The organism is Paenibacillus radicis (ex Xue et al. 2023), from assembly GCF_024722015.1.
Lineage (GTDB): Bacteria > Bacillota > Bacilli > Paenibacillales > NBRC-103111 > Paenibacillus_S.
Window position 1 is genome coordinate 1 of the sequence record NZ_JANQBD010000040.1, and the last position, 56,555, is coordinate 56,555.

A 56,555-nucleotide genomic window follows, 5' to 3' on the forward strand; every position below is an offset into this window, starting at 1 on the left:
ATTGCTCCGTGTTTCATGAACAGAACATGCGTTCCATCCAGCTATCCGCTCTTAGCTATCGTTTCCGATAGTTATCCCGGTCTTACAGGCAGGTTGCCTACGTGTTACTCACCCGTCCGCCGCTAACTGTTCCCGAAGGAACAATCCGCTCGACTTGCATGTATTAGGCACGCCGCCAGCGTTCGTCCTGAGCCAGGATCAAACTCTCCATTAAAGTTGGCCACAAGGGCCGTTTAACGCAAGCTTGTCTTAAGCTCAAAAGTAATGCTAGCGAGAATTTGCATTCTCTATTTTAACACTCACTCGTTGTTCAGTTTTCAAAGGGCAATCGTTGACAAAGCGATACATTTTGCTGCGTATCTTCTTTTGTCATTTATTGTCGCTGTTTTTAGCGGCGACTTTTTTAATATACCACATTCACTCGGTTCAATGCAAGTATTATTTTTTACTGTTTGTTTTTCTCATACTTGCTTGATCCATTAGAACGCTTTGCCGTTTTAGCGGCGAGGAATAATGTATCACAGACTACAAATGAAAGTCAAGCATATTATAACAATTTTTAATGATACATTCTGTTCCTTGCATATTTGGATATTTCTTTAGGAGAAGCCAGCCTTGCATACATACGAAAAATGACTTTATATCGCGACTCAATGGCAATTTTAATATCTCCATCAATTCTCTTATCATTAAGATCAAACAGCATTTCATCCAACTCTTTTTTCAATACGTAATCAAGCTCTCTACATTCTCTTTCGTTAAATAAGAACCCGAGCATCGGCTTCTAAGCCCCTTTCATGTTAACTTACGGCATTATTTAGACACCAAAAAAGCATGCGAGGTAAAAAGCACATTATAGCGAAATCTAGATGTTACGCGCTTTTATCTTGCATACCTTTGCCAGCCAAGCATCTTGCATGCTTTACTGTTATGCACATATTTGGTTTTTTTTATGCTATTTAGTTTTATCGTTTTATGAGCCAATAGGTGAAAGTACTCTCAATCAATGCTGCGGCCGTTAAAGAAACAATTAATATCACGACAACCATCGGAATAGCTTTAGCAAATCCACGCAGTTCCTCTTTATATTTGACCGATCGCTCTGGACTAATTAGGGCTATTACCATCTTCAACATCAACGCACCTAACCGCAGCCCAAATGCACAGGCAAATACAATAGCTGGAATTTCAATGATCCCATGCGGCAAAATCCCTTTAATGAAATATAACAAGGATTCCTTTTGCGCAAAGTTTGAGCCTAAATAGCCAAGCAGCAATCCGTTAACCAGCAAAAACAATAAGGGAAGAACACCGAATATAGCTCCCAATGCAATAATTGCAACAGACTTAATGGTATTGTTCCAAAAAATAAGCCAAAACAATGACCACTGCTGATTCGGTTTATCTTTTAAAGATTGTGTTAATTGCTCCATCCCTTTGAGTTGGCTTTCAATGAATCCCTGAAATTGATCCGAATATCCCGCCCCTAATATAACTCCAAGAGTAAATACCAGAGCAGCCGCAATAAAATAATGTTTCATTAAACGAAACTGAAGCATCATATTTTTCACAATATCACTTCTCCCAAATTGATTTGAAACTACATAAGACTAGCATATCTTTCTTGTCCCAGCATACATTTTACTAATCTCAACTTATACAAGCTCTGCCTACATATGCAGGGGTAAAAAAGGAGGACAGGTTTGTGAATTATTTTTATGTTTTGAACGGAAGAAAATTAAAACAAGCACTCATTATTGCAGTCGCAGTGGTTTTTGCTATAGGTATTATTTACTCGGAACGAGACAATGTAACGGTGTTCTCACAAGGTGAGCCGGCAGCTATTTACAGTGTTCAGACGGAAAAAAAGGTCATAGCCCTCACTTTTGATATTAGCTGGGGTGACACTAGAACAGAACCCATTCTCAAAATTCTGGAGGATAAGGGGGTTAAAAATGCTACTTTTTTCTTATCGTCCCCATGGAGTAAGAGTCATCCTGACATTGTAACCCGTATTGCTAAGGGCGGCTGGGAAATCGGCAATCACGGACATAAGCACGTTAATTACAGCAGTCTGAATGACGAAGAAATCCGCAATCAGATTCAAACCTCTCATAAAATCCTCAATGAAGTTACCGGGCAAAACCCAACATTAATCCGCTTACCTAACGGGGATTTTGATAAAAGGGTACTGCGTATAGCAAATGATCTTAATTATACAGTGATCCAGTGGGATACGGATTCAATGGATTGGATGAACAAGGGAGTGGACAATATTATCAATCGAGTTGTGTCCAAAGCTCACCCTGGTGATATTGTATTAATGCATGCCAGTGATTCCTGCAAGCAGACGCATGAAGCTCTCCCCGTCATTATTGATCAATTGCGCGCCAAAGGGTATGAATTCGTTACAGTGGGTCAGCTGCTTAAACAAACACAGGTTAATAATAAGCCCCCTGTCGAAGATCAAGCAATGAAACATTTCCAATAATTCAAATCCACGTCACGTGACTTGCAATATCAGACTTCTTCAACTCCGCTGAAAACTTATAAAGTTTGATATTATAAAAAAAGAGCCGTTATAGCGGCTCTTTTTTTGCGCCCAGCACCTTTGACAAAATCAAAATTTGCCATGCATTGCTTGCCATCAAAGGAACCATCATAAACAAAGTGGAGGCAAAGCTGTTTAATCTTAACGCAGGCACTGCTTCAATGGCCGTTACAGCCGTCATAAAGAATAAGGTAGGAATAAATCCGTTGCGATTCGTTAATTTCACCTTCCATAATGCAGTCCCAACAGCAATAACAAGCATGGATATAGGTAAGATCATGTACGAAAGCCAGTTGCCTTCCGTCCCCATGTGGCGAAAATAAATCAAGTCAAACATCGTTATAACGATTAGAATAATTTGCAAAGTATCCCAAATCCATTTATTGCGAACAAAGCCAATAGCTAAAAACCTAATAATTAGATAAGCGAAAAAGCCCATTTGACTCAAAACACTTATCATCGCTCCACCTAACAGCATAGTAACGGCATTAAATCCGATTTCCTTACCGCCCAGAAGAGTAAATTGTTGGTCCGTAGTTTGTAAAATCAGTCCGATCACCAGAGCCGCACCGGCACCAATGAATAACGTTGTCCAAAATAAATAAAACCATTTTCTTAAAGTCACTACTTATACCCCCAAAACAGACTATGTTCAGAAGTTAATTGTACCAACGTTCACAATAAAAAGCCAATGAGCTATAGAGTGAAAATAAGGCACTTTGGCGAATAATAAGATCATCATTTTAAAGAAAGGAGCTTATGACCATGATCCTTAATAAGTGGTGGCAAAAGGTTCCGTTGATACTGTTCGTTTTAGTGCTGACTTCTTGCGGTTCTGAATCAAAGTCCTCCCAATCTTCACAGAACGGCGGTTATAAAGATACAAAGACAATGGTATTGGATATTCTTAAAACTGAAGATGGTCAAAAGGCAATCATCGCTGCACAAACGAAAGCCGCATCAAGCAGTGATGGCCAAATAAAGCTGCTATCAACGGGAGACTCCCAGCATATTCAATTAGCTGTTAAGGATGTTCTGACCGATACATCAAACAACAAATTTCTGCAGAACGTGATAACCGATCCGAAGTTTGCCGGCCAGTTTGCCAAAGCTATTCAGAAGGATATGAAGCAGCTTCAAAAGGATCTTATGAAAGATCCCGAATATCAGACAACTATGATCAGCACCTTGAAAAATCCTGATTTCGAGAAAATGCTTCTGGATACCATGAAAAGTCCGCAGTATCGTCAGCAAACGAAGACAGTCATGCAGGAATCCATGCAAAGCCCTCTGTTTCGATTAGAGCTAATGAATATTATGAAAAAGGTCCTTGAAGAGGAATCACAACCGAAGGCTCAAGGTCAAGGTGGTAGTGGTGGAGGCGGCGGGGGCGGAGACAGCAAAAGCGGTGGAAAAAGCGAAAGCGGCGGCGAGAAAAAACAAGGCCAGTAATTTAAATTTCGCTGCAGCCCTACATCAAGAAAAAGGACTGGCACCTAAGCCAGTCCTTCATTTTATGTCAATTTTCCGACAACATGCCGGGCTAGCTCTAAATAAATTTGTCCCGTTTCTGACTCTGCTTTATACACAGACGGCGAATACTCCGCTTCAGAAATATGGTTATCCGGTGCACCTAGTGGAATTTGAGCTACTAATTCGGTATGCAGCTCTTCGGCCAGCTTGGCGCCTCCGCCTCTGCCAAATACATATTCCTTCTCCCCGCACTTTCCGCACTGGTAATAGGCCATATTCTCAACGATACCCAGCATCTCATGCTCGGTATGTATCGCCATAGCGCCTGCTCTAGCCGCTACGAAAGCAGCTGTTGCATGTGGTGTCGTAACTATAATTTCCTTGCTCTGAGGTATCATCTGATGAACATCCAACGCAACATCTCCTGTACCTGGAGGCAGATCAAGCAGTACATACTCAACATCCCCCCAACTCACTTCCTGGAAGAAATTGCGCAGCATTTTCCCAAGCATAGGTCCCCGCCATATTACAGGTGTGTTTTCCTCAACGAAGAAGCCCATCGAGATTACCTTAACGCCGAAACGTTCTATAGGTATGATTTTGTTATCTACAAGCTCAGGCTTTTGATCAATTCCCATCATATCCGGAACACTAAAACCGTAAATATCAGCGTCCACTAGCCCAACTTTTTTGCCCATTCTAGCTAATGCAACCGCCAAATTTACCGTAACCGTTGATTTACCTACTCCACCCTTACCACTCGCAATAGCAATAAAGTGGACTCCTGCTGAAGGATCTAATATATTTCTAATTTCAGCTTTAACGTTATGTACTTCCGCTTGCGCCTGTTGTTGTTTAAGCTTAGCTTCATTTCTATCGAAATCGGATAACACACGGAAACGTAAATGAACTTCTTTCGCTCCTGCCTTTTGGAATGCACTCGTTATTTGTTCTTGCAGTAAATTTCTGTGTGCTTCATTATCCATGGACAATAATACGGTTGCGGAAACATGCTCTTCCTTGATCATAATATCCCGGACAAACTGCAGCTCTGCCAGGTCCAGTTGAAACTCAGGGTCACGCACATGACGTATTGCGTTCAATAAATCTTCTTTCGTTAGCACATCTTCACCTCAACTAATAGATTATCTCTTCTTCTACTACCTTTTATTATATCACAATTTCTTTAGGAACCCACTTTTTCCCCGGCGTAGTACCTCAATATCCCTTGATAGATGGATGCAGCAATTTTTTTCTGGTAGGCTGGTGTATTTAATAAATTGGCTTCTGCCGGATTGGATAGAAATCCAACTTCTACCAAAGCACTTGGGATCTGCAATGATTTAAGCAAAAATACATTTTCCACCGTTTTTGCGACTCGATCTGTATTTTTCAAATTTTTCTTCACTTCATCTTGAATTAATGCCGCTAATACTCCACTTTGCTTATGTGTAGGGTAGTAAAAGGTTTGTGCTCCGCTCCATTTAACGGATGGAATAGCATTCAGGTGAATGCTCACAAACATGTCGGATTTCTGCTGTATAATAAATTGTGCTCTATTTACCAAATCCTCCGTTTTTCTTTTGCTGTACCCTTTTGTAGACGGTTGTGCCAAATCTTTATCTTCTTCCCGAGTCATAACAACCAAAGCGCCGGCTTCCTGCAAATAATCGCGAAGATGCAAAGTAATCGCCAAGTTGATATCTTTCTCAATAATTCCATCCTTGCTTTCAGCACCTCCATCAGGCCCTCCATGGCCTGGGTCCAGTGCGATTTTCTTCCCTGATAAGGGCATAGTCCAGTTTGTCCATGTGCTTGTAGCAGGAAGCTCATAGGTAAACATAAATAGCATTAGTCCTACAAGTAAAGCCGTCATGACCAATTTAAGGCCACCAGACATCGTAAGCCAAACAACGACCCTCTTTCTTCTTTTAAACATAAAAAAATCCACCTCGCATCCCCATAGACTCATTAACATCATATGGGATGAGGTGGACAAATATACCTTCGTCCTACACCTGGTATTCCGGTTCTTTCATGCCTTCAATTAGCACCTTCGCCACTTCGGGACGAGTAAATTCCGGAGGCGGACATTGACCGTCACGGAGCAATGCACGTACTTTAGTTCCAGACAAATGCATGTGATCAGCTTTATCATGCGGGCATGTTTTGCTAGAAGCCATGTTGCCGCATTTCGTGCAGAAGAAACTGTGCTCAAAGAACAGAGGTGTAATACCTAGCTCTTCTTGAGTAAAGGTTTTGAAAATTTCTTGGGCTTCATAAGTACCATAATAATCGCCTACACCTGCATGATCACGGCCAACAATGAAATGCGTGCAGCCATAGTTTTTACGTACCATTGCATGGAATATCGCTTCACGAGGGCCTGCGTAACGCATAGCCGCGGGGAACACACCCAGGAAGGCACGGTCCTTCGGATAGTAATTCTCCAGCAATACCAAGTAACTGAGCATGCGTACATCTGCAGAAATATCATCCGATTTGGTTTCACCCACCAATGGATTCAAGAATAAAGCATCCACGATTTCCATTGCGCTCTTCTGAATATACTCATGAGCCCGGTGAACCGGATTACGCGTTTGAAAGCCCACGACTGACTTCCAACCATTTTCCACAAAAAGACGACGTGTTTCAGAAGGATCAAAGTAAAATTGTTCAAACTTCTCAAGCTTAGGACGATTCAATACTTCAATGGGTCCCCCAATATTAATATTAGGTCGGGAAAGAAGCTTCTGAACACCAGGGTGCTCAATATCATCTGTTTTAAAAACTTTTACTGCCTCGTCCTTATGATCAACCTTATAAATACTTTGAACATCCAATATCCCGTACACAACGCCGTCGTGCTCACCGACAAGCGCCACTTGCTCCCCAATTTTCAATGATTCAGCTACATCCTCTTCCACAGCTAGTGTAATCGGAATACTCCATACAGTACCATCAGCCAGGCGCATATTATTTACTATTGATGTATAATCTTGTTCGATCAGGAAGCCCGTTAGAGGCGAAAATGCACCGACGCCAATTAAATCAAGATCTGAGATGGTCCAAGAGTTGATTTTTAATTGAAATAATCCCTTTGCCAGCTCTAACAAATTATCTCTTTGCTTTCCTTGAACTACGCGATTAATTAATAAGCCACCGTGAGGTTGAATGGTTTCTACAGTCATGGAGAAATAGCCCCCTCTTTCGAGAATAATTAAACTACCTCTATTATTTATGAAGTCCGCATTCTGTCTTTTCATTCCCTGCCCAGCGTCCTGCACGTGGATCTTCTCCAGGCATAACTTGACGCGTGCAATGAGAACAGCCGATGCTTGGGTAATGGTTGTCATGCAGCGGGTTGTATATAACATTATTATTACGAATATAATTCCAAACATCTTCTGAAGTCCAGCTTGCCAATGGATTAAATTTAACTAAACCGAACTTTACATCATATTCAACTTTTTTCGCATTAGCACGAGTAGGTGCTTGATCGCGGCGAATTCCTGTAATCCAAGCGTCATAATTTTTCAAAATATCAGTCAATGGGTCGACTTTACGGATATTACAGCATTGATTCGCATTGCTTTTCCATAATTCTTCACCAAACTGAGATGCTTGCTCATCCAAAGTTAGCTTGGGTAATACCTGAACAAATTCTAATCCATAATGCTGTTCTAGGCGGTCACGTGTATCCAAGGTTTCTTGAAAATGAACATTAGTATCCAGATAAAAGATATCGCTTTTAGGACTTATTTTCTGAATCATATCAACTAAAACAACATCTTCAGCGCCGAAGCTACAGGCTAATGTAAGGTTAGGGAATTTTTCTACCGCCCATGCTATAAGCGATTCTGGAGATTGATTTTCAAAAGTTTCCGCGGCTTCTTGAATCATTTTTTCCTTTTCAAATAGGTTCATAACTTTCTCCTCCTGTACTTTTAATTCCGAGTATATTAATCTGTTTTATTATATATAATTTATTATAGCTTTCGAAGACTTTTTGTCAAATTAAATTTTTCTCGGGCTAATTATTATTATATTCGGGCTTTTGCCTAAAGGTGTTATGAAAAACAAAAAACCTTTCCACCATAATAGCGGAAAGGTTTTTATAGTAAGTAAAGTATTAACGTTTCGAGAACTGAGGAGCACGACGTGCTGCTTTCAAACCGTACTTCTTACGTTCCTTCATACGAGGATCACGAGTCAAGAATCCTGCTTTCTTCAAGGATCCACGGAATTCAGGATCAGCTTTCAGAAGTGCACGGGAAATGCCGTGACGGATTGCTCCTGCTTGTCCAGAGATTCCTCCACCGTTAGCAATAACCAATACATCGTATTGACCTAATGTTTCAGTTAGGTTTAAAGGTTGTTTTACGATCAGTTTCAATGTTTCCAAACCGAAGTATTCATCTAGCTCGCGTTTGTTGATTACAATACGGCCTTCGCCTGGTACCAAACGTACACGTGCTACCGAATGCTTACGACGGCCTGTTCCATAATATTGAACTTGTGCCACAAGACAGTCCTCCCTTTATATTATCCGCGAAGTTCATACACAACAGGCTGTTGAGCTTGGTGTGGATGTTCCGATCCCGCGTATACTTTTAATTTTGTTTTCATGCTGTCGCCAAGACGATTTTTAGGAAGCATACCGTGAATCGCAAGTTCGATTACACGCTCAGGCTTATTGTTAATCATATCTTGTGCTGAAGTTACTTTCAAACCACCTGTGTACATAGAGTGACGGTAGTACATTTTGTTTTGCAATTTTTTACCCGTCAAATGGATTTTCTCTGCATTAATGACAATAACAAAGTCTCCTGTGTCAACATGAGGTGTGAATTCAGGTTTGTGTTTGCCGCGAATCAGGCTTGCTGCTTCGCTTGCAAGACGACCTAGAGTTTTGTCAGTCGCGTCGATAATGTGCCATTTGCGTTCTACTTCATTAGGCTTAGCCATATATGTGGTACGCATCAATAGTTCCTCCTAAACATTTTGCATTTCAGTGCTCATAATGATAAGACAACTCAGTTGTGATGGACAACTAGTCATTTCATCATCTTATATCTATTTGTATCGTTCATAATTATTTAAATAGGTTTTGACCCTGCCTTGATCCGGGGCCGTGGGATAGCCGATCAAGAAACGCCAATTGATATTGTACTACATCTGAAGGAACAAATCAAGACGTTATTCCAGCCTATTTATATAATACTTCCCACAGCGTTAATCCATGCGACATTGCTGTCGGACCGGCACTGGCGCGATTACGTGCATTCAGTATGTCCTTAACTTCCTCGCTGGAACGTTTGCCTTCTCCGACTTGAATTAAGGTTCCCGCAATGATCCTTACCATGTTGTATAAAAAACCGTTACCGGTCAAATATATATGAATAGCATAGGATTGTAAAAGGGGGTCGAGCTGCTCACATTCCATTCTTGCTTCATAAACCGTACGAATATTAGATACCTTCGTAGAGCGAACGGAACAGAAGGATGTGAAGTCATGCTCACCTTTAAGGTATTCGAGCCCTGCTCTCATCTCTTCTGTATTAAGAGGTGTAGGATGATAAAACTCCAAGTGCCTTTTAAATAAATCGGGATGTTTTCCGCAACGAATCGTATACCGGTACGTTTTTTGAACAGCCGCTCTTCTTGAATGGAAGTTATCATCTACAAGCTTTGCTCCACTTACTAAAATATCTGCAGGCAATAGTGTATTCAAAGCCATACACCATCGCTCTACCGGTATTTTTGAAGCCGTTAAATAGTTGATGACTTGACAGCGTGCATGTACTCCTGCATCCGTCCGGCCTGACGATGTTACTTTTATCGTCTCCCCAGTCAATGACAGAAGAGCTCGCTCCAAAACGTCCTGAATAGTATTCTGATTAGGTTGGGTTTGAAAACCGCAGTATGCTGTTCCGTCATAACTGACAGTCATGCAAATGTTTCTCACGGTCTACCTCCGTAATTCCATCACACTTGTTGCAGCTGATAAATCTGCAAAGAAGCATCAGTTGACAACCTCAGGCTACAAAAAAAAGGGTTTCATCAGAATCAAGATGATCCCGTCCACCCTTCCTACCCTTTTATGCACGATCTACAAGCTCTAAATATACCATAGGCGCTGCATCGCCGCGACGAGGTCCAAGCTTTAAGATTCGAGTGTAACCACCTTGACGTTCTGCGTAACGAGGAGCTAGATCAGAGAACAATTTTTGGATTGCATCTTGATTCTCGTTTGCTGCTTCACGACGAACAAAGGAAGCAACTTGACGGCGAGCGTGAAGATCTCCACGTTTTGCCAGTGTGATTAATTTTTCTGCTATGGAGCGCAATTCCTTCGCCTTAGCTTCAGTCGTTTGGATGCGTTCGTGTATAAACAAGTCAGTTACCAAGTCGCGAAATAAAGCTTTACGCGCACTGGAATCACGACCTAATTTTTGGTATGCCATTTGTGCAACCTCCTTCTGCTTAATTAGAGACGATTAATCTTCCATTCTAAGGCCAAGACCAAGCTCTTCCAGCTTTTCTTGTACCTCTTCTAGAGATTTACGTCCAAGATTACGAACCTTCATCATGTCTTCTTCCGTTTTCGTAATCAGTTCCTGTACAGTGTTGATGCCAGCGCGCTTCAGGCAGTTGTAAGAACGGACAGAAAGATCAAGCTCTTCGATAGTCATCTCAAGCACTTTTTCTTTCTTGTCTTCTTCTTTCTCCACCATAATTTCAGCGTCTTTGGCTTCATCAGTTAAACCGACAAACAACATCAGATGCTCCGTTAAAATCTTGGCGCCCAAGCTTACAGCTTCTTCAGGTCGAATACTTCCATCGGTCCAGACTTCGAGGGTTAGTTTGTCATAGTTAGTTACTTGACCGACGCGAGTGTTTTCAACGCTGTAGTTGACGCGAGTAATCGGAGTGTAGATCGAATCAATCGGAATAACTCCGATTAATTGCTCTTCTTTTTTGTTTTTGTCAGCTTGTACGTATCCGCGACCACGATTAGCATGAATACGCATGTGAAGACGCGCGTCAGAGGATAATGTAGCGATATGCAAATCCGGATTAAGGATTTCTACATCGCTATCACCGCGAATGTCGCCAGCTACAACAGCACCCTCACCTTCAGCATCGATCTCCAACACTTTCTCTTCGTCGGAGTGAATCTTTAACGATAGCCCTTTAAGGTTAAGGATAATCTCCGTAACATCTTCCATAACGCCTGGAACAGTTGAGAACTCGTGCAAAACTCCATCGATCTGAACGGAGGTTACAGCAGCCCCCGGTAAAGAGGACAGCAAGATTCTGCGAAGCGAGTTCCCAAGTGTAGTTCCATAGCCTCTTTCCAATGGTTCAACAACAAATTTGCCATATGACCCATCTTCACTCAATGATACGGTTTCTATTTTCGGCTTTTCGATCTCGATCACTTATAACCCTCCTTCAAAACGTCGGTTTCCCTCTGGATAACTTAAGACGCATAAAACGTGCAGTATATCTATCCAAATAGTATTCACCAATATTGGATAATTATACCACTATTCGCAATCCTGAATTAGACACGACGACGTTTTGGAGGACGGCAACCGTTATGTGGAACAGGAGTCACGTCTTTAATCAGGTTTACTTCCAAACCTGCTGCTTGCAGAGAGCGGATAGCCGCTTCACGACCTGCACCAGGGCCTTTAACCATAACTTCTACTACCTTCATGCCATGCTCCATAGCTGCTTTCGCTGCAGACTCAGCTGCCATTTGAGCAGCAAAAGGAGTGCTTTTACGAGAGCCTTTAAAGCCCAGGTTTCCTGCACTAGCCCATGAGATTGCATTACCATGAGGATCTGTGATAGTTACAATCGTGTTGTTAAACGTAGAGCGGATATGAGCCACTCCAGTATCAATATTTTTCCGATCACGGCGTTTGGTACGAACAACTTTTTTAGGTTTAGCCATTTTAAGTGTTAACCTCCTTTACTATTTTTTCTTATTAGCTACTGTACGACGAGGACCTTTTCGTGTACGAGCATTAGTTTTAGTACGTTGACCACGAACAGGTAAGCCGCGGCGGTGACGAACACCACGATAGCATCCGATTTCGATCAAACGTTTAATGTTCAACGCGATTTCACGACGAAGATCACCTTCAACCTTAACCGTTTTATCAATTGCGTCACGAAGTTTGCTTACTTCGTCTTCCGTCAAATCGCGAACGCGAGTAGATGAACTAACACCAGTGTTAGCCAGAATTTTTTGGGAAGTAGTTGTACCGATACCAAAAATGTAAGTCAACGCGATTACAACGCGCTTATCACGAGGTAAGTCTACACCAGCAATACGTGCCATTTATACGAGCACCTCCTTAACCTTGTTTTTGTTTATGCTTAGGGTTTTCGCAAATTACCATTACGTTACCTTTGCGGCGAATGACTTTGCATTTCTCGCAAATGGGTTTGACCGATGGTCTAACTTTCATTTTGATTACCTCCTGTGAGTTTTCGGAAGAAAACTTACTTCGTAAGGATTACAGAGCTTGCTTAGCAAGTTGGTTTCGAACAAAATACCGATTTATTTAAAACGATAGGTTATACGGCCTCTGGTCAAATCATAAGGCGAAAGTTCCACCGTCACTTTGTCACCAGGCAAGATCCGAATAAAATGCATTCTGATTTTTCCGGATACATGAGCAAGTATCTTATGACCGTTCTCCAATTCAACCTTAAACATTGCATTAGGAAGAGGTTCAATCACTGTACCTTCAACTTCAATTACATCTTCTTTGGCCACAGTCATTCTCCTTTCTCTTGTGCTTCTGATTCCATTTGATCCACATACTTAAAGAGTGCGAACCTCAGTTTACCGTTAGTTACGCGACCGCTTTCGAACAAGCTATCCACTACTTCACTGCTAACCATTTGCAGCAGCTCGAGATGACTCAAATTTTTCTTCTTAGGATGGTCAAATTTCCGTTTGTCGCCGTCTGCAATCCATACGAAACGTTGGTCTTCGACGCTGATTATAACAGCGTACTTCCCGGAATCTTTACCACGAACAATCCTAACAATTTGTCCGAGCTGAGGTATGTTAACCGAATTCACTTTATCACCTACGATCCAGACTTAGTGAGTATTTCATACCCTTCTGGAGTAATAGCGATGGTATGCTCAAAATGTGCGCACAGTGTGCCATCCACTGTAACAACCGTCCAATTGTCCGCCAGTGTTTTTACGAATCTTTCACCGACGTTGACCATGGGTTCAATTGCTAATACCATACCAGGTTTCAGACGAGGTCCTCGTCCTGGTAAACCGTAATTCGGAATTTGTGGCTCCTCATGAAGCTCAGAGCCAATTCCATGCCCTACATATTCTCGAACAATTGAAAAACCTTCATCCTCAACGCATTTTTGAATCGCATGAGAGATAGTGAATAATCGTGCATCCGGTTTAGCTTCTGCCAGACCATCGTACAAGCTTTTTTCAGTTACCTCTAATAACTTCTTAGCCGTTTCCGAAATTTCACCTACACCATACGTCCAAGCAGAATCTCCATGATATCCTTTGTACTTAGCACCGATATCAAGACTGATGATGTCACCATCTTTAAGCTTACGTCCACTGGGGATGCCGTGAACCAATTCATCATTAACTGAAGCACAGATGCTGCCAGAAAAACCGTTATAGCCTTTAAAAGATGGGGTTGCACCCTGACTGCGAATAAAATCTTCTGCGATTTGATCCAACTCTTTGGTTGTAATATCGGGCCGAATCGATTTCTGTAATAAGCGATGCGTTTCGGCTACTATGCGTCCGGCTTCCCTCATTAAATCCAATTCAGCTGCTGATTTACAAATGATCATTACGCTTGCCCTCGCAATAGTGAACTGATTTGTGCAGTAACCGTATTTATTTCTTGCTCACCGTTAACCTCACGCAAGTTTCCTTTGTCACGATAATACGACAGCAAAGGTGCCGTCTTGTTCATGTACTCATCAAGACGAGTACCTACTTTTTCTTCGGTATCATCCGATCTTTGATACAGTTCACCTGAACACTTATCACATACATTTTCAGTTGCAGGGGGGTTAAACAAGATATGATACGTAGCTCCACATGCTCTACAGATCCTTCTTCCAGTCAATCGAGCTAATAATAGATTGCGATCAACACTCAAGTTAATCACATGATTTATGCTTTTACCCATAGCATGTAATATTTCGTCAAGCGCTTCTGCTTGAGAAATTGTTCTTGGAAACCCGTCAAGCAGGAAACCAGGAGCACAGTCAGACTGTTGAAGTCTTTCTTTCACAATACCTATGGTAATTTCGTCTGGTACCAGTAAACCTTGATCCACATACTTCTTTGCTTCAAGTCCTAGTGGCGTTCCCTGTTTCATTGCCAAACGAAACGCATCACCCGTAGAAATATGCGGGATTTGAAATTCATTGACGATACTTTCCGCCTGTGTACCTTTACCTGCACCAGGAGGCCCCATAAAGATTACGTTCATAATGACTTCCTCCCCATCACATCAAGTGATGCTAACAGCACAATAGGTGCCGATAGTTGATAAATCACTACCAGAACCTATTCGCTATTTATTAATGAAGCCTTTGTAGTGACGTTTGATCAATTGGCTCTCGATTTGCTTCATCGTTTCCAAACCAACACCAATAACGATCAGCAGGGAAGTTCCACCTATGCTTACCGAAGCAGGCAAGCTGGCTAATTTCCCCAATATCATAGGCAAGATGGAGATCAGAGAAAGAAAAATAGCACCAGACAAAGTAATGCGTGTCATTACTCTTGTTAAGTACACAGCTGTTGTTTTACCAGGACGAATCCCAGGAATATAACCGCCGTTTTTCTTCATTTGATCGGCCATTTGCTCAGGGTTAATTTGAACAAACGTGTAGAAGAAGGTAAAACCAATGATTAACAGCACATACAAAGTCATCCCGAGTGGATGTGTATAGTTGAGGTTAGTAATAATCCAGTCCGCTACGACATTACCTCTCCAAAAATTTGCTATGGTAGGAGGAAAAACGAGTAACGATAGAGCAAAGATTACTGGAATTACGCCTGCAGCATTTACCTTTAACGGAATGTGTGTAGATTGACCACCATACATCTTACGGCCAACCACACGTTTTGCATACTGAACTGGAATTTTACGTACGCCTTGTTGAATAAAGATTACACCAGCAATAATTGCAATAATTACTACTGCAATAATCACCATTTTAATAATATTCAAGAAAAGCGCATCTCCAGCTTCAGCAAACTGTGTTTTGTAGATCTGCGAAATTCCAGTTGGAATTGCAGCCACAATCCCTGCGAAGATGATAATGGAAATACCATTTCCAATACCATTTTCAGTGATTTGTTCCCCTAACCACATCAGAAAAGCAGTACCAGCAGTAAGAACAATTGCAATTAAGGCATATGTTGTGAAGTTGGGACTCACAACCAATCCAGCGTAGATCTGATTAAAGCCGATCGCCAAACCAAACGCTTGGATAATACCTAACACAATTGTACCATACCGAGTAATTTGTGCTAATTTCTTCCTGCCAACTTCTCCTTCTTTGGCCCATTGAGCAAACCTTGGTATTACATCCATCGATAATAGCTGAACTATAATCGAAGCTGTAATATAAGGCATAATCCCCATCGCGAAGATGGAGAATTGAAACAATGCACCACCGGAGAAGGTGTTCAACAAGCCAAATACATCACTGGAATTGGCATGGTCCTGAGCTTTAAGAATAGCTGTGTTAATGTTAGGTACTGGAATGAAAGCACCAATTCTGTAGACGATTAATACCAACAAGGTAAAGAGGATTCTTTTCCTGAGATCGTCCACTTTCATAATATTGGATATGGTACGAAACATTAAATCACCTCGGTTTTACCGCCGGCAGCCTGAATTTTATCTACCGCAGATTGGGAGAACTTATTAGCTTTTACGTTCAATTGAACAGTAATCTCACCATTACCCAAGATTTTAATGCCGTCTCTTGCATTCTTAACGATACCGGACTCTTGAAGTACTTCTGGCGTTACTTCCGTGCCAGCAGCAAACTTATTAAGTTCAGTTAAATTCACGATTGCAAATTCCTTACGGAAATGATTAGTGAATCCACGCTTAGGCAAGCGACGGTATAGAGGATTTTGTCCTCCCTCAAAACCAGGACGTACGCCACCGCCAGAACGAGCATTTTGCCCTTTATGACCGCGAGTTGATGTTTTACCCATACCACTACCGATTCCGCGTCCTACGCGTTTACGGGCTTTACGGGATCCAACTGCTGGAGTAAGTTCATGCAATTTCATCGTTTGCACCTCCTCTAATTCTTATTGATAAAAACTTATTTATGCTTCTACTTCTTTAACTTCTACTAAATGACTTACTTGATTAACCATACCGCGAATCGCTGCATTGTCTTGTTGTGTTACGATTTGGTTAATTTTACGCAATCCAAGAGAAGTTACAGTACGACGTTGTACTTCTGGACGACCGATAAGGCTGCGTTTGAGGGTAATTTGCAATTGTTTAGCCATGGTATCCCTCCTAACCTAACAGTTCTTCAACAGTTTTGCCACGCAGCTTTGCAACTTCTTCAGCACGCTTTAGACGTTGCAAGCCTTCTAGTGTAGCATTAACCATGTTGATGGAGTTAGAAGATCCTAGGGATTTTGTCAAAATGTCGCCTACGCCAGCAAGTTCTAATACTGCACGAACTGGGCCGCCGGCAATAACGCCAGTACCTTTGGAAGCTGGTTTCAAAAGAACGTTGCCTGCTCCAAATTTACCGATAACCAAGTGAGGGATGGTAGTGCCAACGATAGGTACATGAATCAGGTTTTTCTTAGCGTCTTCGATACCTTTACGAATTGCATCAGGTACCTCTCCAGCTTTACCGATTCCTGCGCCTACCCAGCCATTACCGTCGCCTACAACAACAAGTGCGCTGAAGCTGAAACGACGTCCGCCTTTTACTACTTTAGCAACGCGGTTAATGTTAACAACTTTTTCAGTTAACTCTAAAGTATTGGGATCAATACGCAAGTGACTTTACCTCCTTGTTAATTCTATTAAAATTCAAGACCTGCTTCACGAGCTGCATCAGCTAAAGCTTGCACACGTCCGTGATATAAGTACCCGCCGCGGTCAAAAACAACTTTAACAACACCAGTCGTTTTAGCACGCTCAGCAATCAAAGATCCGACCTTGCGAGCTGCGTCAATATTACCACCGTTACCGATACCGTCTTTCAACTCTTTATCTTGAGTTGAAGCGGAAGCGATTGTTACGCCCGACACATCATCAATCAATTGAGCGTACATGTGTTTGGATGAACGGAAGATATTCAAGCGTGGACGTTCAGCCGTTCCTTGAATTTTCTTACGTACACGTAGATGTCTTTTTAGACGAGCTTTATTTTTATCGGCTTTTGTAATCATTCCGAGGTTCACTCCTTTCAACATGACTGAAACACTATCGCTCTAAGCGATTAGCTTACTTCTTCTTACCAGCTTTACCTTCTTTACGAAGAATACGCTCGCCTTCGTACTTAATACCTTTACCTTTATATGGTTCAGGCTCACGAACAGAACGAACCTTCGCTGCAGTAGCGCCGACCAACTCTTTATCGATACCTTTAACGATAATTTTGGTGTTTGTAGGTACTTCGAACTCAATACCGTTCTCTGGCTCAATTTCAACCGGATGGGAGTAACCAACGTTCAAAACCAGCTTGTTGCCAGTTTTATTCGCACGGTAACCTACACCAACCAAATCAAGGTTTTTAACAAAGCCGTCTGTAACACCGCTAACCATGTTAGCAACAACACTTCTTGTTGTTCCATGAAGGGAACGATGTAGTTTATTATCAGAAGGACGTTCTACTAAAAGCTCAGTTTCAGTAATAACGATCTTCATGTCTTTGTGTAATTCGCGGGATAAAGTACCTTTAGGACCTTTAACCGTTACACGAGTGTTTTCCAAAGTGACATTAACGCCACCAGGGATTGTAATTGGCTTACGACCAATACGGGACATGGTATGCACCTCCGTTCATTTAAGTTCTGATTACCAAACGTAGCAGATAACTTCTCCGCCGGCTTTGGTTTGACGAGCTTCCTTATCTGTCATGACACCGTGGGAAGTGGAAATAATCGCAATCCCCAAACCGCCAAGTACACGAGGAACCTCTTGACTTTTTGTATAAACACGCAAGCCAGGCTTGCTGATTCTTTTAAGACCGGAGATAACACGCTCATTGTTAGGACCGTATTTCAAGAACAAACGGATAATCCCTTGCTTGTTATCTTCGATATATTCAGCGTCGCGGATGAAACCTTCTTTTTTCAAGATCTCAGCAATTTCTCTTTTGATCGTTGAAGCAGGAATTTCTACCGTCTCATGACGCACTACATTTGCATTACGAATGCGAGTAAGCATATCTGCAATTGGATCTGACATCACCATTTTTGTAAACCTCCTTCCCGAAACTTGGGTTTTACCAGCTTGCTTTTTTAACGCCAGGAATCTGGCCTTTGTATGCTAGTTCACGGAAACAAATTCTGCAAATCTTGAATTTCCGAAGAACTGAATGCGGACGACCGCAGCGTTCGCAGCGAGTGTAAGCCTGCACCTTAAATTTAGGAGGGCGCTGCTGCTTCACTATCATTGAAGTTTTTGCCACTTACTTTTACACCTCCGGGGCTTAACCGATCCGAATTACTTCGTAAACGGCATACCTAATTGAGTTAATAATTCACGGGACTCTTCGTCTGATTTAGCAGTTGTAACAATAACGATATCCATACCGCGCACTTTATCTACTTTATCGTACTCGACTTCCGGGAAAATCAATTGTTCTTTAAGACCCAAAGTGTAGTTTCCACGACCGTCAAATGCTTTGGAAGAAACGCCGCGGAAGTCACGAACACGTGGAAGAGCCACGTTGAACAATTTATCCAAGAAATGATACATACGCTCGCCGCGCAAAGTTACCTTTACGCCGATTGGCATATTCTCACGCAATTTAAAACCTGCGATTGATTTTTTTGCTTTTGTTACTACCGGTTTTTGACCCGAGATTAGCTGAAGATCTTGAACCGCCACATCCAGCACTTTGGAGTTGGAAACTGCTTCACCAACACCCATGTTGATAACGACTTTCTCAATCTTAGGCACCTGCATTACTGTACTATAGTTAAACTTTTGAATTAACGCAGGAGTAACCTCGTTCAGAAAACGATCCTTTAATCTTGCTGCCATGTTTCATGTACCTCCTTTCCTACCTTATACGATTAATCGATGACTTCACCGGATTTTCTAGCAATACGCACTTTTTTTCCGTTGTCCAAAACTTTGTAACCTACACGAGTAGGTTGGCCGCTCCTAGGATCAATCAGCATCACGTTGGATACGTGAATTGGTGCTTCTTGAGAAATGATACCACCTTGAGGATTAGCTTGTGATGGCTTAGTGTGCTTCTTGATCAAGTTCACACCTTCAACCAGCACGCGGTTTTCACGAGGGTATGCTGCGATTATACGGCCTTTTTTGCCTTTATCTTTACCAGTAATCACAAACACAGTATCATCTTTTTTCACGTTCAATTTGTTATTATGAGACTCCAATTTCTTGGGTTGCTTTGGCATTGAGTTTCCACCTCCTGAGAACGTTCGTAGAACGTTAGCTTCGAAAGCTTACGTTTAGTTTTCGTTAGAAAGCTAATTTCGTAAGAATTATATATCATTCAGCTGCTTAGCAGCTTCTTATTAGATAACTTCTGGTGCAAGAGAAACGATTTTCATGAATTCTCTGTCGCGAAGTTCACGAGCAACTGGTCCGAAGATACGAGTTCCACGAGGACTCTTATCGTCTTTTACGATTACAGCCGCATTTTCATCAAAGCTAATGTAAGAACCATCTTTACGACGAGCTCCACGTTTAGTGCGAACGATAACCGCCTTAACTACATCACCTTTTTTGACAACGCCGCCTGGTGTTGCTTCTTTCACGGAACAAATGATTAAATCACCGATGTGACCCACACGACGACCAGTACCACCCAACACACGAATACACATAAGTTGTTTGGCGCCTGAGTTGTCAGCCACATTTAAACGAGATAGAGGTTGAATCATTGTTTAAACCCTCCTTCCGGAATTGATGCATCAATGCATATCTTAAACGATTACGGCTTTTTCTACTACTTCGATCAATCTCCAACGTTTGTCTTTGGAAATCGGACGAGTTTCCATAACTTTAACAACATCACCGATTTTAGCTTCGTTGTTTTCATCATGTGCTTTGAATTTCTTAGTATATTTGATTCTCTTGTGATAAAGATCGTGTTTCTTGTATGTTTCAACAGCGATAACAATGGTTTTGTCCATTTTGTCGCTCACGACTTTGCCAACTTGAGTTTTACGATCATTACGTTCACTCATTGGAAAATCCTCCTCTCTCATTCATTAACTAATGATTCCCAGTTCTCTTTCACGCAAAACAGTCTTTGCACGAGCAATCTCTTTGCGGACTTCTCGAATCTGGACTGGATTATCCAGTTGACCGGTAGCTAGTTGAAAACGGAGGCTAAAGAGTTGTTCCTTAAACCCAGAAATCTTTTGTTCAATCTCAGCAGTGGTTAAGTTACGAAATTCACTAGCTTTCATTTGCTTCACCACCTACATCTTCTCTTTTAACAAACTTAGTTTTGATTGGCAGCTTGTGAGAAGCAAGACGCATTGCTTCGCGAGCAATCTCTTCGCTAACACCAGCCAATTCAAACATTACTTTACCTGGTTTTACAACAGCAACCCATTTTTCCACGTTACCTTTACCGCTACCCATACGTACTTCAAGCGGTTTTTGTGTAACTGGTTTAGCTGGGAAAATTTTAATCCATACTTTACCGCCACGTTTGATATAACGAGTCATAGCAATACGAGCAGCTTCGATTTGACGGTTGGTAACCCATGCAGGCTCCATAGCTTGCAAACCGAATTCACCGAAATGTACTTCCGCTCCGCCTTTAGCTTGGCCGCGCATTTTGCCACGGTGCTCTTTACGGTGTTTTACACGTTTAGGAACTAACATAATTAGTTGCCTCCTTCCGTAACAGCCTTTTTCTTAGCCGTTGGAAGAACTTCGCCGCGATAGATCCACACTTTTACGCCGATACGGCCGTAGGTAGTAGCTGCTTCAGCTGTACCATAGTCAATATCTGCACGAAGTGTATGAAGAGGTACTGTACCTTCACTGTAGCCTTCTTGTCTAGCGATTTCAGCTCCGCCTAAACGACCGCTAACTGATGTTTTGATACCTTTTGCTCCGGATCTCATTGTTCTTTGAATAGCTTGTTTCATTGCTCGACGGAACGATACACGACGCTCCAATTGTTGAGCAATGCTTTCAGCAACAAGAATCGCGTCAAGCTCAGGGTTTTTGATTTCAGAGATATTGATGTGAATTTTCTTGCCGTTAGACAGGTTTGCGATATAAGTACGGATCACTTCAATCTCAGAACCGCCCTTACCGATAACCATACCAGGCTTCGCCGTATGAATAGTAACATTTACACGGTTAGCTGCACGTTCGATATCAATATGAGAAAGAGCTGAATCTTTCAGCTTTTGCTTTAAGTATTCACGAATTTTGACATCTTCCATAAGCAAGTCGCCAAAATCTTTACCTGCGAACCATTTGGATTCCCAATCGCGAATAATCCCAATTCTAAGTCCTACCGGGTTTACTTTCTGACCCACACGTTATCCCTCCTTATTTTTCAGATACCACTACTGTAATGTGGCTGGTACGTTTATTGATACGACTCGCACGTCCCATAGCGCGAGGACGGAATCTTTTCATTGTCGGCCCCTGATTAACAAATGCCTGAGAAATAACCAAGCTGTTAGGGTCCATGGAATAGTTGTGCTCTGCATTTGCAATTGCAGAATTCAAAACCTTCTCAACGATTGGAGATGCTGATCTAGGCGTATGACGCAAGATTGCAATTGCCTCTCCAACTTGCTTACCGCGGATCAAGTCGATCACCAATTGCGCCTTACGAGGTGCAATTCGAACGAATCTTGCAATGGATTTTGCTTGTTGCATGGAAGTACCTCCTTTCATTTACAACTTAATTCGTGAAAACTTAGCGTTTGCTTGTTTTCTTGTCGTCACCATGACCTTTGTAAGTACGAGTTGGAGCAAACTCACCTAGTTTATGTCCAACCATATCTTCCGTTACGTAAACCGGCACGTGCTTTTTACCATCATATACCGCAAAAGTATGACCGATAAATTGCGGGAAAATAGTAGAGCGACGCGACCAAGTTTTGATCACTGATTTCTTAGTAGTACTGTCACCAACCGCAGCAACTTTCTTCAAAAGATAGTCGTCTACAAAAGGACCTTTTTTCAAACTACGACCCATGTTTCGTTCCTCCCTTCTTCAACCGTTCCGAGAAATGAATTACTTCGTACGACGACGTACGATATATTTATCAGAAGCTTTACCTTTTTTACGAGTTTTATAACCAAGAGTTGGTTTACCCCAAGGAGACATAGGAGATTTACGACCGATAGGAGCACGGCCTTCACCACCACCGTGTGGGTGATCATTCGGGTTCATTACTACGCCGCGTACTTCAGGTCTTTGACCCAACCAGCGAGAACGTCCTGCTTTACCGATTTTAACCAATTCATAATCTTCGTTACCAACGGAACCGATAGTCGCGCGGCAAACTTTCAAGATCTTTCTAACCTCACCAGAGGAAAGACGAATGGTAACATAACGGTCTTCCTTACCCAACAATTGAGCTTCTGTACCGGCTGCGCGAACCAATTGGCCGCCTTTGCCTGGCTTCAACTCAATGTTATGAATCACAGTACCCACTGGAATGTTCTCAAGCGGCAATGCATTACCGATTTTGATATCTGATCCAGGACCTGATTCAATTTTATCAGCAACTTTCAAGCCTTTTGGAGCGATGATATAACGTTTCTCTCCATCAGCATAATGAATCAAAGCGATGTTAGCTGAACGGTTAGGATCATACTCAATTGTAGCAACGCTACCTGGTATTCCATCTTTATTCCGTTTAAAATCGATAATCCGGTATTTACGCTTATGTCCTCCACCTTGGTGACGAACCGTAATTTTACCTTGATTGTTACGACCCGCTTTTTTGAACAACGGAGCAAGCAATGATTTCTCCGGTGTAGCTGTCGTAATTTCTTCAAACGTTGAAACCGACATAGCACGTCTTGCTGGTGATGTTGGTTTATATTTTTTGATTGGCACTAGGATTCCCTCCTTACTTCAAAAAGTTAGATTACACAGTTTCAAAAAATTCTAGTTCTTTGCTGTCTGCGCTCAAGGAAACAATCGCTTTCTTCCATTCCGATGTGTATCCCGAGTGACGGCCGTAACGCTTAGGTTTTGCTGGCATTCTCATTGTGTTAACATTAGTAACTTTCACTTTGAAAATTTGCTCGATTGCTTGCTTAATTTCCGTTTTGTTCGAACGGAGTTCCACTTCAAAGACATATTTCTTCTCGGTCATCATGTCACTAGTACGTTCCGTGATCACTGGACGTTTGATAATGTCGCGAGGGTTCTTCATTACGCAAACACCTCCTCTACCTTCTGTACCGCGTCCTTAGTAATAATCAGCTTGTCGTAAACCATAACATCCAATACGTTGATTCCTTCAGCTACTACAAACTTCACTCCAGGAATGTTACGTGCGGATAATGCTACGTTTTCTTCATAACCAGCTGTTACAACCAAAGCCTTACGGTCAACTTTCAAATTGCTAAGAATCGCTGCAAACTCTTTCGTCTTCGGTTGATTCAATTGTAATTGATCCAACACGATGATTTCGTTGCTAATTACCTTGGAAGATAATGCAGACTTAATCGCTAGACGACGAACTTTTTTAGGAAGCTTGTAAGAATAGCTTCTTGGTGTCGGTCCGAATACAACACCGCCGCCTTTCCATTGAGGAGCGCGGATACTACCTTGACGAGCACGGCCAGTACCTTTTTGTTTCCAAGGTTTACGACCACCGCCGCGAACTTCTGAACGCCCTTTTACTTTATGGTTTCCAAGACGTAAGGAAGCGCGCTGCATCAATACGGCTTCATTCAATACATGCGAATGCGGCTCGATACCGAATACGGAATCAGCTAATTCAACTTCTCCTACCTGGGAGCCACTAACATTATAAACTGCTACTTTTGGCATTTGAAAATCCTCCTTTCCTGTTTTACTTTACTGTTGATTTAACGCTAACGTAGCTATTTTTAGGTCCAGGAATGGAACCTTTAATTAGAAGAACATTACGTTCCAAATCAACTTTAACCACTTCTAGACGTTGAATGGTAACTGTTTCATTACCCATATGTCCTGGAAGCTTTTTACCTTTAGGAACGCGGTTCGCTTGGATAGAACCCATGGAACCTGGACCACGATGATAACGAGAACCGTGAGCCATCGGACCTGTAGATTGGTTATGTCTTTTGATAACGCCTTGGAACCCTTTACCTTTGGAAGTGCCTGTTACATCAACGAATTCACCTTCTGCGAATAAGTCAGCTTTGATTTCTTGGCCAACTTCGTATTCAGAAATCTGAATACCGCGGAATTCTTTAATGTAGCGCTTAGGTGTTGCGCCTGCTTTCTTCGCATGGCCCAACTCAGGTTTGATGGCATTTTTTTCTTTCTTATCTTCAAAACCGATTTGGATTGCTTCGTAACCATCATTCTCAGCATCCTTCTTCTGTAGAACAGTACAAGGTCCTGCTTGAATTACCGTTACCGGAATTACCAATCCTTCTGGAGTAAACACTTGAGTCATTCCAAGTTTTTTTCCTAAGATACCTTTAGTCATCGTTGACACCTCTTTTCTTCTCATACGTTCATATATTTATACACATGTGAATTACAATTTAATTTCGATATCCACACCGGATGGCAGATCCAAACGCATCAACGCATCAACAGTTTGTGGTGTTGGATTTACAATATCGATCAAACGCTTATGTGTGCGCATTTCGAATTGCTCGCGTGAATCCTTGTATTTGTGAACCGCACGCAAAATCGTAATGATTTGCTTTTCTGTAGGCAGCGGTATCGGACCCGATACACCTGCACCGGAACGTTTTGCTGTTTCCACGATCTTCTCAGCTGATTGATCCAAAATTCTGTGATCATAAGCCTTCAAACGAATACGAATTTTTTGCTTAGCCATAGTATTCCCTCCTTCTATCGCCCAATTTAGTATCGGACATACTCCGTGAAAATCTCCTGACTCGACTCCTATGGCAAAGGGGCCGGGTGTGTCAGCAACCTCTCACATCATCGCAACGTCACAGACCAACGTTCACTATAATATCAAAAATATAAACAAAAAGCAAGGAAATATTAATGAATATGCCTAAAAAAAATAAATCCCCTCATCTTGGTGAAGATGAAGGGATTTATAGGCCTAAAATTACTTGCTGATTGTTGCTACCGCGCCCGCACCAACAGTACGTCCGCCTTCACGAATCGCGAAACGAGTTCCTTCTTCGATAGCGATTGGAGCAATTAGTTCAACAGTAACTGTGATGTTATCACCAGGCATAACCATTTCTGTACCTTCTGGAAGGGTGATGATACCCGTTACATCAGTTGTACGGAAATAGAATTGTGGACGGTAGCCTGTGAAGAAAGGCTTATGACGGCCACCCTCTTCTTTAGTAAGAACGTAAATTTGTGCAGAGAAAGCAGTGTGTGCTTTAACTGAACCTGGCTTAGCCAAAACTTGGCCGCGCTCGATATCTTTACGGTCAACACCACGAAGCAATGCGCCAATGTTGTCGCCCGCTTGTGCGGAATCCAACAATTTACGGAACATCTCAACGCCTGTTACTACGCATTTACGAGTTTCTTCTTGAAGACCAAGAATTTCAACTTCTTCTTGAACTTTAACTGTACCACGCTCAACACGACCCGTAGCAACAGTACCACGACCTGTGATGGAGAATACATCCTCAACAGGCATCAAGAAAGGCTTATCAGTTTGACGCTCAGGAGTTGGAATGTATGTGTCAACTTGCTCAAACAACTCAACGATTTTGTCAGCCCAAGGACCATCTGGGTTTTGAAGAGCTTCACGAGCTGCTCCACGGATGATTGGAGTATCATCACCTGGGAATTCATATTCGTTAAGAAGATCGCGAACTTCCATTTCAACCAATTCAAGAAGCTCTTCGTCTTCTACCATGTCGCATTTGTTCAAGAATACAACGATGTAAGGTACGCCTACTTGGCGGGACAATAGGATGTGCTCACGAGTTTGCGGCATAGGGCCGTCAGCTGCGGATACAACCAGGATAGCTCCGTCCATTTGTGCAGCACCAGTGATCATGTTTTTAACATAGTCAGCATGGCCTGGGCAGTCTACGTGTGCGTAGTGACGGTTAGGAGTTTCATATTCAACGTGAGCTGTGGAGATAGTGATACCGCGCTCGCGCTCTTCTGGTGCTTTGTCGATTTGATCAAAAGCAACCGCTGCTCCACCGTATCTTTTGGACAATACAGTTGTGATAGCAGCCGTAAGAGTTGTTTTACCATGGTCAACGTGACCGATAGTACCGATATTCACGTGCGGTTTATTACGTTCAAATTTAGCTTTTGCCATGATTAGATTGCCTCCTTATTATAATAGACGTTTTATTATTTATGCGCCTTTGTGTTTTGCAATAATTTCTTCTGCAATTGACTTAGGCACTTCTTCATAGTGAGAAATTTCCATGGAGTAAACTCCGCGGCCTTGTGTACGGGAACGCAATGTAGTGGAGTAACCGAACATCTCAGACAAAGGCACCTTAGCACGGATGATTTGTGCGCCAAAGCGCGCATCCATACCTTCGATACGTCCACGACGGGAGTTAAGGTCACCCATAACATCGCCCATGTACTCTTCAGGAACAGTTACTTCTACTTTCATGATTGGCTCAAGCAAAACAGGAGCACATTTCTCTACTGCTGCTTTCAATGCCATCGATCCAGCAATTTTAAATGCCATCTCATTGGAGTCAACATCATGGTAAGAACCGTCAACAACGGTAGCTTTGATGTCAACCATCGGGAAGCCGGCAATAACGCCGTTTTTCATGGATTCTTCGATACCGGCCTGAATTGGCGCGATATATTCTCTTGGAATCGAACCCCCAACTACTTTGCTCTCGAACAAGAATCCTGCACCGGCTTCTTGTGGAGAGAAAATAACCCAACAATGTCCATACTGTCCACGACCACCGGACTGACGTACGAATTTACCTTCAACTCTTGCCTCTTGACGGAATGTTTCGCGATAAGCAACCTGTGGTTTACCCACATTGGTTTCTACTTTAAACTCACGCAACATACGGTCAACGAGAATCTCAAGGTGAAGCTCACCCATACCAGCGATGATAGTTTGGCCTGTTTCTTCGTCAGTGTGAGCACGGAAAGTTGGATCCTCTTCAGCCAATTTGGACAATGCAATGCCCATTTTGTCTTGGTCGGCTTTCGTTTTCGGCTCAACAGCCAATTGAATAACAGGTTCAGGGAAGTTCATGGATTCCAAGATTACTTGGTTTTTCTCATCACAGAGAGTGTCTCCAGTTGTTGTATCCTTAAGACCAACAGCTGCAGCGATATCTCCGGAATAAACGATACTGATTTCTTGACGACTGTTGGCATGCATCTGAAGGATACGGCCAACGCGCTCGCGCTTGCCTTTTGTGGAGTTGATTACGTATGAACCAGCATTCAACACACCGGAGTATACGCGGAAGAACGTCAACTTACCAACGAAAGGATCCGTCATGATCTTGAAAGCAAGAGCAGAGAACGGTTGATCATCAGCAGATTTACGAATTACTTCCGTACCATCATCCAATGTACCTTTAATGTCTGGAACATCGGTTGGAGCCGGCAAGTAGTCGACAACAGCATCGATCATCAATGGAACGCCTTTGTTTCTATAAGAAGAACCACACACAACAGGGAAGATTTTAACTTGGCAAGTACCTACACGAAGAGCAGCTTTAATCTCTTCGATAGAAAGTTCTTCACCTTCTAGGTACTTCATTGTAAGTTCTTCATCAAGTTCAGCTACTTTTTCAATTAGCTCAAGACGAAGCTCTTCTGCTTTTGCTTTGTACTCTTCAGGAATTTCGACTCTATCTACTTCTTTACCCATATCATCTTTGAAGATGAAGGCAACTTGTTCGATTAAGTCAATAATACCAATGAAATCATTCTCAGCACCGATTGGCAATTGAATGGCAACTGCGTTAGCACCTAGCTTCTCACGCATTTGTTCAATAACTGCCAAGAAATCAGCACCGATGATGTCCATTTTATTAACATAAGCAATACGAGGAACGCTGTATTTATCAGCTTGTCTCCAAACTGTTTCGGACTGAGGCTCAACGCCTTCTTTAGCGCTGAAAACACCAACAGCTCCGTCCAACACGCGAAGAGAACGTTCCACTTCAACCGTGAAGTCTACGTGTCCCGGGGTATCGATAATATTGATGCGTTTACCCTTCCAGTGAGTAGTTGTCGCGGCGGAAGTGATGGTAATTCCGCGCTCTTGTTCTTGTTCCATCCAGTCCATCGTTGCTGCACCTTCGTGCACTTCACCGATTTTATGAGTGATACCAGTATAGTACAAGATCCGCTCAGTGGTTGTAGTTTTACCCGCATCAATATGCGCCATAATCCCGATATTACGCGTATTGTCCAAGGAGTACTCTCTAGCCATCAGGATGTCTCCTTCCAATTAATCAGGAATTTTAATTCTACCAACGATAATGTGCGAACGCTTTGTTAGCTTCCGCCATTTTATGTGTATCTTCACGTTTCTTAACGGAAGAACCTGTGTTGTTGCTGGCATCAATAATTTCTTGAGCCAATCTTTCTTCCATTGTTTTCTCACCGCGAAGGCGAGAGTAGTTCACCAACCAACGAAGACCCAAAGTCGTACGACGATCTGGTCTTACTTCGATAGGCACCTGGTAGTTGGCACCACCAACACGGCGTGCTTTAACTTCTAGTACAGGCATAATGTTTTTGATAGCTGCTTCAAACACTTCCATCGGCTCTTTACCTGTACGTTCTTGGATCATGTTAAAAGCGTTGTATAGAATGGTCTGAGCGACCCCTCTTTTGCCATCTAGCATAATGCGATTGATTAAACGAGTTACCAGTTTGCTATTATAAATAGGATCTGGCAATACGTCTCTGCGAGTAACTGGACCTTTACGAGGCATAGTTATCCCCCTTTCTGAAAAAGTTCATTCGTTGCTAATTTTTTTATTACTTTTTCGCTGCTTTTGGACGCTTCGCACCATATTTGGAACGAGCTTGTTTACGGTTGTTAACACCGGAAGTATCCAATGCGCCGCGCACGATGTGATAACGTACCCCTGGAAGATCTTTGATTCTTCCTCCACGGATCAATACAACACTGTGCTCTTGCAAGTTGTGTCCGATACCTGGGATGTACGCAGTTACCTCAACACGATTTGTAAGACGAACACGAGCATATTTACGAAGAGCGGAGTTCGGCTTCTTTGGTGTCATAGTACCTACACGAGTACATACACCACGCTTTTGAGGAGCGCTGATATTGGTTGATTCTCTTTTCAGAGCGTTAAAACCTTTTTGAAGAGCCGGAGACTTCGACTTTTCCACCTTTGCTTGACGTCCTTTACGAACGAGCTGGTTAATTGTTGGCATTTCGCCACCTCCTTCCGAAATTGATCATTCATTTCAAGCCCACAGATCCAGGCGAATCGTAAATGAACAAAGGAAAAGTTTCTACCAGCACCACTTTGCAGTTTTGCGGCAAAAACGCATTTGCATTATTCATTTACTACAGCTGCTACAGCAGCTCCAACTTCAATACCACACGCCTTACCTAACAACTTCATAGAGTCAACGTATGTTACTTTAACCTCCAGTTTCTTGCAAAGGTTAACTATTTTTATCGTTATTCGCGGATCTGCATCTTTAGCAACAAAAACTTCTGAAGCCTTGCCCAATTCTACCATTTTTGCAACTTGCTTTGTGCCTGTACTTATGTTCGAAGCCTGTTTTACTTTTTCATAAGACATGTAAAAACATCCTCCAAAGGACAGGAGACTATTGATAAATTGGCACACTTCGATATATTAGCACTATGAAAGCACCATTGTCAAGAAAAACACTTGCCTTCATAAAGAATTCACATTGAGCTCCTCATGAAGGCAACCATTATGCTTTTCTTGTAGATCGTTATTCTACTGGAACTGGTTCCATATCTAAGGAATCCTCAACGATTCCCACTTCATTCGGGTTGGTTATACGAATGTTGCGGTATCTCGGCATTCCTGTTCCTGCTGGAATCAGCTTACCGATGATAACATTTTCTTTCAATCCAAGAAGCTGATCGACCTTGCCTTTAATCGCTGCATCAGTCAAAACTCTTGTCGTTTCTTGGAAGGAAGCCGCAGACAAGAAGGAATCCGTTTCAAGCGATGCTTTGGTGATACCCAACAACACAGGTTTCGCAACAGCAGGCTCTTGATCAGAGAATAAAGCTACTTTGTTAGCATCTTCATACTCGTGGATATCCACAAATGCGCCTGGCAATAGAGTAGTGTTACCTGCATCGACGATACGTATTTTACGAAGCATCTGACGAATCATTACTTCGATATGCTTATCGTTAATTTCTACCCCTTGGTTACGGTATACGCGTTGTACTTCCTGCAAAATGTAGTTCTGTACGCCGCGAATCCCTTTGATACGAAGCATTTCCTTAGGATCAATTGAACCTTCTGTAAGCTCATCGCCTGCTTCAACTTGTTGATTGAGCGATACGCGAACACGAGAGCCGTAAGGAACTGCATAAACTTTGGATTCCGCTTCACCCAAAACCTCAATTTCCCGACGGTCTTTGGCTTCACGAATATCTTTAACAATACCATCCAGCTCAGAGATAATGGCTTGCCCTTTAGGATTACGCGCTTCGAACAACTCTTGAATACGCGGCAAACCTTGGGTAATATCGTCTCCTGCTACACCACCGGTATGGAACGTACGCATCGTCAACTGAGTTCCCGGTTCACCGATCGATTGTGCAGCTATAATACCAACTGCTTCCCCGATTTCAACATGCTGTCCGGTTGCCAAGTTACGGCCGTAACATTTCTTACATACACCATGGCTGGAACGGCAGCTTAATACCGAACGGATTTGCAGCTTTTCAATACCGGCTTCAATGATTTTATCAGCAATTCCTGCTTCAATTAATTCATTGCGACCAATGATTTCTTCGCCGGTCTTTGGATTGCGAATCGTTTCAAAAGCATATCTGCCTTCGATACGGTCATACAGATCCTCAATAACCTCTTTACCGTCTTGAATTCTGCTTACAGTAAAGCCTTTATCGGTACCGCAATCCTCATCACGTACGATAACATCTTGAGCTACGTCAACCAGACGTCGAGTCAGGTAACCTGAATCCGCTGTACGAAGGGCTGTATCCGCCAAACCTTTCCGCGCTCCGTGGGTAGAGATAAAGTACTCCAATACCGTCAGACCTTCACGGAAATTCGATTTGATAGGCAACTCGATAATTTTACCGGATGGGTTAGCCATCAGACCCCGCATACCGCCAAGCTGTGTAATTTGTGACTTATTACCTCGCGCCTTGGATTCAACCATCATGTTAATGGAGTTATATTTGTCGAGTGACTTCATCAGAATATCTGTGAGCTCATCCTTCGCTTTACTCCAGATCGCAATGACGCGGTCATAACGCTCTTCGTCCGTGATCAAGCCGCGGCGGTACTGATTAGTTACTACACTTACTTTATCATCGGATTCTTTAAGAATGGCTACCTTTTCAGGCGGTACATTTACATCCGAAACTGCGATGGTGATACCGGCTTTTGTCGAATAAGTAAAACCAAGTTCCTTAATACGGTCCAAAATAATAGATGTAAGTGTTGTATGGTATTTACGGAAACACTCGGCGATAATCGATCCCAGATATTCCTTACCTACAGCTTTAGCCTCAGGCAGATCCAACATGATTTGGCGAATATTCGCGCCTTTATCGAACACAAAATATTGATCAGAAGCACCTGCCAACAAATTAGCCTTGGTCGGCTCATTGATGTAAGGGAAATCCTCTGGGTATATTTCGTTGAAAATGACTTTACCAATGGTTGTAATAAGCATAGCTTCTTGCTGTTGAGGCGTGAAGCTTGTTTTGTTCAACGCTTTGGCAGGAATAGCTATACGAGCATGCAAGGATGCAGCACCGCGCTGGTATAAGGATACCGCTTCATGCACAGTACGAACAATCGTTAAAGCTCCATTAGCTTCTTTATTATCGGTAGTTAAGTAGAAACTACCCAAGATCATATCCTGTGAAGGTGTAACAACCGGCTTACCGTCTTTTGGATTCAAAATGTTACCGGATGCCAACATTAGTACGCGAGCTTCCGCTTGAGCTTCTGAGGACAATGGAACGTGAACCGCCATTTGGTCACCGTCAAAATCGGCATTATATGCCGTACATACCAATGGATGAAGCTTGATAGCGCGACCTTCAACCAGGATAGGCTCAAACGCCTGAATACCTAATCTATGCAGCGTAGGTGCGCGGTTCAGCAGAACCGGATGCTCCTTAATTACTTCTTCCAATACATCCCAAACCTCAGGACTGACACGTTCAACTTTGCGTTTAGCGCTTTTGATATTATGAGCAAGGCCTTTATTAACCAGCTCTTTCATAACAAATGGTTTGAACAGCTCAAGTGCCATTTCCTTCGGAAGACCACATTGGTACATTTTCAAACTAGGTCCTACTACGATAACCGAACGACCGGAATAGTCGACACGTTTACCTAGCAAGTTTTGACGGAAACGGCCTTGCTTACCTTTAAGCATATGGCTAAGCGATTTTAAAGGCCGATTACCCGGACCTGTTACTGGACGACCACGACGGCCGTTATCGATCAAAGCATCAACCGCTTCCTGCAGCATCCGTTTCTCATTTTGAACAATGATATCAGGTGCTCCCAAGTCCAACAGTCTTTTCAGACGGTTATTCCGGTTGATCACTCGACGGTAAAGGTCATTCAAGTCAGAAGTCGCGAAACGACCTCCATCCAATTGAACCATCGGACGAAGCTCTGGCGGGATGACCGGAAGTACATCCAGAACCATCCAACCAGGCATATTTTTGGAGTTACGGAAAGCTTCCATTACCTCCAACCGCTTGATAGCACGATTACGGCGCTGTCCTTGAGCAGTCTTCAGTTCTTCCTTGAGCATTTCCACTTCTCTTTCGATCTCGATATCCTGAAGCAGCTTCTTCACAGCCTCAGCGCCCATGCCAGCTTGGAATGCATAGCCGTATTTCTCACGATAGCTGCGATATTCCTTTTCGGACAACAGCTGCTTCTTCTCAAGCGGTGTATCTCCTGGATCCGTAACTACATAAGAAGCGAAGTAGATAATCTCTTCGAGTGAACGAGGAGACATATCCAATGCCAAGCCCATGCGGCTAGGAATTCCTTTGAAGTACCAAATATGAGAAACGGGTGCAGCCAGTTCGATATGACCCATGCGTTCGCGGCGAACCTTTTGACGGGTTACCTCAACACCGCAACGGTCACAAACTACGCCTTTATAACGGACACGCTTATACTTACCGCAATGACATTCCCAGTCCTTTGTTGGACCAAAAATCTTTTCGCAAAACAGACCTTCCTTTTCAGGTTTCAAGGTTCTGTAGTTAATTGTTTCCGGCTTTTTAACTTCCCCGCGGGACCACGAACGTATCTTTTCTGGAGAAGCTAATCCAATTTTCATAAATTCGAAGTTGTTAACGTCCATCAAGGAGCAACCCTCCTTAAGAAGAATGTACTATATGATAAGAAAACCTCTTATCGGGGGCAGAGCCTAGCTAACTTTACGTTATTCTACACCTAACTCCGTGCCTTCGAGATTGAGATTCAGCTTGTCGCTTGTTACCTCATCCTCGTCGTCTGTTTCCTTCATCTCGATCTCTTGCTCGTCTCCAGACAGTATCTTAACGTCCATACCTAAGCTTTGAAGTTCTTTTATCAAAACTTTAAAGGATTCCGGAACACCAGGCTCTGGAACATTCTCCCCTTTGACAATGGATTCGTACGTTTTAACACGTCCCACCACATCATCGGACTTAACCGTCAATATTTCTTGAAGTGTATATGCGGCCCCATAGGCCTCCAACGCCCAAACTTCCATCTCACCGAAACGCTGTCCACCGAACTGAGCTTTACCACCCAGCGGCTGCTGTGTAACGAGTGAGTAAGGACCTGTGGAACGTGCATGGATCTTATCGTCAACCATGTGCGCCAGCTTAATCATATACATGACGCCAACGGTAACTTCACGCTCAAACGGTTCGCCCGTACGACCGTCATACAGCAATGTCTTACCATTGCGCTGCATACCGGCTTCTTCCATTGCATCAAACACGTCATACTCGCGAGCGCCGTCAAATACTGGCGTTGCCGTATGAATACCGAGGTATTTAGCAGCCATACCCAAGTGAACTTCCAGCACCTGTCCAATGTTCATCCGGGAAGGAACGCCCAGCGGGTTCAAAACAACCTGTACCGGAGTACCATCAGGCAAGAACGGCATGTCCTCTTCAGGTAAAATGCGCGCGATAACCCCTTTATTACCGTGGCGACCGGCCATTTTGTCCCCTTCGGAGATTTTCCGTTTTTGCGCAATGTAGACACGCACCAGCTGATTAACACCTGGAGGAAGCTCATCACCGTTCTCACGTGTGAACACCTTAACATCAACGACAATACCGTCGGTACCATGCGGTACACGAAGCGATGTGTCACGTACTTCACGAGCTTTTTCCCCAAAAATAGCGTGCAGCAAACGTTCTTCAGCCGTAAGCTCAGTAACCCCTTTAGGTGTTACTTTACCGACCAAGATATCTCCTGCGCCGATCTCCGCACCAACACGAATAATACCGCGCTCGTCCAAATTCTTCAGCGCATCTTCACCGACGTTCGGGATATCACGCGTGATTTCTTCGGGACCCAATTTGGTATCTCTGGCTTCTGATTCGTATTCCTCGATGTGAATCGAAGTGTATACATCCTCTTTAACCAGCTTCTCGCTCAGCAAGATCGCATCCTCATAGTTGTAACCTTCCCAAGTCATGAAGGCAACGACTACGTTGCGTCCAAGCGCCAATTCACCCATTTCCGTGGATGGACCGTCAGCTAGAATATCGCCTGCGCGAACTTGTTCGCCTTTATGGCAAATTGGACGTTGGTTAATACAAGTACCTTGGTTGGAACGCATAAACTTATGAAGTTTGTGCTTGATCAAGTCTCCGTTTACCAGCTTGCCATCCACTATCGCTTGACGGCGAACCCAGATCTCATTAGCCGACACTCTTTCGACAACTCCATCAACCTTGGAAACGATACACACACCGGAATCCTTAGCCGACTTATGCTCCATACCTGTACCCACGAGAGGTGACTTAGGAATAAGCAAAGGCACGGCTTGACGCTGCATGTTTGAACCCATCAACGCACGGTTGGAGTCATCATTTTCAAGGAACGGAATCAACGCTGTAGCTACTGAAACAACCTGTTTAGGAGATACGTCCATGTAGTCGACACGTTCTTTTGGAAGAATCAAGTTATCGTCCTTGAATCTAACGATAGCCGTGTCATTTGCAAGATGGCCTTCTTCCGTTAATTTCGTGTTCGCTTGCGCTACAACATAGTTATCTTCTTCATCCGCTGTTAGATAAGCGATTTGTTCGGTAACAATGCCTGTCTTTGGATCAACCCAACGGTACGGAGCCTCAATGAAGCCATATTCGTTGATTCTTGCGAAAGTAGACAAGGAGTTGATCAAACCAATGTTCGGACCCTCTGGAGTCTCGATAGGACACATACGGCCATAGTGGGAGTGATGCACGTCACGAACCTCAAAGCCCGCGCGTTCCCTGGTCAAACCGCCGGGTCCCAACGCTGATAAGCGGCGCTTATGCGTAAGTTCTGCCAACGGATTCGTTTGGTCCATAAATTGCGACAACTGAGAGCTTCCGAAAAACTCTTTAATCGATGCAATTACCGGTCTAATATTAATTAACGCTTGAGGCGTAATAACATTTGCGTCTTGAATCGACATCCGCTCACGGACCACACGTTCCATACGAGACAAACCGATACGGAACTGATTTTGAAGCAGCTCACCAACAGAACGCAATCTTCTGTTACCAAGATGGTCAATATCATCCGTATTGCCGATGCCATGCAAAAGATTAATAAAATAGTTAATCGAAGCAATAATATCTGCAGGGGTAATATTCTTTACAGTTTTATCGATTTTGCCATTAGCTATGACCTTTACGATTTTACCGTCTTCAATTGGAGAGAACACATTGATGCACTGTAGCGGTATATGTTCCAAATCATTCATACCGTTAGGCGCTGTGTATTCCTTGAAGCCCACATTCTTTTCCAAGAACGGAAGAACATCATCCAACAATCTGCGGTCCAGCAATTGTCCTGCTTCAGCAATAATCTCGCCTGTTTCAGGGTCAATTAAAGATTCAGCTAAACGTTGGTTAAACAGACGGTTTTTGATATGCAGCTTTTTATTGATTTTGTAACGTCCTACATTCGCTAAATCATAGCGTTTCGGATCGAAGAAGCGAGCTACCAGCAAACTTCTTGCATTATCCAGCGTAGGTGGTTCGCCTGGACGCAAGCGCTCATAGATCTCGATAAGAGCCTTATCCGTAGAATCCGTATTATCCTTATCCAGCGTATTACGGATATACTCATCGTCACCCAACAAGTCCAAAATATCCGCGTCCGTCCCGAAACCCAAGGATCTCAACAGAACAGTAACTGGAATTTTACGAGTACGATCTATCCGGACATAAATAATATCTTTAGCATCCGTCTCTAGCTCCAACCACGCGCCGCGGTTAGGAATTACTGTAGCTGTGTATGTTTTCTTACCGTTTTTATCCACTTTCGTGCTAAAATAGACGCTAGGAGAACGAACCAACTGGCTGACGATAACCCGTTCAGCACCATTGATAATAAAAGTCCCTGTTTCCGTCATCAATGGGAAATCTCCCATAAATACTTCCTGTTCTTTGACCTCACCAGTTTCTTTATTGATCAAGCGCACTTTCACACGAAGCGGAGCTGCGTAAGTCACATCGCGTTCCTTGGACTCATCCACCGAATACTTAGGCTCCCCTAAGCTATAATCAATGAACTCCAACACTAAATTCCCCGTAAAATCCTGAATAGGGGAAATATCCTGAAACATTTCACGCAATCCTTCTTCCAAAAACCATTCGTACGATTTTTGTTGGATTTCGATAAGGTTTGGAACTTCCAATACCTCATGAATCCGAGCGTATGACCTGCGTTTGCGTCGACCTAATTGAACAAGATGACCCGCCAACTTTGATTCACCCCTCATGTCTACTCAATAGAACAAAATAAAAGCCTCTTTCCTGAAGCCTTCTCGAGTAAATACCGCCCAAGTGAAACTCCTTTTAGAAGCTTTTTCCAAACATTGAATCTCGACTTACCATATTTTTCTTCATACCTTGTAGGTTTTACTTAAAATTTAAACATTATACGTATAACATTTAAATTTTATTCACCCTGTCGCGAAAATAAATCTTGACATTTTAGTAAACTAAAGAGATATTACCCACTTTAATACTGACATTTTATTATAATAACACATCCGAAAAGTCAAGTCAACATTTTTTCCTTAGTGCCCACCATCATCCTCGAAGTGTCCCCTCCCAAACCTTCCCCGCCGGGAGGGCCACAAAGGGCCGCCGCCCTCTGGACACCCGCTGTGCGCATTGTTACTGTGTACGTTTGGATCGCTTTCATCCCTACGGGACACGCTTAACGGTTGTGCTTATGGTGCGGGAGCGCTACACAGTGCCTCTTCATCGCTTTCGTCCTATCGGACATGCTATCCGTTTGTCGTTGATCCGACAGTTTCTGCTAAGAGGTGCTGTCCCTTCGGGATTCGCTGACGGATCACTTTTGGGACATTAAATGGGTAGATGTTCTAGTTATTGTTACTTTATTGCTCTAATCACTCGGTACCCTTTATCCTTGGTTACTTCAGTCACCTTGGCAAACAAACTTTCCAGCTTGGCAAACGCCGATGGCGCTCCCTGCTTTTTTTGGATAACAATCCATAATGAGCCGCCGGCGTTCAGCACCTCGTAAGCTTGCTCAAATATACGGTGAACTGTTTCCTTGCCTGCCCGGATAGGAGGATTCGTTATCACTACATCAAAATTCCGGTTAATTACAGCGCCCAGCATATCACTCTGCAAAATCTCCACGTTAGTAATTTGATTGCGCTGCGCATTCTGCTTCGCCAGTTCAACCGCTCTTTCATTGATATCAACCATTGTCACTTTCCCTCGAACCGCCAGCCCCGCAGCCGCAAAGCCAATAGGACCATAACCACAGCCGACATCCAGCACTTCTGCTTTATCAGGTATATCAAGAGCTTCGATCAGCACTTTAGACCCATAATCCACTCCTCGTTTTGAGAATACGCCAGCATCCGTCACAAATGTATATTTACGGCCGCGCAATGATTCCTCAATTGTATGAGCCTTATGCGCCGTTGTTGGTTTTTGCGAATAATAGTGCTCCACTTCTACTCTCCCTCCGGACACCCTTTAGTCGCGACTGCCGCACGAGTTGTTTCTCTTAAAAACGGTAAGAAATGCTTCTATTCGAAGCCCTCTCCACGAAGATACATTCGTGTCTTAGCGGTGCTTTTCTTGCAGCTTCGCTGAAAACTTATAAAGTCTAATATTATCAAAAAACCCCTTGAAGTAACTCCAAGGGGCTTCTGAAAAGCTGGGTACTTATTTTACTTCTACGCCAGCGCCTGCTTCTTCAAGCTTCGCTTTAACCGCTTCTGCTTCTTCTTTACCCACTTTTTCTTTGATTGCTTTTGGTGCGCTATCAACCAAGTCTTTTGCTTCTTTCAAGCCAAGACCAGTGATTTCGCGAACTACTTTGATAACGTTGATTTTGGACGCGCCAGCGCTGTTCAAAATTACGTCGAATTCGGATTGCTCAACAACTTCAGCAACAGCTGCGCCGCCGCCTGCTGCTACTGGAGCTGCAGCAGTTACGCCGAATTCTTCTTCGATTGCTTTAACAAGATCGTTCAATTCCAAAATAGTCATACCTTTGATTGCTTCTAAGATTTGTTCTTTACTCATGGTATATAAACCTCCGATTAATTGTTTTTTTATGAAACAGTTGCCAATTGCTTATTAAGCCTCTTGAGCGCTGCCGTCTTTTTCTGCCACTGCTTTAACCGCAAGGGCGAAGTTGCGAACAGGAGCTTGAAGCACGCTGAGCAACATGGACAACAAACCTTCTCTGGATGGAAGATCAGCCAATGCCTTGATTTGGTCATAACCAACCACTTTACCTTCAACTACACCTGCTTTAACGCTAAGTTTATCGTTCTTCTTAGCAAAATCTGTTAAGATTTTAGCTGGAGTTACGATATCGTCTTTACTGAATGCGATGGCTGTTGGGCCAGTCAAATACTCATCCAGTGCACTTAACTCAGCATTCGCAGTAGCACGTCTAGCCAAAGTATTCTTCAATACTTGGAACTCAACGCCTGCTTCACGCAGTTGTCTACGAAGCTCGGTTACTTGAGCCACGTTCAGACCGCGGTAATCCGCAACAATTGTGCATGAGCTTTCTTTCAGCTTGTCAGTAACTTCACTCACTTGCTGAGATTTAATCTCAAGGGTTTTTGCGTTTGCCATTTTTTGCACCTCCTAAGAGCTTTCGTAAGAAAGCTGTCATCGTAAGCATTTTGCTTAGCTTCACAGGGAAGCTAGCATTGTAAGAAATCACTTTGCTTCCGCAAAGAAGCAACTTAATCATTCAGGTCATTACTTAACTCGTAAACTATTCGCCAGTGTCCTGCAACTACATCCCGCTAAACGCGAAGATGCCTTCGCAGACACTGCGAAGGCATGATGAGCGATTTAATCTTTGTACTTAAGCAAAGATACCGATCTTATATCATAACACCTCGGCAGGAAATTAAGTTTGAATAATCAAACACCTGCTGTCTACGGTAAGTCATATTCATTTGTTAGCTTAGATAGGTTAGCACGTGTAACTTCAAAAGTCAACTGCCAAACTTATCTAAAGGTTTGAACGTTTACGCGAGCACTAGGACCCATCGTTGAGGAAACTGCGATGTTCTTAAGGTATACACCTTTAGCAGCTGCAGGTTTCGCTCTTACCAAAGCATCAACCAATGCGCGGAAGTTGTCAGCCAACTTATCAGCATCAAAGGATACTTTACCGATTGGAGCATGGATTTGTCCAGCCTTATCCAAGCGATATTCGATTTTACCAGCCTTGATCTCCTGAACTGCTTTTGTTACATCAAATGTAACTGTACCAGCTTTAGGATTCGGCATCAAACCTTTACCACCCAAGATACGACCCAATTTACCCACTTCACTCATCATGTCGGGAGTAGCTACGCAAACATCAAAGTCGAACCAGCCCTGCTGGATCTTATTGATCATGTCTTGATCGCCTACGAAATCAGCACCAGCTGCTTCCGCTTCTCTGGCTTTGTCACCTTTTGCGAATACAAGAACACGTTTAGTTTTACCAGTTCCGTGTGGCAATACAACAACGCCACGAACAGCTTGGTCTTGTTTCCTAGGGTCTACACCCAAACGAACTGCAACTTCAACGGTTTCGTCAAACTTTGCAGGCGCCGATTTCTTAACAAGCTCAATCGCTTCAGCCGGCTCATACGATGCTTCAGCATCGATCAGCTTAGAAGCTTCCAAATACTTTTTACCATGTTTAGGCACTTTGTTTATCCTCCTCGTGTGGTATTAGCGGAATATCCTCCCACTTAAAGCGCAACTGTTACATCAGCAAAGCGATGTCAGTTGTCACTCATGGCGCAACCTTTTGCATAGCAAAGTTGGTTGTCACCGTCAAGAAACGCAAGCACGGCGATTCGTATTAATCTACGATAGTTACGCCCATGCTGCGAGCCGTACCTTCGATCATACGCATTGCAGCCTCAACGGATGCAGCGTTCAGGTCAGGCATTTTTTGCTCAGCGATCTCGCGAACAGTCGCGCGATTCACAGTTGCAACTTTCTTTTTGTTAGGCTCGCCTGAACCTTTCTCAATCTTTGCAGCTACGCGGAGCAATACAGCAGCCGGTGGCGTTTTGCAAATGAAAGTGAAAGAACGATCCTCAAATACTGTAATCTCAACAGGAATAATCAAACCTGCTTGATCTGCAGTACGAGCGTTAAACTCTTTACAAAAAGCCATGATGTTAACACCCGCTTGACCAAGAGCCGGACCGATAGGTGGAGCCGGATTCGCTTTTGCAGCATTAACTTGCAGTTTAACAACTTTAATAACCTTCTTTGCCATTGTGTGACACCTCCTTGCATGTAGTATGACGGTTTAGTAGCGTTTAGAGTTTCTCCACTTGATGGTAATCCAGCTCTAAAGGTGTTTCCCGCCCGAACATGTTTACAAGAACCTTAAGCTTAGCCTTGTCGATAAGAATTTCTTCGACCGACCCAACAAAATTCGCAAAAGGACCCACCATAACACGCACAGTATCTTTGAGATCGAAGTCGATCTTCGGTTTTGGTTCTTCCATGCCCATATGCTTGAGAATAGATTCTACTTCATCAGGAAGCAGAGCAGTCGGCTTAGATCCAGACCCTGTCGAACCGACAAAGCCCGTTACACCCGGAGTATTACGAACGACATACCACGAATCATCGGTTTGGATCATTTCGACCAAAACGTAACCCGGATATACCTTGCGCATAACCGTTTTTTTCTTGCCGTCCTTGTTCACAATCTCTTCTTCCATCGGAACCAAAACGCGAAAGATTTTGTCCAACATATTCATAGACTCTACGCGTTTCTCCAAGTTTGCCTTGACCTTATTCTCATACCCTGAATAGGTATGTACGACGTACCATCTTTTTTCCATTTCCATTATTAGCCACCTAACTCCCGCTTATTTAAAAATAAGACGAAGCAGCTCAGAAATCCCCAAATCAAGTACGTAGAAGTAAATGGTTACAAAGACAACCGTAAACAGAACGACTAGCGTATAGCTGATCAGTTCTTTACGACTTGGCCACTTCACCTTTTTTAATTCAGACCAACTGTCCGTAAAAAAGGAAAATGTGTTCTTCATTCTAGCTAAAAAGGACACAACTACACCTCCAAAGACTACCTAGTTTCGCGATGAGCGGTATGTTCATTGCAAAACTTGCAAAACTTCTTCAACTCCATGCGGTCTGGATTGTTGCGCTTATTTTTATTGGACGTATAGTTTCTTTGCTTGCAGTTCGTGCACGCTAACGTGATTATAACCCGCATGATGTACACCTCCTACGGACCAGCCTCGTATTTTGAAAACCTTAAACGATCAGCAAAAAAACGCCTCAAATTTTAGGGCTACCTGAATACTTTAGCATAGCGCCAAATTCATGTCAAGATAATCCTAGCAATACAACCGCTCATCTGTATTATCTACAGATTCTAGTATTAACGCTGCGAGGAAAGGATAAACAATATACAAAAAAAATAAAGCACCCCGCTCTTCGCGACAGGTGCCATCTATGCGTCCCTTACTTCCAAATACCGCTCTAACTTTCGTTTAACCCGCTGCAGAGCATTATCAATCGACTTCACATGGCGGTCTAAATCGACCGCAATTTCCTGATAGGAACGGCCATCCAAATAAAGCATAAGTACCCTGCGCTCAAGGTCGCTTAGTATCTCGCCCATTTTATCTTCCAGACCACTGAACTCTTCTTGATTAATGATCAATTCCTCAGGGTCGGTAACTCGGGAACCGCAGATGACATCCAGCAAGGTGCGGTCAGAATCTTCGTCATAAATAGGCTTGTCCAGCGATACATAAGAATTAAGAGGTATATGCTTCTGCCTGGTTGCGGTTTTAATAGCTGTTATGATCTGACGAGTGATACACAGTTCTGCAAAAGCTTTAAAGGAAGCGAGCTTGTCTCCACGAAAATCACGAATAGATTTATATAATCCTATCATACCTTCTTGCACGATATCTTCCCTATCAGCACCTATTAGAAAATAGGAGCGTGCTTTGGCTCGGACAAAGTTTTTGTACTTGTTAATCAAATACTCCAATGCGTCACTTTCGCCATCGCGGACCGCCTCGACAATATCTTCATCTGCCTTGAGGTCATATTCATGCATTCTCAATTCTTTGAGGTCGACACTCACCAATAATCCCTCCGGCCCTGGCAAGACTGCGAATAACTATACCTGTGTTCTACATGAAAGATAGAATCAGTATACATTATGTAATCTAACATCGTCAACCAAATTCACACTAGTAAAAGCTTGAAATACCTACTATTACTGGCCTCTTCGCCACTTTTCGAACAACTCTTTCATCTCGCTGCTCAGCTTGCTATCGAACGTATTTCTTTTAGAAGGGGCATCCTCGCGGATTTTCTGCTGAATCTCCCGTCGAGATAGCCTTATCTTAACCAATAGCTCGCTCGCCGGAACGCGAAAAGCTCCTTTTCCAAAAATGACATGCTGCTCCGTCATATCTGAAGTGGCCACATAAATCTGCTTTCTCCGCCCGATATGTTCCGTAACCAATCGCTCAATCAGCTCATCAGCGGTTTCCTTCTCCTTGGTGTAATAAATGCGCAGCTTGCTCTGCACATACTTACCTCCCAATCCGGGAACAAAGTAGGCGTCGAAAACAAGCAGCACTTTTACCCCTGAGAAAGACTGATATTCAGCTAACTGCTCAATGAGCCGGTCCCGCGCTTCCTCCAAGCTTATATCTTTTAACTTTTGCAGCTCCGGCCAGGCGCCGATAATGTTATAGCCGTCTACAATAAGTATTTCTTGAATCATACCTGTAACACCATCTATTTCTTGGACAAGCGCTGGCGAATCACTTCATACATCAACACGGACGCCGCCACGGATGCATTCAATGAATTGACGTGTCCGAACATAGGCAACTTCAGTAAAAAGTCACATTTTTCCTTAATAAGCCTGCCCATGCCTTTCTGTTCATTCCCTATTACCAGCGCCAGCGGCATATTAAGGTTTGTTTGATACACCGGCTGCTGGGCCGCAACATCTGCTCCCGCTATCCAGACACCCCGCTCCTTAAGCAGCTCGATCGTTTGCGCCAGATTCGTGACACGCGCTACTGCCACATATTCCACAGCGCCTGCCGATGTTTTGGATACCGTTGCAGTTAAGCCGACCGACCTGCGTTTGGGAATAATCACCCCATGAACCCCAGTACAGTCAGCTGTTCTAAGAATCGAGCCCAGGTTATGAGGATCTTCAATCTCATCGAGAATCAGAATGAACGGCTCTTCGTTCCTGCTTTGAGCGATGGCCAAAATATCCTCCACTTCCACATAATCATAAGCTGCAACTTGAGCAACTACCCCTTGGTGCTGAATATTATCTACCATTTGGTCCAGCTTCCGTTTATCGGCGAATTGAACAATAACACCATTCTGTTTTGCTTCTGCAACGATGGGTTGTGTCAGCTGCTTTTGCGCATTTTCGGCGATCCAAATTTTATTGATCGTTCGTCCGGACCGAAGTGCTTCCAGCACTGAATGCTTCCCCGCTAGAAATTCTAATTCTTCCTCCATTATCGTTCTCTCCTTTTATACGGCTTCAAACCTGTTCTCTGTGTAAAATCTTTGTTAGGTTTAAATTTAATTAGTCACGTTCCAAAGACATCATCATCAAATATTGCAGCCGTTCCAGCTGTTTAGTGTAGTATAAGAAACCGATCAAGCATTCAAAGGCCGTGCTGTGGCGGTATTCCAGAATATCCGCATTTTTGGCCGAGCTGCCTGACTTGGCATTACGCCCCCGTTTTACGATATCCGTTTCTTCATCGGTCAGATGGGGCATCCATCGCTGCAGCGATTTGGCTTGTGCTTTGGCCGATACGTACTGTGTGGATAGACGGTGCAAATGGTTAGGACGGTGATTGATCTGGGCTATTACATATTGGCGAACAAATACCTCGTAAACCGCATCCCCGATATAAGCAAGCACTATCGGATTTAACAGCTTAGGTTCTTTGGCCGGAGGAAAGGAGAACAGACCGGAGTCTAAGGAAAAAGGCTCCTTCATTAATTTCGCCGCCAGCGGATACCTTGAGGTGTATCCTCCAGAATAATCCCCCGCTCCGTCAGCAAATCACGAATTTCATCGGCACGAGCCCAATTTTTCGTTTTACGAGCTTCCGTACGGTCTATAATCAGCTGTTCGATCTCCTCGTCAAGCAGCCCTTCTTCCTCATGTGCTAGTATGCCCAGGATACGGTCCATAGCTTCGAACTGCTCTAGCAAAAGCTTAAGAGAGCTGCTAGTAACGGCCTCTTGCTGCAAGTAAAGGTTCGATGCATTGACCAACTCATACACAGCTGTAACGGCATCCGGCGTATTGAAATCGTCATTCATCTTGGCTTCGAATTGGCTCCTTGCCTCTTCGACAGCTTGTTTGACTCCATTATCGGTATCGCCGTCTCCAGCCGCGGACAAACGATGTTTAATATTAGCCACGCAATTTTCAATACGAGCCAATCCATTCTTGGCTTGCTCGATAGTATCATTGCTAAAGTTCAACGGGTTGCGGTAATGGGCAGATAGCATAAAATAGCGAATGACCTGCGAACTGAGCGTTTGCAGCAGCTGGTTCACATTCACGCTGTTCCCAAGCGACTTGCCCATTTTTTCATTATCGATATTGATGTAACCGTTATGCATCCAATAATTAGCCATCGCGTGACCGGTCAAACATTCGGACTGGGCGATTTCGCATTCGTGATGAGGAAATTGCAGATCCTGTCCCCCGCCATGAATATCAATGGTATCTCCCAAATATTTACGAACCATCGCGGAACATTCAATATGCCAGCCAGGTCTTCCTTCTCCCCAAGGGCTTGACCATGATATTTCACCGGGCTTGGCTCCTTTCCAGAGCACAAAGTCCTGAGGGTTTTCCTTGCGATCGTCAACCTCGACCCGAATTCCGAACTGCAGCTCTTCCAGATTTTGTTGAGACAGCTTGCCGTAATCCGCAAATTTGGTTGTTCTAAAATATACATCGCCGCCTTTTTCATAGGCATAGCCCTTATCAACAAGTCCTTCGATAAAGGCAATAATTTCGTCGATATTTTCCGTTACTCGTGGATTCAAGGTTGCTTTGCGAACACCCAAGCCTTCCGTATCCTCATAAAATTTGCGAATAAACAAATCCGCCACTTCAGGAACCGTCAGCTCCATCTGAGCCGCTTTTTTGATCAACTTATCGTCTACGTCAGTGAAATTCACAACGTAATTAACTTCATAGCCTATGGATTCCAAATATCGTCTTACCACGTCAAAAAAGATCATCGGACGCGCATTGCCAATATGAATATAATCGTAAACGGTTGGGCCGCATACATACATTTTTACTTTGCCAGGCTCAATAGTCTGAAATGTTTCCTTCGTTCTGGATAACGTATTATAAATTTTTAACGTCATTCTCTTGGCTACCTCCACTTTTGGATTTTATAGTTGCCACTTCTACTTTCAGTTCTTCAATTTGCTCCTGCAATTGGCGGAACATATCGACTACGGGATCCGGTAAATTATTGTGATCCAGACGGCCTACACGAACGCCATCACGCTTTACCACACGACCGGGGATACCGACAACTGTACTGTTTGGAGGCACCTCGCTAAGCACTACCGCATTTGAACCAACCCTGGAATTATCCCCGACGGTAAAAGATCCAAGCACCTTGGCCCCGGATGCAATAACCACGTTGCTGCCGATCGTTGGGTGACGCTTGCCCTTTTCCTTGCCTGTTCCTCCCAAAGTGACGCCCTGATATAAAACAACATCATCACCGATCTCGCAAGTTTCACCAATGATGACTCCCATTCCATGGTCAATGAAAAAACGCCTTCCGATAATCGCACCTGGATGAATCTCGATGCCGGTCATAAAACGGCTAATTTGCGAGGTGATCCGCGCAGTGGTATACCACCGTTTCTTATATAAACAATGGGCCACACGGTGCGCCCAGAGAGCATGTAAACCGGAATAAGTGAACACCACCTCAAACCAGCTCCGCGCGGCGGGATCATTCTCAAATATAGTAGCGATATCTTCTCTCATGTGCTTGAACAAGACAACTCACCTGCTTCCTGCTTTCTTCCCTTTTCATAAGGTAAAGATTCTAAAATTCTATGAACAAATAGAAAAGCCCCCACAGCCATAACGGCTGCAGAGGCGAAAAGTCGCGGTTCCACTCTGCTTGGACATGCAGCTTCACGCAGGCTATGTCCATCTTGTGCGTTCGTAACGTGAACGAATTCGGTAAGACTACCTTGCCGTTATGCTTTGTGAACAAAGCCAATCAGCAGCTCGTCAATACGGCTCCCAGGTGCATTTCCAATCATAGGGAATGGACAGCTCTCAGCTTGGGATATCCCATGATGCGATACCCAACTATCCTCTCTGTGAAGCCCTAATAATTGTACTCTCCTGCTCTACGCCACGATCCATATATTTGTTTCAAGAACTTTCGGTTCTATGTTTTACTTTCTTAATCTTATATGAAAATCACATGGTTTACAATAATTTATTGAGTCTGGATATCACTTTAGATTTTCCAAGCAAGAAAACCGTGACATTCAGATCGGGGCCATGTGTCTGACCGGTGAGGGCGACACGGATGGTCATAAACAGCTGCTTCCCTTTGAAGCCGGTAGCTTTCTGCACTGCTTTAAGCATAGCAGGAATGTTCTCAACCGCAAAGGTTTCTGCCTGGGACACTTCATTCAGGAAGCCCTGCAGCACTACAGGCACATGCTCTTCCGTGAGCAAAGCCTTCGCCTCTTCCTCTTCATATGAAACATCCTCTTGGAAAAACAATTGCGACAATGGAACAATCTCGGCAGCATATTGCATTCTTTCCTGGTTCAGCCCAATCAGGCGGGTGACCCATTCCTGCTGCTCTGCTCCAAGCTCCTCTGGAACGAGCCCAGCCTTCTGCAGATGAGGCAATGCCAGCTCCACAACGCGGGACAGTTCAGCTTTTTTCAAATAATGATTATTCATCCAGTTGAGTTTATCCATATCAAACACGGCCGGACTCTTGGAAACCCGATCCAGATCGAATTGCTCGATCAGCTCTTCCTTGGTGAAAATCTCTTCTTCGCCCTTAGGGGACCAGCCCAGCAGCGCAATGAAGTTCAGCACCGCTTCAGGCAAATAGCCGAGCTCTTTATACTGCTGAATAAACTGTATGATGGACTCATCGCGTTTGCTCATTTTTTTGCGGTCTTGGTTCAATATAAGCGATAAATGCGCAAATTCCGGAATAGGCAGGCCTAGTGCCTCGTACATCATGATTTGTCTCGGCGTATTGGAAAGATGCTCTTCACCGCGAATAACAAGATTGATTTTCATCAAATGATCATCCAGAATAACGGCAAAATTATACGTAGGAATCCCGTCCGGACGTACGATAATAAAATCGCCAATTCCATTGGATTCAAACTCAACATGCTCACGAATCCGATCCTCAAAAGCAATAACCCGATTTTCCGTTACACGGAAACGGATCGAAGGCTTGCGGCCTTCCGCTTTGAACTTTTCCAGCGATTCCGGTTGAATCTGCCGGCATTTACCTGAATAGCGAGGCATCTCGCCTTTAGCCTCCTGATCGGCGCGCTCTTGCTCCAAATCCGCTTCTGAACAATAGCAGTGATACGCATGGCCGTTTTGCAGCAATTGATCAACGAAGGGCTGATACAGATCCAGCCTCTCAGTTTGACGATAGGGGGCGTAAGGACCTCCTATATCTACACTCTCATCCCAGTTCAACCCAAGCCAGTTCAAGCCTTCCAACTGGTTGCCAATCCCGGACTCTACATGGCGAGTCTGATCGGTATCTTCAAATCGGATAATAAATTGCCCTGCATGCTTGCGGGCGACCAAATAATCGAATAATGCCGTACGTGCGCCACCTATATGTAAATGTCCTGTGGGGCTTGGCGCATATCTTACACGCATTTGACCTGACATACAGCTTGCTCCCCTCTAATTTAAACTGCCTCTTTTAATAACCGTAAATTAAATATTCTTGTTATGATAGCACATCTTGGATTAAACAAACAACCGATTGTGCGGCAATTCCTTCACCGCGGCCAGCAAAGCCCAACTGCTCTGTCGTTGTAGCCTTTACATTGACCTGAGAAGGCTCTGCATCCAAGGCTTCGGCAATACGCTGTACCATTGCTGGAATATACGGAGCCATTTTGGGCTTTTGCGCAATAATGGTGGAATCGATGTTCCCGAGCTTGTATCCCGCTTCTTTCGCCAGCTTCCAAACATCCAGCAGCAGCTGGTAGCTGTCCGCATCCTTATAAGCTTGATCGGTGTCAGGAAAATGCTTGCCTATGTCTCCCATGCCTAATGCTCCCAGAATGGCATCGCTGATAGCATGCAGAAGCACATCCGCATCAGAATGCCCTAGCAGCCCCTTTTCATAAGGTATGTCGATGCCCCCGATAATGCACTTCCTTCCTTCCACCAGTTGATGCACGTCAAAGCCTTGTCCTACTCGAATCATTGTTATCTCTCTCCCCTTACATTCTGAATAATCCACTCCGCCCACGGCAAATCCTCAGGCGTTGTTATTTTAATATTATAATAATCGGACTCAACCACCTGCACCGGCGTTCCGATCCGCTCAACCAGCATGGCATCATCCGTTCCTGCAAAACCATCTTTCTCTGCTTGCTCGTATGCAAGTTTAAGCAATGAAAGACGAAAAGCTTGTGGGGTTTGAATAGCCCACAAGCTGCGCCGGTCTGGCGTAGACTCAATCTTTCCTTCGTTATTGACAATCTTGATCGTATCCTTAACGGGAACCGCAAGAACAGCAGCTTCCGCCTCCATCGCTTTGCGCCAGCATGCCAGAACATGCTCCACTGATGCGAAGGGACGGACTCCGTCATGTACCATAACCCATTCAACGTCCGAGCCCAGCACTTCAAGCCCTTTGTAAACAGAATCTTGCCTTTCCTTGCCGCCGGATACAACGTGCTTTACTTTGCTTAACGCAAACTGCTCGATGTAGCCGCTGCATCGATCCACATCGTCCGCACCCGTCACCAACACAACTGTATCCACCTGTTCGATCCGCTCAAACAAAGTCAATGTATATACAAGAATGGGTTTCCCGCTTAATTGCAAATATTGTTTACTTTCCTCTGTCTTCATTCGCGAGCCCTTGCCCGCGGCTACAACTACTACAGCCAGTTTCCCCATTGCATCCTCACCTGCCAGCTACCATCTGCGCGCGATCTACCTAGCGCGTTCACTCCTCTTATCATATACGTTTTAGAGAGCTTTTTCCAATAGTTTCGGTTTAGCGAAGATCATCCGGCCTGCAGAGGTCTGCAGCACACTTGTAACCAGTACGTCCAAAGTAGTGCCAATAAAGTCTCTCCCGCCCTCAACAACGATCATAGTCCCGTCATCCAGATAAGCAACGCCTTGTCCATGCTCCTTGCCATCCTTGATGACCTGCACCAGTATTTCCTCACCAGGCAGTACAACAGGCTTAACCGCATTAGCCAGATCGTTAATATTTAGAACAGACACGCCTTGAAGCTCACAAACTTTATTTAGGTTAAAATCATTCGTGATTACTTTACCTTGCAGTACCTTGGCGAGCTTAACCAGCTTGCTGTCCACCTCTGAAATTTCTTCAAAGTCACCTTCGTAAATCAAAACCTTAACATCCAGCTCTTTTTGGATCTTGTTAAGTATATCAAGCCCCCGACGTCCCCGGTTCCGCTTCAGCAAATCCGATGAATCCGCAATATGCTGCAATTCCTCCAACACAAATTCAGGGATAACCAGTGTACCTTCGATAAATCCGGTTTTACAAATATCTGCAATCCGACCGTCAATAATCACGCTGGTATCCAAAATTTTATGCTCTTCAAAGCCCTTCACTTCACCTGCTGCTCCACGTTCTTTGGATGAACGGGTTTTAGTAAGCAGCACAATAAACTCTTCTTTTTTTGCATAGCCCAAACGGAACCCTACAATACCGAGCATTGCCGTAAAAATAACATGCAGAAAGGGCGAGAACAACCCGGCTTGTCCGAATGGGGTTAGAAGCATTACAGCCAGCATCAATCCGATTGTCATGCCTGCCGTACCTGCAAGAAGGTCGGTAATCGGGACATGAGCGACCTTCTCCTCCCCCTTTTCCATCCATTTCAATCCATAGTTGACCACCCAGGAACTGAGCGTATAAAAGAGAACCACTCCGAGCAGCATCAGCCAATAAGCCTGGCCTGCAACCTCTTTCACACCAAAAACCGTTTCTATGAAATTAAAAAATGGTCGACCGACGGTATCACTCCACCCATAACCTAACACGCCTCCAATAACTGCAAAAAAGCTTTGAAACCATTTTTTCATCATAGAATCACCTCCATACCTTCAATTATAAAATTCGATTCGTTACAATTATGAACCAAATCTTACCTGCCTAATCGTCAGTTTTGAAGAAAATGCAAAAAAAGCACTCATTTTCCACTAAAGGAAAATAAATGCTTTTCATTTTCGCGTTAAACCTATAAGTAAGTCTAGATTTTTAAAGCAGCCTCTATAACGGAGTCGTTTCCGACTTCACTTCATCAAGGGACTTATTCTTTCTTTTACGTCTCGTAAAGAGTCGTTCAACGTTTTTTTTTAAGCCGTACAGCGCATAAAGAAGCAGCGGTACAAAAATCATTTTGGATAATGTGCCTGGGAACTGAACTGCAACTACAACCGCAATAACAACTACGATCGGTGTAATCCAGATAGCGGCTTTGGGAATCCCTATTTTCTTGAAGTTAGGATACTTCACAGTACTCACCATTAAATACGATAACAGTAAAGTGCTAAGAACTAATACAAATGTGTTCAATTCCTTTTGGAATAACGCAAGTGTACACAATACACCGCCAGCTGCCGGTATTGGAAGACCGATGAAATAGCCTGGAGTACCAGCTACAACATTAAATCTAGCCAAACGAAGCGCGCCGCAAATTGGGAAAATCGCCGTTACAATCCACGCAGCCGCTGCATTAAGCTCAGTAAAAGCAACTACGTACATAATGAATGCCGGTGCTACACCAAAAGAGATAACATCAGATAAAGAATCCAGTTCTTTACCAAACTCACTTTGTACGTTTAGAGCACGCGCCACACTACCATCCAATCCGTCCAACAACATAGCCACAATAACCATAATAGCTGCAAGCTCGGGCTTGTTGTTAAAAACGAGAATGATCGAAATAATTCCCAAAAACAAGTTCCCTACAGTAAAAAGATTGGGAAGAGATTTAGTTAACATTATTTGTCCACCTCTGGTTTACTTTACCCTAATAACTCTTATTATATTAGGATACCATCTGATTGTATGCAAGTTAAATATGTCTGTCAATGAGTACTTGATCTTGAATTCGTTTTAAACCTTCTTTTATTGTTCTCGCACGAACCTCACCAATCCCGTCAACTTCATCCAGTTCGTCTATAGTTGCCATCATTAGATGTGGGAGTCTTCCGAATTTTTCCACTAAATTGTGAATAATTACTGCAGGTAGACGAGGGATTTTGTTTAACACCCGATACCCTCTTGGCGATACGGTTTCCTCAGCAGTATTGTTACTGTGCTGATAGCCTAGCAGCCTGGCAATATGGTAATGATCCAAAATTTCTTCTGCCGCTAAACGTTTGAGACTGTTGGTCATATCTTTGATTCTATCATCATTTTGTTCTTTTACATAGTCTTTTAATAAAAGTTGCGCTTCCAGCTCGGTATTTCCAATCAATTCCTCCAGCTGCATACTGATAAGGCGCCCTTCTGTGCCTAATTCGTTGATATAGCGCTTAATCTCTGCACTGACGCGGAGCACCATTTCCACTCGTTGTATGACATTAGTTACATCATGTAGAGCGACCAATTCCTCAAATTCAGAAGCTCCCAAATTGGTTACAGCTTGATCCAATACCGATTTATAACGCTCCAGCGTCTGTATCGCTTGATTCGCTTTGGTAAGAATGACGCCTATATCCTTTAAACTATATCGAAGGTTTCCCTGATATAACGTAATCACATTACGCCTCTGCGAGATGGACACCACGAGCTTGGAGGTTTGTTTGGCAACCCGTTCAGCTGTCCGATGTCTAATCCCTGTTTCCGAAGAGGAAATAGAGGAGTCCGGTATAAGCTGAGTGTTAGCATAAAGAATTCGTTTCACATCTTCGCTTAAGATGATCGCTCCATCCATTTTGGCCAATTCATACAAATAATTGGGAGAAAAATCACAATTGATAGAAAAACCTCCATCAACGACCTCCATTACTTCCGGGCTGTAGCCAACTACGATCAAAGCTCCTGTTTTGGCCCGAAGCACGTTCTCCAATCCGTCTCGGAAAGGAGTTCCTGGTGCTACCATTTGCAGCAGTTGGCTCATTACATCCCGTTTTATTTCTTCCTTGCTCATGTTGTCCCCTCCCCCATTCCCCCATGTTGCCCCCACCCAAACCCTCCCCGCCGGGAGGGCTCCAAAGGGCTCCGCCCTCTGGACACCCGTCAGTTGTGACTGCTACGGCAGTGTTTTCAGAGCGCTTTCGTCCCTACGGGACACGCTTTACGGTGGTGCTTGTTTGTGCGTGACTGCTACGATAGTGTCTCTTGAACGCTTCCGTCCCTAGCGGGACACGCTTTACGGTAGTGCTTCTTTATTACATAACACATTATTTACATCGTCTAATTTCATCAACGCAACCTACATTAACCTGTTACATCAACCCTACTTGCATCAAAGCTTACATGCGTTACCCCAAAGCAGCTTTCAAAGCTTCCGATACCGTACTGACGCCGATTATTTCAATGGAAGAAGGAGGAGTCCAGCCCTTGAGACTTTTTTCCGGAAGGATGACACGGCGGAACCCGAGCTTTTCTGCTTCCTTCACCCTTTGATCCACACGAGAAACACCGCGCACTTCACCGGTCAATCCCACTTCCCCAAATACTACGTCGTATGGCTGTGTTGGCTGCTCCCTTAAACTGGAAGCAATGCTGACAGCTATTGCCAGATCAACCGCCGGTTCATCCAGCTTAACCCCGCCTGCTACGTTCACATAAGCATCCTGGTTTTGCAAAAACATACCCAGCCGTTTCTCCAATACCGCAATAATTAAAGCCAATCGGTTATGATCAATTCCTGTTGCCATCCGCCGCGGCGAAGGGAAATTGGTAGAAGTAACAAGTGCCTGAAGCTCCACAAGCACGGTTCTAGTTCCTTCCAGGCTGGCAACAACGGTAGAACCTGACACCCCGAGTGGACGTTCCGACAAAAATAGCTCAGATGGATTGTTGACCTCAACTAATCCGCCTTCCTGCATTTCAAAAATTCCGATCTCATTTGTTGCGCCGAACCTGTTCTTGACAGCTCTCAACAGCCTGTAGGATTGGTGTCTTTCTCCTTCGAAATAGAGAACACAATCCACCATATGTTCTAGCATTCGTGGACCTGCGATAGCGCCCTCCTTAGTAACATGACCAACCAACACCGTTGCAATACCTTTAATTTTGGCAATGCGCATAAAATGGCCTGTGCACTCCCTCACTTGGGACACACTGCCCGGAGCAGAAGAAATTGCTGGATGGTAGACCGTTTGAATCGAGTCGATAACGATAAAATCAGGTTGAACCTCTTCAATCGCAGCTTCTATCTGCTCCAAGTTGGTTTCACACAGCACGTATAGCAGTTCAGATGTTGCATTCAACCGATCCGCGCGCAGCTTGGTTTGTCGAACCGATTCCTCACCTGAAATGTATAATACTTTTTTATCGCTTTGCGTTAAATCAAAAGAGGTTTGCAGCAGCAATGTAGACTTCCCAATGCCCGGGTCCCCTCCGACCAAAAGCAATGAGCCCGGAACGAGACCGCCGCCAAGCACACGATTTAATTCCTTGTTCCGCGTTTGAATACGCTGCTCTTCCGTACCTTTAATATTTATGATGGAAACGGGCTTTTCTTTCGTCCGTAATAGAGAAGATTGCATACCTTGTGTCTTCGTAACTGTCTCCAGTTCCTCAACAAACGTGTTCCAAGCCTGACAGCCCGGACATTTCCCTAACCATTTGGGAGATTCAAATCCGCATTCCGAACAGAAAAATATCGTTTTTTGCTTTGCCATTTAAAACTCTCCCAGTTGTGTATTCACTCCGAATCCTAAAGCGTGCCTACAAAGTTTACCATTTTGCAGCAACAATGAAAACCCTTCTCCTTAAATATGGAAAAAAAACATCCTATGGCCTAATGCCACAGGATGTTTCGCTTTTTCTTAGGTTAAGGACTTGTGACTCCCTGACTACGCTCTACAGTCAATGCTCCTTCGTGCTCATCGATAGTTAACGTGTCCCCTTTGGTAATCATGCCGCGAAGCAATTCTTCAGACAGTCTGTCTTCAATATGCTTCTGGATCGCTCTACGCAGCGGTCTAGCTCCATAAGTAGGATCGAATCCTTCTTTGGCCAAAAAGGCTTTAGCTTTATCGGTAAGAACGAAGTCAACATCTTGCTCTTTCAAACGTTTACGCAGATCATCTGCCATCAGCGTTACGATCTGAGCGATATGAGCTTCTTCCAGAGAATGGAACACAATAATCTCGTCAATCCGGTTCAAAAACTCCGGACGGAAGCTCTTTTTAAGCTCGCTCATCACTTTATCTTTCATATTGCCGTAATCTTTACCGGCATCCTGTACAGCCGTGAAACCTAGCGAGGAATTCTTCTTAATCATATCCGCGCCTACGTTGGAAGTCATAATGATAAGAGTGTTGCGGAAGTCCACCGTGCGGCCTTTGGAATCAGTCAAACGACCGTCCTCTAACACCTGCAACAGGATATTAAATACTTCCGGATGCGCCTTCTCAATTTCGTCCAACAAAACTACGGAATACGGTTTACGGCGAACTTTTTCGGTAAGCTGTCCGCCCTCTTCATAACCAACATATCCCGGAGGAGCCCCTACCAGACGAGAAGTCGAGTGCTTCTCCATATACTCGGACATATCGATACGAATAACTGCGTTGTCGTCACCAAACAGAGACTCTGCCAAAGCACGTGCCAGCTCAGTTTTACCAACTCCTGTTGGTCCCAGGAAGATAAAGGAGCCTATAGGCCGCTTAGGATCT

The 56,555-nt window shown here is 43.7% G+C and carries 72 protein-coding genes, 1 rRNA gene and 1 other annotated feature (1 of these 74 running past the window's edge); of the genes, 2 read left to right on the plus strand and 71 right to left on the minus strand.

Going from position 1 to position 56,555, the window contains the following annotated elements:
- From NV381_RS34310 to NV381_RS34320, 3 genes are all read right to left on the minus strand, one after another.
- Nucleotides 1-214, minus strand: a 16S ribosomal RNA gene (locus tag NV381_RS34310); the annotation flags it as partial.
- Nucleotides 215-559: 345 nt separating this feature from the next.
- Nucleotides 560-778 carry a hypothetical protein gene (locus tag NV381_RS34315; RefSeq protein ID WP_171651121.1) on the minus strand — a complete coding sequence of 73 codons (219 nt, stop codon included), beginning with the start codon at nt 776-778 and terminating at the stop codon, nt 560-562.
- Nucleotides 779-965: 187 nt separating this feature from the next.
- Nucleotides 966-1,562: a stage II sporulation protein M gene (locus NV381_RS34320; RefSeq protein WP_258217842.1), complete on the minus strand. Its 597-nt coding sequence runs from the start codon at nt 1,560-1,562 to the stop codon at nt 966-968.
- A gap of 143 nt (nt 1,563-1,705) precedes the next feature.
- Here NV381_RS34320 and pdaB point away from each other — a divergent pair, with 143 nt between their 5' ends.
- A complete protein-coding gene (gene pdaB, locus NV381_RS34325) occupies nt 1,706-2,491 on the plus strand; it encodes a polysaccharide deacetylase family sporulation protein PdaB (protein ID WP_258217793.1) in 786 nt (261 codons plus the stop codon).
- Nucleotides 2,492-2,579: 88 nt separating this feature from the next.
- Here the strand turns inward: pdaB and NV381_RS34330 are convergent, their stop codons facing one another.
- Entirely contained in the window at nt 2,580-3,176 is a 597-nt protein-coding gene (locus NV381_RS34330) for a KinB-signaling pathway activation protein (protein WP_258217794.1), read from the minus strand.
- A 140-nt stretch (nt 3,177-3,316) separates the two neighbouring features.
- On the opposite strand from NV381_RS34330, the gene gerD reads away from it, so the two are divergent.
- A complete protein-coding gene (gerD, locus tag NV381_RS34335; protein WP_258217795.1) occupies nt 3,317-4,003 on the plus strand; it encodes a spore germination lipoprotein GerD in 687 nt (228 codons plus the stop codon).
- A gap of 62 nt (nt 4,004-4,065) precedes the next feature.
- Here the strand turns inward: gerD and NV381_RS34340 are convergent, their stop codons facing one another.
- The 67 genes from NV381_RS34340 to clpC all read right to left on the minus strand — a co-directional run.
- The gene (locus NV381_RS34340) at nt 4,066-5,148 is read right to left on the minus strand and encodes an Mrp/NBP35 family ATP-binding protein (protein WP_258217796.1); all 1,083 of its coding nucleotides are present in this window, start codon (nt 5,146-5,148) and stop codon (nt 4,066-4,068) included.
- Between the two features lie 62 nt (nt 5,149-5,210).
- The gene (cwlD, locus tag NV381_RS34345) at nt 5,211-5,963 is read right to left on the minus strand and encodes an N-acetylmuramoyl-L-alanine amidase CwlD (RefSeq protein WP_258217797.1); all 753 of its coding nucleotides are present in this window, start codon (nt 5,961-5,963) and stop codon (nt 5,211-5,213) included.
- A gap of 73 nt (nt 5,964-6,036) precedes the next feature.
- Nucleotides 6,037-7,215: a sulfate adenylyltransferase gene (gene sat, locus NV381_RS34350; RefSeq protein ID WP_258217798.1), complete on the minus strand. Its 1,179-nt coding sequence runs from the start codon at nt 7,213-7,215 to the stop codon at nt 6,037-6,039.
- A 43-nt stretch (nt 7,216-7,258) separates the two neighbouring features.
- Nucleotides 7,259-7,951, minus strand: a complete 693-nt coding sequence (locus NV381_RS34355) for a phosphoadenylyl-sulfate reductase (protein WP_258217799.1) — start codon at nt 7,949-7,951, stop codon at nt 7,259-7,261.
- Nucleotides 7,952-8,156: 205 nt separating this feature from the next.
- Nucleotides 8,157-8,549, minus strand: a complete 393-nt coding sequence (gene rpsI, locus NV381_RS34360; RefSeq protein ID WP_171651108.1) for a 30S ribosomal protein S9 — start codon at nt 8,547-8,549, stop codon at nt 8,157-8,159.
- Nucleotides 8,550-8,569: 20 nt separating this feature from the next.
- The gene (rplM, locus tag NV381_RS34365; protein ID WP_171651107.1) at nt 8,570-9,007 is read right to left on the minus strand and encodes a 50S ribosomal protein L13; all 438 of its coding nucleotides are present in this window, start codon (nt 9,005-9,007) and stop codon (nt 8,570-8,572) included.
- A gap of 226 nt (nt 9,008-9,233) precedes the next feature.
- Nucleotides 9,234-9,992, minus strand: a complete 759-nt coding sequence (gene truA, locus NV381_RS34370) for a tRNA pseudouridine(38-40) synthase TruA (protein ID WP_258217800.1) — start codon at nt 9,990-9,992, stop codon at nt 9,234-9,236.
- A 133-nt stretch (nt 9,993-10,125) separates the two neighbouring features.
- Nucleotides 10,126-10,491 (minus strand): 50S ribosomal protein L17, encoded by a 366-nt coding sequence (gene rplQ, locus NV381_RS34375; protein ID WP_010498832.1) that lies wholly within the window; start codon nt 10,489-10,491, stop codon nt 10,126-10,128.
- A gap of 33 nt (nt 10,492-10,524) precedes the next feature.
- Nucleotides 10,525-11,469 carry a DNA-directed RNA polymerase subunit alpha gene (locus NV381_RS34380; RefSeq protein WP_133236160.1) on the minus strand — a complete coding sequence of 315 codons (945 nt, stop codon included), beginning with the start codon at nt 11,467-11,469 and terminating at the stop codon, nt 10,525-10,527.
- 125 nt (nt 11,470-11,594) lie between these two features.
- Nucleotides 11,595-11,990: a 30S ribosomal protein S11 gene (gene rpsK, locus NV381_RS34385; RefSeq protein WP_089201728.1), complete on the minus strand. Its 396-nt coding sequence runs from the start codon at nt 11,988-11,990 to the stop codon at nt 11,595-11,597.
- Nucleotides 11,991-12,011: 21 nt separating this feature from the next.
- Nucleotides 12,012-12,380, minus strand: coding sequence for a 30S ribosomal protein S13 (gene rpsM / locus NV381_RS34390; protein ID WP_258217801.1), 369 nt, complete (start codon nt 12,378-12,380; stop codon nt 12,012-12,014).
- Between the two features lie 16 nt (nt 12,381-12,396).
- Entirely contained in the window at nt 12,397-12,510 is a 114-nt protein-coding gene (gene rpmJ / locus NV381_RS34395; RefSeq protein ID WP_003333770.1) for a 50S ribosomal protein L36, read from the minus strand.
- A 92-nt stretch (nt 12,511-12,602) separates the two neighbouring features.
- Nucleotides 12,603-12,821, minus strand: a complete 219-nt coding sequence (gene infA, locus NV381_RS34400; protein ID WP_009676800.1) for a translation initiation factor IF-1 — start codon at nt 12,819-12,821, stop codon at nt 12,603-12,605.
- A 2-nt stretch (nt 12,822-12,823) separates the two neighbouring features.
- Nucleotides 12,824-13,132 carry a KOW domain-containing RNA-binding protein gene (locus NV381_RS34405; protein WP_258217802.1) on the minus strand — a complete coding sequence of 103 codons (309 nt, stop codon included), beginning with the start codon at nt 13,130-13,132 and terminating at the stop codon, nt 12,824-12,826.
- 8 nt (nt 13,133-13,140) lie between these two features.
- Nucleotides 13,141-13,893 (minus strand): type I methionyl aminopeptidase, encoded by a 753-nt coding sequence (map, locus tag NV381_RS34410; protein ID WP_258217803.1) that lies wholly within the window; start codon nt 13,891-13,893, stop codon nt 13,141-13,143.
- Nucleotides 13,893-14,543, minus strand: a complete 651-nt coding sequence (locus NV381_RS34415) for an adenylate kinase (protein ID WP_258217804.1) — start codon at nt 14,541-14,543, stop codon at nt 13,893-13,895. The genes map and NV381_RS34415 overlap by 1 nt, the downstream gene beginning before the upstream one ends.
- Before the next feature lie 84 nt (nt 14,544-14,627).
- Nucleotides 14,628-15,929, minus strand: coding sequence for a preprotein translocase subunit SecY (gene secY / locus NV381_RS34420; RefSeq protein WP_258217805.1), 1,302 nt, complete (start codon nt 15,927-15,929; stop codon nt 14,628-14,630).
- Entirely contained in the window at nt 15,929-16,369 is a 441-nt protein-coding gene (gene rplO, locus NV381_RS34425) for a 50S ribosomal protein L15 (RefSeq protein ID WP_171651099.1), read from the minus strand. The genes secY and rplO overlap by 1 nt, the downstream gene beginning before the upstream one ends.
- A 39-nt stretch (nt 16,370-16,408) precedes the next feature.
- Nucleotides 16,409-16,597, minus strand: a complete 189-nt coding sequence (gene rpmD / locus NV381_RS34430; RefSeq protein WP_258217806.1) for a 50S ribosomal protein L30 — start codon at nt 16,595-16,597, stop codon at nt 16,409-16,411.
- Between the two features lie 10 nt (nt 16,598-16,607).
- Entirely contained in the window at nt 16,608-17,105 is a 498-nt protein-coding gene (gene rpsE, locus NV381_RS34435; protein WP_094018036.1) for a 30S ribosomal protein S5, read from the minus strand.
- Between the two features lie 26 nt (nt 17,106-17,131).
- Nucleotides 17,132-17,500 (minus strand): 50S ribosomal protein L18, encoded by a 369-nt coding sequence (rplR, locus tag NV381_RS34440; RefSeq protein WP_258217807.1) that lies wholly within the window; start codon nt 17,498-17,500, stop codon nt 17,132-17,134.
- Nucleotides 17,501-17,555: 55 nt separating this feature from the next.
- On the minus strand, nt 17,556-18,098 hold the full coding sequence (gene rplF / locus NV381_RS34445) for a 50S ribosomal protein L6 (protein ID WP_258217808.1): 543 nt from the start codon (nt 18,096-18,098) through the stop codon (nt 17,556-17,558).
- Nucleotides 18,099-18,128: 30 nt separating this feature from the next.
- Entirely contained in the window at nt 18,129-18,527 is a 399-nt protein-coding gene (gene rpsH, locus NV381_RS34450; RefSeq protein ID WP_171651095.1) for a 30S ribosomal protein S8, read from the minus strand.
- 31 nt (nt 18,528-18,558) lie between these two features.
- Nucleotides 18,559-18,744, minus strand: a complete 186-nt coding sequence (locus NV381_RS34455) for a type Z 30S ribosomal protein S14 (protein ID WP_171651094.1) — start codon at nt 18,742-18,744, stop codon at nt 18,559-18,561.
- A gap of 35 nt (nt 18,745-18,779) precedes the next feature.
- Complete coding sequence (gene rplE / locus NV381_RS34460; RefSeq protein WP_171651093.1) at nt 18,780-19,322, minus strand: 50S ribosomal protein L5; 543 nt, start codon at nt 19,320-19,322, stop codon at nt 18,780-18,782.
- Nucleotides 19,323-19,354: 32 nt separating this feature from the next.
- A complete protein-coding gene (gene rplX, locus NV381_RS34465) occupies nt 19,355-19,708 on the minus strand; it encodes a 50S ribosomal protein L24 (RefSeq protein WP_258217809.1) in 354 nt (117 codons plus the stop codon).
- A 120-nt stretch (nt 19,709-19,828) separates the two neighbouring features.
- Entirely contained in the window at nt 19,829-20,197 is a 369-nt protein-coding gene (rplN, locus tag NV381_RS34470) for a 50S ribosomal protein L14 (protein ID WP_171651092.1), read from the minus strand.
- 42 nt (nt 20,198-20,239) lie between these two features.
- Entirely contained in the window at nt 20,240-20,503 is a 264-nt protein-coding gene (gene rpsQ / locus NV381_RS34475; protein WP_258217810.1) for a 30S ribosomal protein S17, read from the minus strand.
- 24 nt (nt 20,504-20,527) lie between these two features.
- Nucleotides 20,528-20,728 (minus strand): 50S ribosomal protein L29, encoded by a 201-nt coding sequence (gene rpmC / locus NV381_RS34480; protein ID WP_171651090.1) that lies wholly within the window; start codon nt 20,726-20,728, stop codon nt 20,528-20,530.
- Nucleotides 20,718-21,152: a 50S ribosomal protein L16 gene (gene rplP, locus NV381_RS34485; RefSeq protein WP_171651089.1), complete on the minus strand. Its 435-nt coding sequence runs from the start codon at nt 21,150-21,152 to the stop codon at nt 20,718-20,720. The genes rpmC and rplP overlap by 11 nt, the downstream gene beginning before the upstream one ends.
- A 2-nt stretch (nt 21,153-21,154) precedes the next feature.
- Nucleotides 21,155-21,820 (minus strand): 30S ribosomal protein S3, encoded by a 666-nt coding sequence (gene rpsC, locus NV381_RS34490; RefSeq protein WP_258217811.1) that lies wholly within the window; start codon nt 21,818-21,820, stop codon nt 21,155-21,157.
- A 13-nt stretch (nt 21,821-21,833) separates the two neighbouring features.
- Entirely contained in the window at nt 21,834-22,169 is a 336-nt protein-coding gene (gene rplV, locus NV381_RS34495; RefSeq protein ID WP_171651087.1) for a 50S ribosomal protein L22, read from the minus strand.
- A gap of 40 nt (nt 22,170-22,209) precedes the next feature.
- On the minus strand, nt 22,210-22,491 hold the full coding sequence (gene rpsS, locus NV381_RS34500; RefSeq protein WP_171651086.1) for a 30S ribosomal protein S19: 282 nt from the start codon (nt 22,489-22,491) through the stop codon (nt 22,210-22,212).
- Between the two features lie 39 nt (nt 22,492-22,530).
- Entirely contained in the window at nt 22,531-23,361 is an 831-nt protein-coding gene (gene rplB, locus NV381_RS34505; protein ID WP_258217812.1) for a 50S ribosomal protein L2, read from the minus strand.
- A 31-nt stretch (nt 23,362-23,392) separates the two neighbouring features.
- Complete coding sequence (gene rplW / locus NV381_RS34510; protein WP_171651084.1) at nt 23,393-23,683, minus strand: 50S ribosomal protein L23; 291 nt, start codon at nt 23,681-23,683, stop codon at nt 23,393-23,395.
- A complete protein-coding gene (rplD, locus tag NV381_RS34515; protein WP_258217813.1) occupies nt 23,683-24,306 on the minus strand; it encodes a 50S ribosomal protein L4 in 624 nt (207 codons plus the stop codon). The genes rplW and rplD overlap by 1 nt, the downstream gene beginning before the upstream one ends.
- Before the next feature lie 22 nt (nt 24,307-24,328).
- Complete coding sequence (gene rplC, locus NV381_RS34520) at nt 24,329-24,952, minus strand: 50S ribosomal protein L3 (protein ID WP_258217814.1); 624 nt, start codon at nt 24,950-24,952, stop codon at nt 24,329-24,331.
- 51 nt (nt 24,953-25,003) lie between these two features.
- Nucleotides 25,004-25,312: a 30S ribosomal protein S10 gene (gene rpsJ / locus NV381_RS34525; protein ID WP_005544556.1), complete on the minus strand. Its 309-nt coding sequence runs from the start codon at nt 25,310-25,312 to the stop codon at nt 25,004-25,006.
- Nucleotides 25,313-25,555: 243 nt separating this feature from the next.
- On the minus strand, nt 25,556-26,746 hold the full coding sequence (tuf, locus tag NV381_RS34530) for an elongation factor Tu (RefSeq protein WP_258217815.1): 1,191 nt from the start codon (nt 26,744-26,746) through the stop codon (nt 25,556-25,558).
- A gap of 39 nt (nt 26,747-26,785) precedes the next feature.
- The gene (fusA, locus tag NV381_RS34535; protein WP_258217816.1) at nt 26,786-28,861 is read right to left on the minus strand and encodes an elongation factor G; all 2,076 of its coding nucleotides are present in this window, start codon (nt 28,859-28,861) and stop codon (nt 26,786-26,788) included.
- A gap of 37 nt (nt 28,862-28,898) precedes the next feature.
- A complete protein-coding gene (gene rpsG, locus NV381_RS34540; RefSeq protein ID WP_171651079.1) occupies nt 28,899-29,369 on the minus strand; it encodes a 30S ribosomal protein S7 in 471 nt (156 codons plus the stop codon).
- Between the two features lie 46 nt (nt 29,370-29,415).
- A complete protein-coding gene (rpsL, locus tag NV381_RS34545; protein ID WP_171651078.1) occupies nt 29,416-29,838 on the minus strand; it encodes a 30S ribosomal protein S12 in 423 nt (140 codons plus the stop codon).
- A gap of 125 nt (nt 29,839-29,963) precedes the next feature.
- Nucleotides 29,964-30,215 carry a ribosomal L7Ae/L30e/S12e/Gadd45 family protein gene (locus NV381_RS34550; RefSeq protein WP_258217817.1) on the minus strand — a complete coding sequence of 84 codons (252 nt, stop codon included), beginning with the start codon at nt 30,213-30,215 and terminating at the stop codon, nt 29,964-29,966.
- A 160-nt stretch (nt 30,216-30,375) separates the two neighbouring features.
- Complete coding sequence (gene rpoC / locus NV381_RS34555; RefSeq protein WP_308862412.1) at nt 30,376-33,996, minus strand: DNA-directed RNA polymerase subunit beta'; 3,621 nt, start codon at nt 33,994-33,996, stop codon at nt 30,376-30,378.
- A gap of 78 nt (nt 33,997-34,074) precedes the next feature.
- Complete coding sequence (gene rpoB / locus NV381_RS34560) at nt 34,075-37,611, minus strand: DNA-directed RNA polymerase subunit beta (protein WP_258217819.1); 3,537 nt, start codon at nt 37,609-37,611, stop codon at nt 34,075-34,077.
- 640 nt (nt 37,612-38,251) lie between these two features.
- Entirely contained in the window at nt 38,252-38,845 is a 594-nt protein-coding gene (locus NV381_RS34565) for a class I SAM-dependent methyltransferase (RefSeq protein WP_258217820.1), read from the minus strand.
- A 216-nt stretch (nt 38,846-39,061) separates the two neighbouring features.
- Nucleotides 39,062-39,424, minus strand: a complete 363-nt coding sequence (gene rplL, locus NV381_RS34570; RefSeq protein ID WP_258217821.1) for a 50S ribosomal protein L7/L12 — start codon at nt 39,422-39,424, stop codon at nt 39,062-39,064.
- Between the two features lie 54 nt (nt 39,425-39,478).
- The gene (rplJ, locus tag NV381_RS34575) at nt 39,479-39,988 is read right to left on the minus strand and encodes a 50S ribosomal protein L10 (RefSeq protein WP_258217822.1); all 510 of its coding nucleotides are present in this window, start codon (nt 39,986-39,988) and stop codon (nt 39,479-39,481) included.
- A gap of 174 nt (nt 39,989-40,162) precedes the next feature.
- Nucleotides 40,163-40,324 (minus strand) — a sequence feature (ribosomal protein L10 leader region).
- 48 nt (nt 40,325-40,372) lie between these two features.
- On the minus strand, nt 40,373-41,065 hold the full coding sequence (gene rplA / locus NV381_RS34580) for a 50S ribosomal protein L1 (protein ID WP_258217823.1): 693 nt from the start codon (nt 41,063-41,065) through the stop codon (nt 40,373-40,375).
- Between the two features lie 157 nt (nt 41,066-41,222).
- A complete protein-coding gene (gene rplK, locus NV381_RS34585; protein WP_258217824.1) occupies nt 41,223-41,648 on the minus strand; it encodes a 50S ribosomal protein L11 in 426 nt (141 codons plus the stop codon).
- Nucleotides 41,649-41,691: 43 nt separating this feature from the next.
- A complete protein-coding gene (nusG, locus tag NV381_RS34590; RefSeq protein WP_258217825.1) occupies nt 41,692-42,225 on the minus strand; it encodes a transcription termination/antitermination protein NusG in 534 nt (177 codons plus the stop codon).
- Between the two features lie 27 nt (nt 42,226-42,252).
- Entirely contained in the window at nt 42,253-42,453 is a 201-nt protein-coding gene (gene secE / locus NV381_RS34595) for a preprotein translocase subunit SecE (protein WP_171651070.1), read from the minus strand.
- 17 nt (nt 42,454-42,470) lie between these two features.
- Nucleotides 42,471-42,620, minus strand: coding sequence for a 50S ribosomal protein L33 (gene rpmG, locus NV381_RS34600; RefSeq protein ID WP_028552031.1), 150 nt, complete (start codon nt 42,618-42,620; stop codon nt 42,471-42,473).
- 240 nt (nt 42,621-42,860) lie between these two features.
- A complete protein-coding gene (sigH, locus tag NV381_RS34605) occupies nt 42,861-43,505 on the minus strand; it encodes an RNA polymerase sporulation sigma factor SigH (protein ID WP_171651069.1) in 645 nt (214 codons plus the stop codon).
- Nucleotides 43,506-43,640: 135 nt separating this feature from the next.
- On the minus strand, nt 43,641-44,156 hold the full coding sequence (locus NV381_RS34610; protein ID WP_258217826.1) for an NYN domain-containing protein: 516 nt from the start codon (nt 44,154-44,156) through the stop codon (nt 43,641-43,643).
- A gap of 14 nt (nt 44,157-44,170) precedes the next feature.
- Nucleotides 44,171-44,920, minus strand: coding sequence for a 23S rRNA (guanosine(2251)-2'-O)-methyltransferase RlmB (gene rlmB / locus NV381_RS34615; protein ID WP_258217827.1), 750 nt, complete (start codon nt 44,918-44,920; stop codon nt 44,171-44,173).
- 70 nt (nt 44,921-44,990) lie between these two features.
- The gene (locus tag NV381_RS34620; RefSeq protein WP_258217828.1) at nt 44,991-45,413 is read right to left on the minus strand and encodes a Mini-ribonuclease 3; all 423 of its coding nucleotides are present in this window, start codon (nt 45,411-45,413) and stop codon (nt 44,991-44,993) included.
- The gene (gene cysS / locus NV381_RS34625; RefSeq protein WP_258217829.1) at nt 45,413-46,810 is read right to left on the minus strand and encodes a cysteine--tRNA ligase; all 1,398 of its coding nucleotides are present in this window, start codon (nt 46,808-46,810) and stop codon (nt 45,413-45,415) included. Before cysS ends, NV381_RS34620 begins: the two co-directional genes overlap by 1 nt.
- A complete protein-coding gene (cysE, locus tag NV381_RS34630) occupies nt 46,791-47,462 on the minus strand; it encodes a serine O-acetyltransferase (RefSeq protein ID WP_258217830.1) in 672 nt (223 codons plus the stop codon). The genes cysS and cysE overlap by 20 nt, the downstream gene beginning before the upstream one ends.
- Before the next feature lie 444 nt (nt 47,463-47,906).
- On the minus strand, nt 47,907-49,364 hold the full coding sequence (gltX, locus tag NV381_RS34635) for a glutamate--tRNA ligase (protein WP_258217831.1): 1,458 nt from the start codon (nt 49,362-49,364) through the stop codon (nt 47,907-47,909).
- 61 nt (nt 49,365-49,425) lie between these two features.
- Entirely contained in the window at nt 49,426-49,911 is a 486-nt protein-coding gene (gene ispF, locus NV381_RS34640; RefSeq protein ID WP_258217832.1) for a 2-C-methyl-D-erythritol 2,4-cyclodiphosphate synthase, read from the minus strand.
- Between the two features lie 2 nt (nt 49,912-49,913).
- Nucleotides 49,914-50,612 carry a 2-C-methyl-D-erythritol 4-phosphate cytidylyltransferase gene (gene ispD, locus NV381_RS34645; protein ID WP_258217833.1) on the minus strand — a complete coding sequence of 233 codons (699 nt, stop codon included), beginning with the start codon at nt 50,610-50,612 and terminating at the stop codon, nt 49,914-49,916.
- A gap of 72 nt (nt 50,613-50,684) precedes the next feature.
- Entirely contained in the window at nt 50,685-51,782 is a 1,098-nt protein-coding gene (locus NV381_RS34650; RefSeq protein WP_258217834.1) for a PIN/TRAM domain-containing protein, read from the minus strand.
- Nucleotides 51,783-51,966: 184 nt separating this feature from the next.
- The gene (pssA, locus tag NV381_RS34655; RefSeq protein WP_258217835.1) at nt 51,967-52,701 is read right to left on the minus strand and encodes a CDP-diacylglycerol--serine O-phosphatidyltransferase; all 735 of its coding nucleotides are present in this window, start codon (nt 52,699-52,701) and stop codon (nt 51,967-51,969) included.
- A gap of 73 nt (nt 52,702-52,774) precedes the next feature.
- On the minus strand, nt 52,775-53,854 hold the full coding sequence (gene disA, locus NV381_RS34660; protein WP_258217836.1) for a DNA integrity scanning diadenylate cyclase DisA: 1,080 nt from the start codon (nt 53,852-53,854) through the stop codon (nt 52,775-52,777).
- A 334-nt stretch (nt 53,855-54,188) separates the two neighbouring features.
- Nucleotides 54,189-55,556 (minus strand): DNA repair protein RadA, encoded by a 1,368-nt coding sequence (gene radA, locus NV381_RS34665; RefSeq protein ID WP_258217837.1) that lies wholly within the window; start codon nt 55,554-55,556, stop codon nt 54,189-54,191.
- Nucleotides 55,557-55,708: 152 nt separating this feature from the next.
- Nucleotides 55,709-56,555, minus strand: the 3' end of a protein-coding gene (gene clpC, locus NV381_RS34670; protein WP_258217838.1) for an ATP-dependent protease ATP-binding subunit ClpC. The gene runs 1,595 nt beyond the window's last position; the window shows 847 of its 2,442 coding nt (coding positions 1,596-2,442); its start codon lies beyond the right edge, outside the window; it ends in the stop codon at nt 55,709-55,711.

Excerpts from the sequence above, each read along its gene's own strand:
- rpsQ (WP_258217810.1), bottom strand. The coding sequence starts at position 20,503 with ATGAGTGAACGTAATGATCGTAAAACTCAAGTTGGCAAAGTCGTGAGC.
- rplW (WP_171651084.1), bottom strand. The coding sequence starts at position 23,683 with ATGAAGAACCCTCGCGACATTATCAAACGTCCAGTGATCACGGAACGT.
- disA (WP_258217836.1), bottom strand. The coding sequence starts at position 53,854 with ATGAGCAAGGAAGAAATAAAACGGGATGTAATGAGCCAACTGCTGCAA.
- rplN (WP_171651092.1), bottom strand. The coding sequence starts at position 20,197 with ATGATTCAACCTCTATCTCGTTTAAATGTGGCTGACAACTCAGGCGCC.
- rplC (WP_258217814.1), bottom strand. The coding sequence starts at position 24,952 with ATGACTAAAGGTATCTTAGGAAAAAAACTTGGAATGACTCAAGTGTTT.
- rplP (WP_171651089.1), bottom strand. The coding sequence starts at position 21,152 with ATGTTAGTTCCTAAACGTGTAAAACACCGTAAAGAGCACCGTGGCAAA.
- cwlD (WP_258217797.1), bottom strand. The coding sequence starts at position 5,963 with ATGTTTAAAAGAAGAAAGAGGGTCGTTGTTTGGCTTACGATGTCTGGT.
- pssA (WP_258217835.1), bottom strand. The coding sequence starts at position 52,701 with ATGTTAACTAAATCTCTTCCCAATCTTTTTACTGTAGGGAACTTGTTT.
- NV381_RS34320 (WP_258217842.1), bottom strand. The coding sequence starts at position 1,562 with ATGATGCTTCAGTTTCGTTTAATGAAACATTATTTTATTGCGGCTGCT.
- NV381_RS34315 (WP_171651121.1), bottom strand. The coding sequence starts at position 778 with ATGCTCGGGTTCTTATTTAACGAAAGAGAATGTAGAGAGCTTGATTAC.
- cysS (WP_258217829.1), bottom strand. The coding sequence starts at position 46,810 with ATGACGTTAAAAATTTATAATACGTTATCCAGAACGAAGGAAACATTT.
- rplQ (WP_010498832.1), bottom strand. The coding sequence starts at position 10,491 with ATGGCATACCAAAAATTAGGTCGTGATTCCAGTGCGCGTAAAGCTTTA.
- rplD (WP_258217813.1), bottom strand. The coding sequence starts at position 24,306 with ATGCCAAAAGTAGCAGTTTATAATGTTAGTGGCTCCCAGGTAGGAGAA.
- rpmD (WP_258217806.1), bottom strand. The coding sequence starts at position 16,597 with ATGGCTAAACAATTGCAAATTACCCTCAAACGCAGCCTTATCGGTCGT.
- rpmJ (WP_003333770.1), bottom strand. The coding sequence starts at position 12,510 with ATGAAAGTTAGACCATCGGTCAAACCCATTTGCGAGAAATGCAAAGTC.
- rplE (WP_171651093.1), bottom strand. The coding sequence starts at position 19,322 with ATGGCAGCAAGATTAAAGGATCGTTTTCTGAACGAGGTTACTCCTGCG.
- fusA (WP_258217816.1), bottom strand. The coding sequence starts at position 28,861 with ATGGCTAGAGAGTACTCCTTGGACAATACGCGTAATATCGGGATTATG.
- rpsG (WP_171651079.1), bottom strand. The coding sequence starts at position 29,369 with ATGCCTCGTAAAGGTCCAGTTACTCGCAGAGACGTATTGCCAGATCCT.
- map (WP_258217803.1), bottom strand. The coding sequence starts at position 13,893 with ATGATCATTTGTAAATCAGCAGCTGAATTGGATTTAATGAGGGAAGCC.
- gerD (WP_258217795.1), top strand. The coding sequence starts at position 3,317 with ATGATCCTTAATAAGTGGTGGCAAAAGGTTCCGTTGATACTGTTCGTT.
- rlmB (WP_258217827.1), bottom strand. The coding sequence starts at position 44,920 with ATGGAGGAAGAATTAGAATTTCTAGCGGGGAAGCATTCAGTGCTGGAA.
- ispD (WP_258217833.1), bottom strand. The coding sequence starts at position 50,612 with ATGGGGAAACTGGCTGTAGTAGTTGTAGCCGCGGGCAAGGGCTCGCGA.
- sat (WP_258217798.1), bottom strand. The coding sequence starts at position 7,215 with ATGACTGTAGAAACCATTCAACCTCACGGTGGCTTATTAATTAATCGC.
- rplM (WP_171651107.1), bottom strand. The coding sequence starts at position 9,007 with ATGCGTACCACATATATGGCTAAGCCTAATGAAGTAGAACGCAAATGG.
- rplL (WP_258217821.1), bottom strand. The coding sequence starts at position 39,424 with ATGAGTAAAGAACAAATCTTAGAAGCAATCAAAGGTATGACTATTTTG.
- rpsL (WP_171651078.1), bottom strand. The coding sequence starts at position 29,838 with ATGCCAACAATTAACCAGCTCGTTCGTAAAGGACGTCAAGCAAAGGTG.
- NV381_RS34620 (WP_258217828.1), bottom strand. The coding sequence starts at position 45,413 with ATGAAGGAGCCTTTTTCCTTAGACTCCGGTCTGTTCTCCTTTCCTCCG.
- rplR (WP_258217807.1), bottom strand. The coding sequence starts at position 17,500 with ATGATTACAAAAGCCGATAAAAATAAAGCTCGTCTAAAAAGACATCTA.
- rpmG (WP_028552031.1), bottom strand. The coding sequence starts at position 42,620 with ATGCGGGTTATAATCACGTTAGCGTGCACGAACTGCAAGCAAAGAAAC.
- NV381_RS34355 (WP_258217799.1), bottom strand. The coding sequence starts at position 7,951 with ATGAACCTATTTGAAAAGGAAAAAATGATTCAAGAAGCCGCGGAAACT.
- rpsS (WP_171651086.1), bottom strand. The coding sequence starts at position 22,491 with ATGGGTCGTAGTTTGAAAAAAGGTCCTTTTGTAGACGACTATCTTTTG.
- radA (WP_258217837.1), bottom strand. The coding sequence starts at position 55,556 with ATGGCAAAGCAAAAAACGATATTTTTCTGTTCGGAATGCGGATTTGAA.
- nusG (WP_258217825.1), bottom strand. The coding sequence starts at position 42,225 with ATGGAAAAAAGATGGTACGTCGTACATACCTATTCAGGGTATGAGAAT.
- gltX (WP_258217831.1), bottom strand. The coding sequence starts at position 49,364 with ATGTCAGGTCAAATGCGTGTAAGATATGCGCCAAGCCCCACAGGACAT.
- NV381_RS34610 (WP_258217826.1), bottom strand. The coding sequence starts at position 44,156 with ATGATTCAAGAAATACTTATTGTAGACGGCTATAACATTATCGGCGCC.
- tuf (WP_258217815.1), bottom strand. The coding sequence starts at position 26,746 with ATGGCAAAAGCTAAATTTGAACGTAATAAACCGCACGTGAATATCGGT.
- rpsK (WP_089201728.1), bottom strand. The coding sequence starts at position 11,990 with ATGGCTAAACCTAAAAAAGTTGTTCGTACCAAACGCCGTGATCGGAAA.
- rpsJ (WP_005544556.1), bottom strand. The coding sequence starts at position 25,312 with ATGGCTAAGCAAAAAATTCGTATTCGTTTGAAGGCTTATGATCACAGA.
- NV381_RS34650 (WP_258217834.1), bottom strand. The coding sequence starts at position 51,782 with ATGATGAAAAAATGGTTTCAAAGCTTTTTTGCAGTTATTGGAGGCGTG.
- ispF (WP_258217832.1), bottom strand. The coding sequence starts at position 49,911 with ATGATTCGAGTAGGACAAGGCTTTGACGTGCATCAACTGGTGGAAGGA.
- rplK (WP_258217824.1), bottom strand. The coding sequence starts at position 41,648 with ATGGCAAAGAAGGTTATTAAAGTTGTTAAACTGCAAGTTAATGCTGCA.
- rpsH (WP_171651095.1), bottom strand. The coding sequence starts at position 18,527 with ATGGTGATGTCAGATCCAATTGCAGATATGCTTACTCGCATTCGTAAT.
- NV381_RS34415 (WP_258217804.1), bottom strand. The coding sequence starts at position 14,543 with ATGAACGTAATCTTTATGGGGCCTCCTGGTGCAGGTAAAGGTACACAG.
- rplF (WP_258217808.1), bottom strand. The coding sequence starts at position 18,098 with ATGTCCCGTATTGGTCGTAAGCCAATTACAATCCCTGGTGGCGTTAAT.
- rplV (WP_171651087.1), bottom strand. The coding sequence starts at position 22,169 with ATGCAACAAGCAAAATCCATTGCAAGATTCGTTCGAATTGCACCTCGT.
- rpmC (WP_171651090.1), bottom strand. The coding sequence starts at position 20,728 with ATGAAAGCTAGTGAATTTCGTAACTTAACCACTGCTGAGATTGAACAA.
- NV381_RS34550 (WP_258217817.1), bottom strand. The coding sequence starts at position 30,215 with ATGTCTTATGAAAAAGTAAAACAGGCTTCGAACATAAGTACAGGCACA.
- secY (WP_258217805.1), bottom strand. The coding sequence starts at position 15,929 with ATGTTTCGTACCATATCCAATATTATGAAAGTGGACGATCTCAGGAAA.
- rplJ (WP_258217822.1), bottom strand. The coding sequence starts at position 39,988 with ATGGCAAACGCAAAAACCCTTGAGATTAAATCTCAGCAAGTGAGTGAA.
- rpsM (WP_258217801.1), bottom strand. The coding sequence starts at position 12,380 with ATGGCACGTATTGCTGGTGTAGACTTACCTCGTGATAAGCGCGTTGTA.
- rplX (WP_258217809.1), bottom strand. The coding sequence starts at position 19,708 with ATGCCAAAGCAACCCAAGAAATTGGAGTCTCATAATAACAAATTGAAC.
- rplO (WP_171651099.1), bottom strand. The coding sequence starts at position 16,369 with ATGAAATTGCATGAACTTACTCCAGCAGTTGGATCCCGTAAAGCCCGT.